At 42.5% G+C, this 57,671-nt stretch carries 41 protein-coding genes, 1 tRNA gene and 1 pseudogene (2 of these 43 cut by a window edge); 26 read left to right on the top strand and 17 right to left on the bottom strand.

Translation table 11 applies throughout. The features are described from left to right. A protein-coding gene (locus GZK95_RS20090; RefSeq protein ID WP_161987240.1) for a retention module-containing protein crosses the window boundary here: on the top strand, nucleotides 1–8,860 show its 3' portion. Its footprint begins 4,601 nt before the window's first position; only the last 8,860 of its 13,461 coding nucleotides appear in the window; its start codon lies beyond the left edge, outside the window; its stop codon occupies nucleotides 8,858–8,860. 141 nt (nucleotides 8,861–9,001) lie between these two features. After that, the gene (locus GZK95_RS20085) at nucleotides 9,002–9,643 is read left to right on the top strand and encodes a TetR/AcrR family transcriptional regulator (protein WP_075713039.1); all 642 of its coding nucleotides are present in this window, start codon (nucleotides 9,002–9,004) and stop codon (nucleotides 9,641–9,643) included. A gap of 7 nt (nucleotides 9,644–9,650) precedes the next feature. Here GZK95_RS20085 and GZK95_RS20080 read toward each other — a convergent pair whose 3' ends face one another. After that, on the bottom strand, nucleotides 9,651–10,004 hold the full coding sequence (locus GZK95_RS20080) for a DUF3024 domain-containing protein (protein ID WP_075708678.1): 354 nt from the start codon (nucleotides 10,002–10,004) through the stop codon (nucleotides 9,651–9,653). 190 nt (nucleotides 10,005–10,194) lie between these two features. On the opposite strand from GZK95_RS20080, the gene GZK95_RS20075 reads away from it, so the two are divergent. Further along, the gene (locus tag GZK95_RS20075) at nucleotides 10,195–11,010 is read left to right on the top strand and encodes a phosphate ABC transporter substrate-binding protein (RefSeq protein ID WP_075708680.1); all 816 of its coding nucleotides are present in this window, start codon (nucleotides 10,195–10,197) and stop codon (nucleotides 11,008–11,010) included. A gap of 63 nt (nucleotides 11,011–11,073) precedes the next feature. On the opposite strand, the gene GZK95_RS20070 is transcribed toward GZK95_RS20075, so the two are convergent. After that, entirely contained in the window at nucleotides 11,074–11,751 is a 678-nt protein-coding gene (locus GZK95_RS20070; protein WP_075708682.1) for a MaoC family dehydratase, read from the bottom strand. 317 nt (nucleotides 11,752–12,068) lie between these two features. Here GZK95_RS20070 and GZK95_RS20065 point away from each other — a divergent pair. The 3 genes from GZK95_RS20065 to GZK95_RS20055 all read left to right on the top strand — a co-directional run bounded on the left by GZK95_RS20065 (nucleotide 12,069) and on the right by GZK95_RS20055 (nucleotide 14,337). Then, nucleotides 12,069–12,159: transfer RNA gene (locus GZK95_RS20065), tRNA-Ser, on the top strand. 88 nt (nucleotides 12,160–12,247) lie between these two features. Then, complete coding sequence (locus GZK95_RS20060) at nucleotides 12,248–13,576, top strand: site-specific integrase (RefSeq protein WP_075713881.1); 1,329 nt, start codon at nucleotides 12,248–12,250, stop codon at nucleotides 13,574–13,576. Then, a complete protein-coding gene (locus tag GZK95_RS20055; protein WP_075713883.1) occupies nucleotides 13,573–14,337 on the top strand; it encodes a hypothetical protein in 765 nt (254 codons plus the stop codon). Before GZK95_RS20060 ends, GZK95_RS20055 begins: the two co-directional genes overlap by 4 nt. A gap of 470 nt (nucleotides 14,338–14,807) precedes the next feature. Here the strand turns inward: GZK95_RS20055 and GZK95_RS22530 are convergent, their stop codons facing one another. Together GZK95_RS22530 and GZK95_RS22330 are read right to left on the bottom strand one after the other, a co-directional pair. Then, nucleotides 14,808–15,329: an SH3 domain-containing protein gene (locus GZK95_RS22530; RefSeq protein WP_404817660.1), complete on the bottom strand. Its 522-nt coding sequence runs from the start codon at nucleotides 15,327–15,329 to the stop codon at nucleotides 14,808–14,810. Then, nucleotides 15,306–15,575 (bottom strand): annotated as a pseudogene (locus GZK95_RS22330) (DUF1289 domain-containing protein); the annotation flags it as partial. The pseudogene GZK95_RS22330 and the gene GZK95_RS22530, both read right to left, overlap by 24 nt. A 1,410-nt stretch (nucleotides 15,576–16,985) precedes the next feature. Between GZK95_RS22330 and GZK95_RS20045 the strand changes: the two are divergent. The 4 genes from GZK95_RS20045 (at nucleotide 16,986) to GZK95_RS20030 (ending at nucleotide 20,784) form a co-directional block, all read left to right on the top strand. Beyond that, nucleotides 16,986–18,080 (top strand): tyrosine-type recombinase/integrase, encoded by a 1,095-nt coding sequence (locus GZK95_RS20045; RefSeq protein WP_151148830.1) that lies wholly within the window; start codon nucleotides 16,986–16,988, stop codon nucleotides 18,078–18,080. Next, nucleotides 18,077–18,259, top strand: a complete 183-nt coding sequence (locus GZK95_RS20040; protein ID WP_075713395.1) for a hypothetical protein — start codon at nucleotides 18,077–18,079, stop codon at nucleotides 18,257–18,259. The genes GZK95_RS20045 and GZK95_RS20040 overlap by 4 nt, the downstream gene beginning before the upstream one ends. Next, nucleotides 18,249–19,745: a coiled-coil domain-containing protein gene (locus GZK95_RS20035; protein WP_075713397.1), complete on the top strand. Its 1,497-nt coding sequence runs from the start codon at nucleotides 18,249–18,251 to the stop codon at nucleotides 19,743–19,745. Before GZK95_RS20040 ends, GZK95_RS20035 begins: the two co-directional genes overlap by 11 nt. Before the next feature lie 307 nt (nucleotides 19,746–20,052). Next, nucleotides 20,053–20,784, top strand: a complete 732-nt coding sequence (locus GZK95_RS20030) for a hypothetical protein (RefSeq protein WP_083626101.1) — start codon at nucleotides 20,053–20,055, stop codon at nucleotides 20,782–20,784. A gap of 183 nt (nucleotides 20,785–20,967) precedes the next feature. On the opposite strand, the gene GZK95_RS20025 is transcribed toward GZK95_RS20030, so the two are convergent. Continuing rightward, nucleotides 20,968–22,956, bottom strand: coding sequence for an ATP-binding protein (locus tag GZK95_RS20025; protein ID WP_075713399.1), 1,989 nt, complete (start codon nucleotides 22,954–22,956; stop codon nucleotides 20,968–20,970). A gap of 1,514 nt (nucleotides 22,957–24,470) precedes the next feature. On the opposite strand from GZK95_RS20025, the gene GZK95_RS20020 reads away from it, so the two are divergent. The 12 genes from GZK95_RS20020 (at nucleotide 24,471) to GZK95_RS19985 (ending at nucleotide 34,789) form a co-directional block, all read left to right on the top strand. Next, a complete protein-coding gene (locus GZK95_RS20020; RefSeq protein WP_075713401.1) occupies nucleotides 24,471–25,589 on the top strand; it encodes a hypothetical protein in 1,119 nt (372 codons plus the stop codon). Further along, on the top strand, nucleotides 25,589–26,068 hold the full coding sequence (locus GZK95_RS20015) for a three component ABC system middle component (RefSeq protein ID WP_151148829.1): 480 nt from the start codon (nucleotides 25,589–25,591) through the stop codon (nucleotides 26,066–26,068). Before GZK95_RS20020 ends, GZK95_RS20015 begins: the two co-directional genes overlap by 1 nt. After that, entirely contained in the window at nucleotides 26,065–26,454 is a 390-nt protein-coding gene (locus GZK95_RS22525) for an AAA family ATPase (protein ID WP_197740183.1), read from the top strand. Before GZK95_RS20015 ends, GZK95_RS22525 begins: the two co-directional genes overlap by 4 nt. A gap of 364 nt (nucleotides 26,455–26,818) precedes the next feature. Continuing rightward, entirely contained in the window at nucleotides 26,819–27,541 is a 723-nt protein-coding gene (locus GZK95_RS22520) for a hypothetical protein (protein WP_197740182.1), read from the top strand. Nucleotides 27,542–27,570: 29 nt separating this feature from the next. Beyond that, nucleotides 27,571–27,822 (top strand): DUF3732 domain-containing protein, encoded by a 252-nt coding sequence (locus GZK95_RS22515; protein WP_197740181.1) that lies wholly within the window; start codon nucleotides 27,571–27,573, stop codon nucleotides 27,820–27,822. A 19-nt stretch (nucleotides 27,823–27,841) separates the two neighbouring features. Then, complete coding sequence (locus GZK95_RS22510) at nucleotides 27,842–28,015, top strand: DUF3732 domain-containing protein (RefSeq protein WP_197740195.1); 174 nt, start codon at nucleotides 27,842–27,844, stop codon at nucleotides 28,013–28,015. 297 nt (nucleotides 28,016–28,312) lie between these two features. Further along, nucleotides 28,313–31,006, top strand: a complete 2,694-nt coding sequence (locus GZK95_RS20005) for a CHAT domain-containing protein (protein ID WP_075715838.1) — start codon at nucleotides 28,313–28,315, stop codon at nucleotides 31,004–31,006. Then, nucleotides 30,999–31,928, top strand: coding sequence for a hypothetical protein (locus GZK95_RS20000; protein ID WP_075715837.1), 930 nt, complete (start codon nucleotides 30,999–31,001; stop codon nucleotides 31,926–31,928). The genes GZK95_RS20005 and GZK95_RS20000 overlap by 8 nt, the downstream gene beginning before the upstream one ends. Continuing rightward, a complete protein-coding gene (locus GZK95_RS19995) occupies nucleotides 31,915–32,499 on the top strand; it encodes a hypothetical protein (RefSeq protein WP_075715836.1) in 585 nt (194 codons plus the stop codon). Before GZK95_RS20000 ends, GZK95_RS19995 begins: the two co-directional genes overlap by 14 nt. A 62-nt stretch (nucleotides 32,500–32,561) precedes the next feature. After that, nucleotides 32,562–32,882 carry a ParE family toxin-like protein gene (locus GZK95_RS22565; protein WP_075715835.1) on the top strand — a complete coding sequence of 107 codons (321 nt, stop codon included), beginning with the start codon at nucleotides 32,562–32,564 and terminating at the stop codon, nucleotides 32,880–32,882. A 93-nt stretch (nucleotides 32,883–32,975) separates the two neighbouring features. Continuing rightward, nucleotides 32,976–34,232, top strand: coding sequence for a B12-binding domain-containing radical SAM protein (locus tag GZK95_RS19990; protein WP_075715834.1), 1,257 nt, complete (start codon nucleotides 32,976–32,978; stop codon nucleotides 34,230–34,232). Then, nucleotides 34,220–34,789 carry a dTMP kinase gene (locus GZK95_RS19985; protein WP_075715833.1) on the top strand — a complete coding sequence of 190 codons (570 nt, stop codon included), beginning with the start codon at nucleotides 34,220–34,222 and terminating at the stop codon, nucleotides 34,787–34,789. The genes GZK95_RS19990 and GZK95_RS19985 overlap by 13 nt, the downstream gene beginning before the upstream one ends. A 469-nt stretch (nucleotides 34,790–35,258) precedes the next feature. Here GZK95_RS19985 and GZK95_RS19980 read toward each other — a convergent pair whose 3' ends face one another. The 7 genes from GZK95_RS19980 to GZK95_RS19950 all read right to left on the bottom strand — a co-directional run bounded on the left by GZK95_RS19980 (nucleotide 35,259) and on the right by GZK95_RS19950 (nucleotide 45,566). Beyond that, nucleotides 35,259–36,782: a carboxylesterase/lipase family protein gene (locus GZK95_RS19980; protein ID WP_075715832.1), complete on the bottom strand. Its 1,524-nt coding sequence runs from the start codon at nucleotides 36,780–36,782 to the stop codon at nucleotides 35,259–35,261. Nucleotides 36,783–36,923: 141 nt separating this feature from the next. Continuing rightward, on the bottom strand, nucleotides 36,924–38,978 hold the full coding sequence (locus GZK95_RS19975) for a TonB-dependent receptor (RefSeq protein WP_075715831.1): 2,055 nt from the start codon (nucleotides 38,976–38,978) through the stop codon (nucleotides 36,924–36,926). Between the two features lie 396 nt (nucleotides 38,979–39,374). Beyond that, complete coding sequence (locus GZK95_RS19970; protein ID WP_075715830.1) at nucleotides 39,375–40,202, bottom strand: ABC transporter ATP-binding protein; 828 nt, start codon at nucleotides 40,200–40,202, stop codon at nucleotides 39,375–39,377. Between the two features lie 14 nt (nucleotides 40,203–40,216). Next, on the bottom strand, nucleotides 40,217–41,275 hold the full coding sequence (locus tag GZK95_RS19965; RefSeq protein ID WP_075715829.1) for a FecCD family ABC transporter permease: 1,059 nt from the start codon (nucleotides 41,273–41,275) through the stop codon (nucleotides 40,217–40,219). Nucleotide 41,276: 1 nt separating this feature from the next. Beyond that, nucleotides 41,277–42,200, bottom strand: a complete 924-nt coding sequence (locus GZK95_RS19960; protein WP_139315087.1) for a FecCD family ABC transporter permease — start codon at nucleotides 42,198–42,200, stop codon at nucleotides 41,277–41,279. Between the two features lie 127 nt (nucleotides 42,201–42,327). Beyond that, the gene (gene fepB / locus GZK95_RS19955) at nucleotides 42,328–43,248 is read right to left on the bottom strand and encodes a Fe2+-enterobactin ABC transporter substrate-binding protein (RefSeq protein ID WP_075715828.1); all 921 of its coding nucleotides are present in this window, start codon (nucleotides 43,246–43,248) and stop codon (nucleotides 42,328–42,330) included. After that, nucleotides 43,248–45,566: a penicillin acylase family protein gene (locus GZK95_RS19950; protein ID WP_075715827.1), complete on the bottom strand. Its 2,319-nt coding sequence runs from the start codon at nucleotides 45,564–45,566 to the stop codon at nucleotides 43,248–43,250. The genes fepB and GZK95_RS19950 overlap by 1 nt, the downstream gene beginning before the upstream one ends. A gap of 547 nt (nucleotides 45,567–46,113) precedes the next feature. Between GZK95_RS19950 and GZK95_RS19945 the strand changes: the two genes are divergently transcribed. Then, nucleotides 46,114–46,965: an AraC family transcriptional regulator gene (locus tag GZK95_RS19945; RefSeq protein WP_075715826.1), complete on the top strand. Its 852-nt coding sequence runs from the start codon at nucleotides 46,114–46,116 to the stop codon at nucleotides 46,963–46,965. Nucleotides 46,966–47,043: 78 nt separating this feature from the next. On the opposite strand, the gene GZK95_RS19940 is transcribed toward GZK95_RS19945, so the two are convergent. Together GZK95_RS19940 and GZK95_RS19935 are read right to left on the bottom strand one after the other, a co-directional pair. Continuing rightward, nucleotides 47,044–48,354 carry a C45 family autoproteolytic acyltransferase/hydolase gene (locus GZK95_RS19940; protein ID WP_075715825.1) on the bottom strand — a complete coding sequence of 437 codons (1,311 nt, stop codon included), beginning with the start codon at nucleotides 48,352–48,354 and terminating at the stop codon, nucleotides 47,044–47,046. A gap of 257 nt (nucleotides 48,355–48,611) precedes the next feature. Continuing rightward, nucleotides 48,612–49,502 (bottom strand): LysR family transcriptional regulator, encoded by an 891-nt coding sequence (locus GZK95_RS19935; protein ID WP_075708738.1) that lies wholly within the window; start codon nucleotides 49,500–49,502, stop codon nucleotides 48,612–48,614. 404 nt (nucleotides 49,503–49,906) lie between these two features. Between GZK95_RS19935 and modF the strand changes: the two genes are divergently transcribed. Together modF and GZK95_RS19925 are read left to right on the top strand one after the other, a co-directional pair. Beyond that, nucleotides 49,907–51,355, top strand: a complete 1,449-nt coding sequence (gene modF, locus GZK95_RS19930) for a molybdate ABC transporter ATP-binding protein ModF (RefSeq protein ID WP_075715824.1) — start codon at nucleotides 49,907–49,909, stop codon at nucleotides 51,353–51,355. Nucleotides 51,356–51,556: 201 nt separating this feature from the next. Further along, entirely contained in the window at nucleotides 51,557–52,315 is a 759-nt protein-coding gene (locus GZK95_RS19925) for a RecX family transcriptional regulator (protein WP_083626315.1), read from the top strand. 29 nt (nucleotides 52,316–52,344) lie between these two features. On the opposite strand, the gene GZK95_RS19920 is transcribed toward GZK95_RS19925, so the two are convergent. The 3 genes from GZK95_RS19920 to GZK95_RS19910 form a co-directional block, all read right to left on the bottom strand. Beyond that, a complete protein-coding gene (locus GZK95_RS19920; protein WP_075715822.1) occupies nucleotides 52,345–52,761 on the bottom strand; it encodes a MarR family winged helix-turn-helix transcriptional regulator in 417 nt (138 codons plus the stop codon). Next, entirely contained in the window at nucleotides 52,748–53,659 is a 912-nt protein-coding gene (gene dmeF / locus GZK95_RS19915; RefSeq protein ID WP_075715821.1) for a CDF family Co(II)/Ni(II) efflux transporter DmeF, read from the bottom strand. The genes GZK95_RS19920 and dmeF overlap by 14 nt, the downstream gene beginning before the upstream one ends. 296 nt (nucleotides 53,660–53,955) lie before the next feature. Further along, a complete protein-coding gene (locus GZK95_RS19910) occupies nucleotides 53,956–54,477 on the bottom strand; it encodes a peptidylprolyl isomerase (protein ID WP_075715820.1) in 522 nt (173 codons plus the stop codon). Between the two features lie 379 nt (nucleotides 54,478–54,856). Here GZK95_RS19910 and GZK95_RS19905 point away from each other — a divergent pair, with 379 nt between their 5' ends. Next, nucleotides 54,857–57,671: the 5' portion of an ATP-binding protein gene (locus GZK95_RS19905; RefSeq protein ID WP_075715819.1), read on the top strand. 749 nt of this gene lie beyond the right edge of the window; the window shows 2,815 of its 3,564 coding nt (coding positions 1–2,815); the start codon lies at nucleotides 54,857–54,859; its stop codon lies off the right edge, out of view.

Genomic DNA, 57,671 nt, shown 5'->3' with positions numbered 1-57,671 from the left:
GCCAGCCATTACCGATGCTGACCCACTATCGGTGGATGAAAACGACCTAACACCATTAGGAACCGATGGTTCGGACCCGCTCAGTGCCAGTGGTAATTTTGACACCACTGAAGGTGCCGATGGTGTGGTGCTATACCGTCTTGACCCAAGTAACAACCCAGTGGATGGACTTGAGTCGGGTGGGGTGCAGATAACGCTAGAAAATCCGGTTATCGACAGCAGCAACAACACTTACACCTATGTGGCGAAAGCCGGCAGTGTCGAGGTGTTTACTCTGACGTTAAGAGCGGACGGCAGTTACACCTTTGAGCTAAAACAGCCGATTGATCACCAAACCGGTTCAGACAGCGAACTGCTTAACTTTATCGTGCAAGCGCAAGACCAAGATGGCGATTTAAGTCCGTTTACCTTGCCTGTCACCATCAATGATGATGCGCCGAGTATTGATTCGATTTCAGCACCAACCGATGTTGATGAAGATGACATAGTTAATGTCGGTTCTGATCGCACAGAGTCCAGTTCAACCAATGGTACGTTTACTTACACCGAAGGTGCTGATGGTATTCAATCGGTCGTGGTGGCTAACCAAAATACGGTTCTCGATACACTGCGCTCTGGTGGAGAAACGCTAAAATGGAGTGATGATACGCCAGTTCAAAATGGTGACCAGTTTACCTACACTGCGCAAACCGCATCGGGCGAAGATGTGTTTACGCTGGTCTTTGATATTGACGCTAAAACTTACCAATTCACTCTGCTTAAAGCGCTCGATCACCCCGAGGATCTATCTCAAGCTGAAAATAGCTTGTCTATTGGGTTCGATATTAGCGTGGTCGATAATGATAATGACCAAAGCACGCCTTTGCCGCTCAATGTCAAGGTGATTGATGATATTCCTAATATCAACTCGGCTGATCGATTAAGTGTCAATGAAGATGATTTATCGACGGGCTCTAGCCCTGATGCCGCGGAGTTGACTGACACAGGTAGTTTCGACACCACTCAAGGCGCGGATTCCGTTATACAATACAGTCTGCAATCGACGTCTGATCCCGTTGCAGGGTTAAAATCTGGTGGCGTTGATGTGACTATTGGTGCACCTGTCATCGACTCCGTGACCAATCAGCATGTTTATACAGCCAAAGCGGGCGGTGTGGATGTATTTGAACTGACACTCAATGCTAATGGTGACTACAGTTTTAAACTACTCGCGCCGATTGATCACGCTCAAGGCTCAGATCTCACCACTTTAAGCTTTACCGTGGTTGCGAAAGACCAAGACGGGGATACTAGCAGTAAGACAGTTTTGGTTGATATCAATGATGACAAGCCATCTTTGACAGGAACTACTGGACAGACAAGCGTTGACGAGGACGATATCCCCAATATTGGCTCGGATAGAACCAAAGAAAGTACCACAATTGATGGCCAGTTTACCGTGGTTGAAGGGGCAGATACGATTGCCGAATACCAAATCACGAACTTAGATACGCTGCTTGATTCATTATCATCAGACAATCAAGGATTGGTTTGGGATACGGTCATTGAGTCGGGTGACACGGTTACTCATACTGCGGTTACCGAAACCGATGGCGATGCGGTCTTTACTCTGGTTTTTGACAACGCTAATAACACCTACTCCTTTACTCTATTGCAGCCATTCGACCATGCGCCCGTGCAAGGACAAAATGCGCAACCTATTGGTTTTGACATTAAAGCCGTTGACTATGATGGCGATGAAACGGGTGAAACAACCCTGACAATAAATGTGGTTGATGATGTCCCGCGTATTGCCAATCGCTCGATTGAGGTAACAGAAGGTGAAACACGCAGTACTAATGTCAACATGTTTGGTCGACCGGGTGCGGATGGTGCGGAAATCACGCTAGTTGAGGCAAACAGTACTGCTGACTCCCAAATTCGCTTTGAAGTTGCAGCGGATACTTATGTCGAAAGCCTTGACCCGAATGGCTCCATCACCACTGTTTATGTGGTCGAAATGCGACCAGATGGCAATGGTGGTTTCAATTATGAACGCTTAGGTGAGCTGGAAATTCGCCCAGATGATTCACAGCGTGGCCGATTCCTCTTTACGCCAGTAGACAGCCTTACTCATGATGGTGGTGAGTTAACATTCAGTTTGAATGTGACCGCGACGGATGGCGATCAGGATACCTCGGTTCGTACTTATTCAGTAACGATCTTTGACAAAGATGCAGAGATAAAAAGTGCTACTGTAACTTCATTCGAGGATTCAGGGCGCTCGGATACCTTAACTTTTGCTCCTGCTATTGACCAGAGCAACACGCAAGACAATCAAGGTGGACTGGCGGTTGAGCCGAGTAAAGTGACGCTCACGGTCGATCTGTTTGATATCGATAACGGTGAGGAAATTGGCGATGTGGTTATTGGTCCGGGTAACTACAACGGACAGTTCTACTTCTTTGATGCCGCCACTTCCACCTACAAAGCACTTAATGTAGAGAGTGATGGTAGCGTTCGCCTACTGAGTGGCGATGTCGTGCAAAGCATCGGTAGTGATAATGTGGCAACCCTTGAGAATCTCTATTTCGTTCCAGATAGAAACTATTCTTCTTCTGACGCGGGTTTTGATATTCCGATTGCTGTATCTATCTTGAACGATAACAGCACTGACCACACCGTGACTTCTCAACTGCATATTGAAGTAGAAGCCGTCGCCGATATCGCGACTTGGAATACCACCAATACTCAAGACCGCTACTCAATTGTTGAAGATGATGCTAACGCGGTACTTAAAATTGAAGCTCAAACTCAAGATACCAGTAATCCAGAGTCGATTACTTATCGTTTAGAAGTGACCGGTGGTGAAGGTAAGTTTGTATTAGAGAATGGTGCAGGACAACCGATTACTCCTGTTTCTTCAGGGGTGTACTTAATTGATGCTGCCGATATTAATGATGTGCAAGTTAACCCTATTGATCACTTTTCTGGTGCAATTACATTCGATGTATATGCGTTGACTGAAGAAGGAGACAATCCTTTAGCGGGTAAAAATACAGCAGAATCGGTGAAGCAAGAGCTGGTGATTAATGTTGCTCCGCAAGCTGACCAAGGCACATTTAGTGTTAACCGTATTACCATTTTTGAAGATAATGCTGCCACGCAAGACACCATCGACCCTGATACAGATCACTTAGATTTTACCTTAGATAAAGTGATTACCTTAGGTTCTACAGATGATATTGACACCGTAGACGACAATTCAGAAACGCAGTTTGTGCGATTAAGTAATTTCGTTGCAGAGAATGGCGATCCGTTAGTTGGCTTTGAGGTTCGTTGGATTGGTAGCGGCGATGACCCAATCGTTGAAGTTTCGCCAGGGGTATATCAAGTGCCTCAAGAGGCATTACCATTTGTTGAGGTGCAACCGCCTTTACACAGCAATGAGAACTTTAGATTTGATGTGCAGGGCTTTGTTAAAGACACCGCTACATTGATCGATGCTTCTGGCAATCCAGAGCAAGTCGATAACATCAAGCCGATGACAGACACTCCTAAAACGGTCAATGTGACTGTAAAAGGGGTGGCTGATTTGCCATTTCTTCCAAACGTGCCAGAAGAGCCAGATCCAGCTTCAGGGGGGCCAGAGCTCGGTAAGTGGTATCAGTATGACGATGGTTCCGGTATTTTTGGCGCGCAAGTTACCATAGATGAAAGTACAGAAGTCGGTATTAGCTTCGCCGTACTATCGGGCGAGGTTAAAGATGGTGTTACTGACAACTCTGAGTCTTTATCTGCCATTTTGAGCAACATTCCGGATGATGTTGAGCTACTTGATGCCAATGGCGGCACAATTGATTTAGTTTATGTTGGTGAAGGACCGAATGGCTCACTTTATCAAGCGAATATTACGCAAGATGAATACGATGCGGGCATTACGATTCGTCCGTCAAAATACTCTACCGACGACATTATTATCGACGCCAAAGTGATCGTTACCGAAAACGATGGTCATGTGCGAGAAGTCGAAGGTAAGTTGCGGGTTAACATTGAGCCTGTTATCGAAGCCGGTGGTGATACCAACACTTACACCAGTAGTGAAACTGGCCGTGAAGATACCTTCATTGAAATTCCGTGGAATGTGACCACGAATCCAAATGCGCCAAACAGAATTGACGCTCCGGACAGTCAGCCAACGGCAGATGGACGCGACTACGAGTATGTCTCTCAAATCGAAATTACTGGGTTCCCGCCGACAAATGACCCGGATAACCCTTGGGTAGACGTTGAGATTAATGGTAAACCTTGGGACGAGTACACGGGTGCGACATTTGATGGGTCGACATTAACGATTAGCGGCTTAGATCAGTCGAGCACTGCGCCAGTTATTACGGTTAAACCGCCGCAAGACTCGAGTAAGAACTTCCCGCTTACCAGTACGATTACCATTAAAGAAGTGGATGCAGATGATCCTACGCTGATCAAAGAGGCGCAGGTGACTGGCAACATCACCATGATCGTCAATCCGGTTGTTGAACCTGATGGCACATTGCGGATTGAAGACAAAGATGGTAACCCAGTGACTGAAATACGTGATGACCCTTATCCGACCAATCAAGGCTCAGATGATGGCAAGATCTCGTTCACCATCAATGATAAAAATGGCGACGCCAATATCGTCGTGTTTGAAGACCTCGACCCAAGCTCTGAGGAGCTAGTTGAACAAGTAGTGGTGCGCTTTAAAATCCCTGCGGGTGAAGATACCGATGCGGTATTGGACCAACTCTATGTCTTTGGCGGTATTAACAACGGTGACGGTTCATGGACGATTGTCAATGAGGAAGACTTCTCTATCGCTGCGCCTGACGGCTTGAAGTACAACACACCCACTGGAGAGAGTAAAATTACTGTTGAGTTCATCACTCAAGTGATTGACAAAGGTGACGAAGGTGAGCGCAGTGCCCCACGTGAAGTGAGTACAGAGGTTGATCTTATTTTCCCTTACTCGGTGGATACTCAAGATAGTGTTGCTGCGGAGATTGACCCAATCACGTTGACTGACGATGTGACAGCGATTGTGATTGGCACCGAAGACAATGCCTTTGATGTGAGCTCACAACTGTCTAGGGTATTCCAGTTGGAACCTAATACGGCAGACACGGTAGCAGACCAAGTGACGGTAGTCATTGCCGCTGCGGATATCCCTGCTGAAGTAGGAGGGCTAATCATATCGGGCGCTCAATACGACTTTGCTAATGAGATGTATATCTTCCAAGGTAGCGTGAGTGACACTGGTATTCTGACTTTCCCTGCGGGATTAACATTTACCACACCAAATGATTATGCAGGTGATTTCCTTATCCCTATGACGGTGGTGACCACAGACACGAAGTCAGGCGATGAAAACTCTGTGCGATTTGATGTGCCCGTTGCTGTGAGCCCTCTTGTGGATGTACCGGTTGCAGACGGCGGAACGCTTCAGCCAGGTGACAATGTGACGCCAACCATTGACGTGAATGCGTCATCGGTTGCTAAAGGGACAGGCGCAACAATTTCCGGTGATGCGTTGGAAGACAACCTGATCAAACTTGCTGTCGATATTAATCTTGCCGATGGGCGAAATGCAGATAATCAAGGCAAAGAGGTTCTTACTAAAGTAGAAATTGAGTTAGTGGATAGTGATCTCGGCTATTTTGCTGACATCAATGGTCAGCCGCTGTCGCCAACAGAGCCGGGTAAGTTGGTCATAGAGTCAACCAATCCTGATGATATCGAATCGGCTCTGCAATCGATCTACTTTGTGCCTAAGGAAAACTACCCGACAGGTAACAACCTCAACACCGTGGATATCAAGGTGACGGGGACTATTACCGATCAAACCGTCTTTGACCAAACGTCGACAACCCAGACTCCGGATACACAGTCAGGTTTGAGTTTTAGCTCAGATGCATCGTTTAAGATAACGCCAGTGATTGACCCTGTCACCATGCCAGACGATACCAGTATCGTGGTTGTTGGCGACGAAGATACTGACATTAAGTTGAATGCCGGTGGCTCAGGTCTAATGATTGCGCTTAATGATACCGATGGCTCGGAAGTTTTCTTGTCGGTTAAACTGACCGGACTGCCTGATGACTTTATCGTGAACAGTACATCGAACGACTTTGTTGTCAAAAACAACGGTGGTGGTGAATGGACGATTCAACTAAGTAGCCCAAATGTAACCAGCATTGACTTGTCGTCAATTACCATTACGCCTGCGGCGAACTTTAGTGGCAAGGCAGATATTGGCATTGTGGTTTATACCCAAGAGAAGTTGCTTGGTGTACCTGTTGAGCATCTTGGTAAATTTAGTATCGATGTTACTCCGGTTGGGGATGTTGTGGACACCGATGCAGTGGCAAGTGTGACTGGCAAAGAAGGGGAAAATATTGAAATTGCCATCAATGCCAGCGTGACTGACAAAGTGGACTTGCTGCCGGGCGATGCCACTCAAGACCAACCAGAAACGCTACTGGTGACGGTGGAAAATGTTCCTGATGGTGGTGAAATCTACTTTGCCGATGGCGTGACATTAGCGACCAACTTAGGCGGCGGAGTTTGGCAGTTAGAGGTCGATGCACAATCACTGGATAAAATTGTCTTTAACTCGGGTGAGCAAAACCAAGGTACATGGGATCCAGACAAGCTGACTATCAAAGTACAGTCGGTCGATACTAAGTACAACGGCGATAAGTTCTATGGCCCAGAAAGTGAGCTTGAAGTGAGTGTTACGGTAGAAGCAGTCAATGATCGTCCATACTTTGATGCCATCGCGGACTTACAAACCGAAGAAGACACCACAGTAGCTGTGAAAGGCTTCACTATTAACGATGTTGACGCCACACTCGATGACCCAAATGCTAACTACACGCTGACATTAACCGTGGACAGCGGAACGCTTGCTCAAGATGCGTCAGTGGCCGCTGCTAATGGCTTGATCGTGACGACCACGGGCGGCAATACCATAGAGATTCAAGGTACGGTTGAGTCAATCAACAAAGCGCTTGGGGAAGATTTAGTGCTGTTTACCCCTGCGTTAAACAGCAACAATATTCTCGATCCAGATGGTGTGAAAGTCACCGCAACGGTTAACGACAATGGCAATCTTGGTCTTGTTGATGGAACGGATGCAACATCAAACGAAAACCAAGCTGAGTTTGTGATTAACGTTTCTGAAGTGAACGATCAACCAACGGCTGCGGACGTTGATTTAGGCACGATTACTGAAGACAACGCTATTCAAATTAGTCCTTCGCAGTTAATAGGACCAGGGTTGAGTACTGACCCAGATCCTGAAGGACATACATTGACCATTACTTCAATGAGTGTGCTAGCGTCGCAAGGATCAATTGTTGAAAACTCTGATGGTACATGGACCTTTACCCCTGCCTTAAACTTCAATGGTGATGTTGAAATCACTTACGAGATTGAAGATAACGGTACGGATAATGGTGTAAATAACTTCCTGACTGATAGTGGCACCATCTCCCTTACCGTGGAAGGTGAAAATGATGCTCCGGAGATTGATGTTAACTCCGCTACCTCAAATATTAATGAAGCGGCGGCTCAGACAATTTCTGGTATCAGCGTAAGCGATGTGGACTATGTTGGCGCCAACGCGGGCGATTTGATTAGCGTAAAACTAGAGGTGAGTTACGGTGAGTTGAGTGCTGTGTTACCCGCATCAAGCAACATAAGCGTGACACCAGCGACAGGCAGTAGCATTACCTTGCTTGGACCACTAGCAGAAGTTAACGCCCTTTTGGAAGCGCCAAACAGTGGGGAAGGGGTAATGCTAGACGCCCGATTCGCAACGGCTGCCAATATTACGCTTTCAGTGACTGCAACAGACTCGGGCAATCCGTCAGGCATGCCTTTAACAACCACGAAAGATCATACGATTAGCGTTAATCCGGTGGCTGATGCGCCAACATTGTCGGTACAACCGGGCTTTGACTATGTGCGCAATATCTCTGCCAATTTGACTGCCAGTAACAACGGCATTGCCATTGTCGGTATCATTGCTGCGTTAACAGATATCAATGAGATCCTCACCTTAGAGATGTCACAAGTGCCTGCGGGGGCGATTGTGAATACGTCGTCAGGCGAGGTATCTCCGGTTGGTGGTGTGTATACGATCCCCGCAGATGAAATTGACAGTATTGAAATTGTTGGGGCAGGCATCGGTAATCACACCATCCAGCTTGAGGCGGTGTCTAACGATGACGGCCAAACCGCCACATCAACTCCGCTTGATATCGCGTTAAACGTAGTCGCAGATGGAACGGATATTGACCAATCTTCGGCGTTGGATCCGGTAGAGCTGATCGGTGATGACACGGGCGTTGAGCTTAAATCTGGTGCTGGTGATGACCGCATTGAGGGCGGCGATGGTAAAGATGTCTTGGTGGGTGGTGACGGCAACGATACCATCATCGGTGGAGCAGGTAATGACGTGATTGAAGGCGGGCTCGGGTCTGATATCTTAACGGGTGGTACTGGAGAAGATGTCTTTGTTTGGCATGAGATTTCAGACGGCGCGGTAGATACCATTACCGACTTTACTCGCCAAGAGGATAAGATCGACCTTCGTGATGTGCTTCCTGAGCTTAAGTCATCAAGTGTGGATATCAATGAGCTGCTTGACCATATACAAGTGGAAGTGCAAAACAACGATGTCACACTCAACATTCATCCGAATGGTGAAGGGATGGGTGGCGATGAGCAAAGCATCGTAGTGGAGAACTTAGCACAAGGCCTAACATTGGATGTGTCCGATCAGGCTCAGATGCTATCGACATTACTGAATGAAGATATCTTTGTGCACGACAACTAATGACGAATAACCTTTAAGATGTGGCGCACGTTTGTGCGCCACCCTTTATGGGGGTAGTTCTCGATCTCAGTGGTTCAATCCGCTAAGCTAACCAGCACCGTTAAGGTGCTTTTTTTATGATTAGAAGGTCGGCAGTGAGTAATGAAGCGAAAAGCAGGTAGACCCAGCAGTAACACGCAAGCGCGAGCGAAGTTGATTCAAGCATCACGTGAGTTATTTACCGTGATGGCCTACGACAAGGTATCGATTCGTTTACTTGCCAGCAAAGCGGGTGTTGATAGTGCATTAATTCGCTACTACTTTGGCAACAAGGAAGGCTTGTTTGAGACCATGCTCAGGGAAACTTTAGAGCCGATTAATCAGCGCATGGGGCAACTACAAAGGGAAACAAGCCAAGGTAATTTGGTGGGGATCATGCGCACTTACTACCAAGAAATGAGTAAAACGCCTGAGTTTCCACGCTTAATTCTGCAAGTGATGAACATGCCTGAATCGGTGCCACAGCGACAACTGTTGGAGAAGGTGATCGCGGATATCGCAAAACCAATTCAAACAGTGATGTTTGATAAGTTGCTTGAAAACAAGGTAATAAGAACCGATCTTGACCCGAATTTATGCCGAGTTTCGTTTATCTCGCTGATGGTGTTTCCGTTTATTGCGCCCGCTTCGATGTTAGCGATTCATGGCGTGCAGCTTAATGATGAGTTTTTGGCGCAACTGTTTGAACACAATATGATGCTATTAAGCCAAGGTATGTTTACTAGCCCACAAGCGGAGCCATAACGAGACGCTAGTCATCCCAAAACAGCGATTTAGGATCTTTATCAAGCTCGCGCATGATCGCGGTTAAGTCAGTGCTTTGTGCTAAGTAAGGGTAGGGAAGCCACTGGTCATCCTCACTCGTGTCAGCGATAAACAAACACCATTGGCTATTTGTCTCATCCCAATGCACTTTGGCAACTTGAGAAGTGTAATCACAGTGAGCAGAATCCAGAAGATAGTGTTGTTTAAAGAACACCACACCATTTTCAATTGGTTCGAAAATCGCTTTACCCAGCTCTGCGGGTAAGTTTTGATTGCGGCCACGACAGATAGTTTCAGCGCGGCTTTCAACCTGACGCTGTAGCAAACTTACTAACCCCATATCAACTCCAGAAACGCGAACACTTCTCCCATAGTATGGCTTACATTTGATGGCGTCTGCACCTCCTTTCACAAAATTGTAATCAAACCGCCATATGCTAATACGGTTTTATGAGTCACTGAGCATTCTATTCGTTGAAACTCGTGTATTTATAAACTCAAGTGAATCGCTTTAGTCAATGGAGAACCCTATGTTTCGAGTCGCGTTAGCTGCGCTAATCTCTCTACCTTTTTTATCTCTTTCTGCCACCGCCAGCGAAATCAATATTTCAGGCTCTACGTCAGTCGCACGTGTTATGGATGTGCTGGCTGAGCAATATAATCAAGTCCACCCCAAAACCTATATTGCGGTGCAGGGGATCGGTTCAACAGCAGGCGTCACCTTAGTTAAAAAAGGTGTTGCCGAGTTAGGCATGAGCTCACGTTATCTGACGGAAAGCGAACAAGACGAGACACTTTCTGTTCATACCATTGCGATGGATGGACTGGCCGTTATCGTCAACCAAGCGAACCCAGTAAAGAATATTACTCGTGAGCAGTTATACGATGTTTATAAAGGGAACATTACCAACTGGAAGCAACTTGGCGGTGACGATCAAAAGATCGCCGTGGTAACGCGAGAGGCTTCTTCTGGCTCACAATACAGCTTTGAGAGCTTACTTGGCCTGACCAAGACCGTAAATGGTCGTATGGTGTCTGACGTTAACCCAGATAACTTAGTGGTAAACAGCAACAGTATGGTCAAAACCCTAGTCAATCATAACTCGCAAGCGATTGGGTTTGTGTCATTGGGCTCTGTTGACCGCTCGGTAAAAGCGATTAACTTTGAAGGGGTAGAAGCGACCAACAAAAATGTTATCGACAACCGTTACGAATTGGCGCGTCCTTTCTTGATTTTCTATCAAACGAATAAACTTGACCAAGAGTCACAATCATTTGTGGACTATTTGCAGAGCAAAGAGGCTAAGCAATTGATTAATGAGTATGGCTACACCGCCAGCAAGTAGTGAGAGCCAGACACAAAAAAGGAGAGCATTTTGCTCTCCTTTCTTTATGATTTTGAATGACAATCAGAAATGCAGTTGAATCACTGAAACCACGACAGCGGCAGGGCGACGCACACCTTCGATTTCCACTTTGATTTCACGTTCAATTTCCAGCCCTTTACGGATTGGTGTCACTTTAGAAAGTGTACTCACTGCACGGATATTGTTGCCAGCTTTTACCGGATAAGGGAAACGCACTTGGTTAAGACCAAGGTTAACAACCATCTTCGCCGTTGGGAAAAGAGTGTTATCTGGGTCAACACTGTCGGTCATTTTTGGCAACAATGCCAAAGTCAAAAAGCCGTGTGCAATCGTCGTCTTAAATGGTGACTCGTTTTCAGCGCGCTCTGGGTTGGTATGAATCCACTGCATATCTTCAGTGACTTGACCAAACTGATTGATACGCTCTTGAGACACATTAATCCAATCACCAGTGTGGATGACTGTATCGATCTTTTCAACCAACTCGCTATAAAGCACGGCAGCTTCCGGCTTCATTTCGATAGGTTTAGGCTGAGGTGGTTCATCGTTAACCGCTGGCTGCTGAAGGTCACGCAAACGTGTGAATAGTTGGCGATTGTTCGCTTTGTTTAGGAACTCCCCCCAGTACTCACGAACAGTAGGAGACATCCATTGCATAAACTCTGACTGATGCTTAGAGTCATGGGTACTACGATGTTTAAATAAGTCAGCGACTTTCATAAAAACCTCAGAAAAAGACTATAGACTGCGCTAATTGCCCTAATTTTGAAGCAGTTCACAAATGTGTGCAATTACTTTCGGGCGTACACGCGTAACCCTAAATGCCATAATTTATTATAATTCAATAAATTAACAATAAAACACTATTTTATTAGTTTGTGAGCTATTAGAGTTTTTACTTAAAGCATGAACGATTTTATCAAGGGCTTAGCTAAAGCGTAGTACATTGCTCTGGTTGCTTTGTGAGCGATTGGACAAGTCGCGGTAAATAATTGCTTTACAAGCGGATCGGCTGTCACTAATATACATCCCGCAACGGAGAGATGGCTGAGTGGTTGAAAGCACCGGTCTTGAAAACCGGCATACGTTAATAGCGTATCTAGGGTTCAAATCCCTATCTCTCCGCCACTTATTTATACGTCCAAGCCCTTGATTTTCAAGGGCTTTTTCGTATCTGTAGTACTGCAAATCACTTTCATGACAATGAGGTGAGACAATGTACTTACAAAAAGCGCCCAACGGCGTCTATCAAACCCGCATTTGCATCCCTAAGCCACTACAGCGTTTTGGCTATCCATTCGACATAAAAGTAAGCCTTCGTACCAAAGAACGCTCAGAAGCGATTGCTCGTAACTTCATAGTAGCTAACTACCTTCGATCCGCCATTACTAGGCTAGATACCTCGTGTCCCCCTAAATTTGATCTCTTCAAATCAGCTCTCGATCAAAATATCAATTGTATCCGCCTTTCATTTATTAGTGGTTCAGCGTCATATGAACATCCGCAATATAACGCGGTAGAGCTTGTTGACGAGCATTCTGTAGCTGAATCATTAATAAACGATGCTTTTGAACATCGAAATACCGCAAATCGTTGTAAGCCCACTTCTTTTGATGATTCTCTTGCGTTGTTTGTGGAAAGTAAGCATAAGCAAGGAATTACCAAATTGTCAGTTCACCAGTTGGAGCAACGAATTAGTTACAGTATCAAGTTTCTCGTTCACAAAGGGTTGGAACAAGACAAAGTAACCAGCGCTGACTTACTCGATTATGTAGATCATTTAAAAAGTGGAAAACGCTCAGCAAAATCAAACCAAGATTATTTTGCGTCGGTTAAACAGTATTTTGCTTGGCTTAAAGCGAAAGGTTTCAACTCAGATAATCCAGCTCAGGGGATAAATCCAAAGTTTAAAAGTAAGCTGCATGCTTCAGAGCAACGAGAACGCTGGACTGAGTCTGAGTTGATTAGGCTGTTTCGAAGTGCCGAATATTTGCGACAAACAGAAGATTTCCAGTGGGTAACTAAGTTACAACTGTTTCATGGTTTTCGAACTGGAGAGGTATGTCAGATATACGTCAAAGACATTGTATGGCAGATGCGTATTCCGTGTATTAAAGTAACCGATCTATCTAAAGATCAACATTTAAAGAACCAACATGCGGTTCGCACAATCCCCTTACACCCACAGTTACGTGAGAGCTTTTTGCAATTCTATGAGTCACGCAAAACCCGCAAACGTTCACCGTTATTCCACTACAAGCCGCTGGGAAAAGACAAAGACTGGACTAAAACGTATCGGCAACAGTTCGGCAAGCTGCAAACTAAGTTAGGAATGCGTGCGGGAGCACGCCCTACAGCTTATAGCTTGCGCCATACCTTTATCGATGAGCTGAAAGAAAAAGACATTCCCGAGCACAGCGTCGCCGAGGTTGTTGGTCACACCAACCCAAACATGACTTATGGACGTTACGGGAAAAAACATCGAATAGACAAATTGCTTGAGATTGTTGCTGCATTTGAAATTAACTTGGAGGGAACCTTATGATGCGCTTATCTAATAGTATTCGCCAAGACTTAATAACGACCCTCATGGAGGGTGCTGCTTATATTGATAGCTTAGACTTATCACGATTTTTTGAGCTCGGTGTTAGAGAAAAACAAATCGGGCTAATCGACTACGCTATTCATACTCTCTATTCGCACCCTTATTTGGCAATTGATGCATTTATTGAAGAAGGCTATTCCCCACAACTCTTAGCTAAAACACTTGGTGATTTTGAACAGTTTAAAAGTGAAATTGGTATTGATAGTTACACATTAGACCGCTGGCTTGAGCAGAATGATGATGCCTCTGGAGACGTGTGTATGCCATACGAAGTTTATCAATATTTTGCCCCAGAAGTTCGCGCCAAGTATTTGAGCGGTCTGATACTTAAAGGCGTTCGCGTCCAGTTAGGCAGCGAGAGCTTAGCATGTATTCGCTTAAAATGTGGCACTCCCTTTGCTATCCCTAAAAATACAGCTGAGATAGCGTTTTACCTACAAATTTCGAGGTTCGGGCACTACAGCCAGATGCATTTTTCTCGATCGGAATCGGTTTTGATGCTAGGAGATAATCGAATCGAAATATGCATCTATGCAAGCCAAGCAAAGCGAACCGAAGATTACACAGTGTGTTTAATCGATGATCGCGAATTGCATGACGTTCAGATAGCTAAGTCTTCAATATTTACACTGAAAGAGTTCGCAATCAAGCACTGCTCAGGAGTCAACGATGAGTGCCTTAAGGTCTTAGGACTAATTTAACCTATCAGTTATAGATGCCTGTTCAAGGGTTACAAGATGGCTTGTAGCCCTATTTTGGACAATAACATTCAGTGGCTTCTATAAATAAGTAAATGGTGAGTTATCTTAGGTATAACGAAGTGACCTAGCAAGGGAGGCTGAAGTCTCTATGTACATAATCAAATTTCCCATACCATTTCAATTAGAGCCACAATTATTTCCCGATCCCCTGACCAATATCCGCAAGTCGTTCGACTGAATGCATACCAAACCAAACGATACAAACGATTATAGTGATCAGAATTATCGCTCTAGTGTATTTATTCATCGGTTCTTTCCTATTTTAATAGCCGTTACAACACAAGCTAGAAAGTGCCAACTACAACTGTTTTAGACAAAAATCGTTTAGTTCAATTACTCTAAATAACTTGCGGAAGATTATAGAAAGTATCCTGAAGCCTTGAGTTCTTGTTATGAGTCACCTAGGGAAATTAGATGGTTCTGATATTAAGCCTTTGACTTACACCTTTAACTATCCAGCCAGTCTCAATGTCATCACCGACTTCAACCCTTATATAAACCCAGTTATTGTAGATATCTAGAACTTCAACAACATCACCTACATCAAGGAAAGCAACAACTTCACCTTTAGGAGAAGGGTCTCTTCTCATAATGTCATTTCGAATTATGACGCTGAAGTTCTTGTACTTCTCGGTGAACTCTTGATTCTTGATTTCTTGTTTCAGTTGCTCTCTAGGGACATCTCTAAAGATGTCTCTGACAAAGTCAGACTGTTCCATGAAGACGGCAGCTAAACAAGAGACAACGAACGGTAGGAAGATTTCCTTGATGATAATGAATAAAGCTTTGATGGCTGGATGAGATAAGCTATCTATATCCCTCGTATCATCGAGAACTTCCTTTATCTCTTTCTCAATATTCTTACTGAGCTTTAGATCTTGCTTATCGACATATTGCTTGATGGTAGCAAAGAGGTCATCTTGTAATTCAATGCTGTTTTCTTCATCAATTTTGAGCTCGTCTCTAGGAAATCGACCTTGAAGAATCTTACGCCTATATCGCTGACGACACTGTTTAATGACATGAAGTTGCTGCGCTGGGGTGTAATTGAGCCAATTAAATCTTTCTTCTCGCTTTCGCATACACCCTTGACAATAACCTTTATCATCAATGGTACAGATACCAACGCAAGGGCTAGGTACTGCGAAAAATTCAAGTTGCTCAGCTCTTTGAGACATAACACTCCATTATTAATGGTCATAACAGGTACAGTGACTCCATCCTTGTAGTCACCTTTCCCGTCAACCATCCTACCTAATCGACTTACTAACCCAGAGGGATTTGGGACGAAATAGCGGCTATTACACCAGCTATCGTAGTTCCTCGAATAACCAGCACCTTGACTAAGTCAAGAACTGAATTGATTACACTTTGGTCTATTTGTAGATTTACTTGAAAACGCATACAGGTTTTACCTCTCTTTTTGGATTGAAAATAAATAATTAAAATGATGTTCCTTTCCTGCTTTCGCGGACATGGATGATCAAATTACAAATAACGTTAAGACATCTCGAAGAGAGCTCTTTAGAATCATTACTTGTGGCTTGTATTGGAATCGGATTACCCGACAAGGAATTTCGCTACCTTTACAAACCTAATTTTCATTTTCTCCAGCAATCAAAGCTATATCCTTCCATTGCTATCAAGTCGAAGTATTCTACCACATGCATTGCTGTAATCAATGTAATCAGTAGCTTAGTTGTTCATAAAAGCACCTCTAGAGTGCTTTTGATTGTCCATTGGCTAGTTGCCTAGATCACGTCTTCGCTGAGTAGATCAATAAGCTCTTCTTTCTGTTCAGTGATAATCTTCGGGATTGTATTAGCTATTTGTCGTCAATTTCAATATCTTCAGGAATACAGGTTTTGATGAACAATATGCAACTAGTCATCAATCCGTTCGCACTGCATCTTTAAACTTATCATCAAAGTGAACTCGCCCTACATAGCTCGCAACTTACTTTCCACTACACCCCAAATACATCTTCAAAATCATTCCTAACCATACTAAAAAATCCGCTGTGCTAAAAAAGAGCCTTTTAATTAGACCCATTCCATACAAGACAAACTACATATTTAGATACTAGAAAAACAGGTCAAATCATGACTAAAGAAATGTATCCTAAATTTCAGGTCGACATAGTTTGGGGGATAAACATGCTAGAGCTTATTGCGCAACATGTGTGTTGAATTAGATACTGTTACGAATCTGGTAGGATGTACCCCTTGAATTTCGTTCAACTCAGCATTCATACCACTGCACATTGAGTGAGTTTGATTATTCGGTTGATCGGCGAATGGAGAAGTGAAGAACGATATCATACTGTTCCAAATTCTCTACCTCATAAACGATATTCTGTATACCAGTACTACCCACATCTATATTAAAAGACTCCTGTTAGTTAAAAATACTCAAAAATAAAAAGCCTAGAATACAGAGACTTGTAGAAAAGTTATACATAACCCAAACAAAAAGTCAACCCAACCCATTGTTTTAAAAGGAATAAATATATAGTTTATATTGAAATTGATTATTTTTTGTTCTAACCTATTAGAAAATGAGAAGCGGAAAACCGCCAAGTAATCAATATGAAAAATATAAGAAACGTCCGAATGTACGCTGATCTGTACATGAGTGAGCGCGTGTATGAAGTAGCGCCTGCAACATTTAGATCAGAAAGATCAAAAGTCAGAAAAATAAATAAACTGATAGGTAAAAAGAATATTGCTGAGATTAAACACAGCGATATAAAACAATTAATAGTTAAGCTACATAAGCGTTATTCAAATAAATCGATAAACGGTTTTCTAACAATATTGCGAGCATTGTTTGTCCGTGCTGTTCGAGACGGTTTATTGGCTCGCGATCCCATGGATGGTATAGATAACCTAGCGGTAAATCGCCCTGAACCTAACCCTTTCACCAAAGATGAGTTGATACGGCTAAGGGAGACTGATCCACCGTGTATCAGCGGCAAAAATCTCGCACTATTAGCAGTGTTAACAGGCTTACGCATTAGCGAAATCATTGCCCTGGCATGGGAAGATATCAACTGGCATAAAAAAGAACTATATGTAAAAAGAGCCAAAGTTCTCAATGATTATAAAGTGCCCAAAACGGCTGGTTCGGTGCGCATCGTTGAACTGAACGCTCTCGCACTTGATGTTTTAAAAGCGCAATTTGAATTAACAGCGAAAAGCAAACCACGTTGCGTATGGGTGTTGCAACAAGACTATAAGCGCAAAGTAAAGAAACACTTATCGTTTGTCTTTATTAGCACAAAATCCAACCATCCTTTCTTAAATGCAAAACAATATGGCAAAACATTTTTTACCCCGTACCTTAAGGCAGCCAAGGTTAAGCACCGAGGATCTAGTCAACTTAGACATACTTTTGCTAGCCAAGCCTTAACCGCAGGAATTAGCAAAGAATGGATTGCGAGGCAAATGGGGCATACTTCAACGAAAATGATTGATGATCACTATGGTCGATGGATCAAGGCTGATGCGCCTAATTGTGCAAAAATGATGTCAGTGCACCTCGGAGAAGCATTTGGTCAAAAACAGATTGCACCCAAGCCAATGCCAGATGGTGGGCGGGACATAGCTAAACTCGTTGCTGTATTTGAAAAAGCACCTCACTTTCTTGCCCTACTTGAAGCTGTCGCTGGAGGTGAGGTATGAGCACCATGGTTGCGACACCCACCCAAAGAACAGTCAAAACGAATAGTGTGACTGCTCTGCAACCCGCTGCGCTTGCGTCACACTTTTTCTTCGAAAAAGATGAACGCAAGCTGCGGGCAAGAGACGTCTCTCTTGACTCTCAAGCATACTCACCGAAAGGAGGTGAGTATGAACACTAGGAACATTCGCCTTTTCCATCGCCGCATAAACTTCAATTCACAATCCGTGAGTCGAAAAAAGTGTGAGCATTCACTAGCTCATTCATTGAGAATTTCGCCATCAACCCCAAGTGCTGCAACCAAAAAAATTGAATGGGATACATCGCTTAGCGCCAATAACTTAATCTGGATGTGTGGAAAAACCTTTCGACTTAATCAGTTTACCGAAAAAGCACGGAAGCAACTACTTGAGAGAGTTGTGCCACAACCTAAAGTCGCTAGCCAGAGCAAAATGCAAACAAGGTTAAGGCAATATCGACTTAAAGTTAAAAAAGCCATCGAAAGCGAAACGATCAAAGGTAATCTAGCAGTAACACAACTGCTCCAGCAAGCGCTCAATGCTGAAGCTGAAATATTGCCCGAGCTACTTGAGAGATTTGAAGCACTAGATATACAACGCAAGAAGCAGCGTATCAAGATGCTGGATAAGTTTATCCAAGCCCATAATTTACTCCACGACAAAGCGCCTGCAAATAACGTCTACGTTCAGGAAGGGATAATAAAAATCCCCCATCAATGGAATGTTGGTACTGATGTTGTCACCTTACGGGAATACATCGACTTTACGCAGCATTTTCTATCTGAACACTTCCCACAGCATGAAATAAAGTTGATCGTGGGTCATGACGATGAGCGCAGTGCTAATCAAAATACTGGTGCACATATCCACTATATTCTTTCTGGTAAAAATCGTTATACAGGCGAATATGACCTAAGAAAGAAGCAAATTGCGGTAGTGAATCAATACATCAAAAATCAACGAATACCCAACGTGACGTTATTTCCTGAAGATGGAAAACTGACACAAAAACAGTCTCGAGATTTTGGACGATACTTCCAGCGTATGCTGTATGACTTCGCGAATCGGCATTGGTTAAACCCGAAAGGATTAGTAGCCGTGTTTTCCCCAGAGTCAGAAAAACGTTCAAAACGACGTCAAAAGATGAATGAAGAAGCCAATTTGCCAAAAAGTGAGCGCAGCCATAATTACTACACTCATCAACTATCACTGATAAAGCAAGAGTTGAAGCAAAAGCAAATGCAGTATGAGAAATTGAGCGAAGAAAGTGAGTGCTGTTCTATAGAAATCGACCGACTTCTAAATAAGCAATCGGAAATTTCAAAGACAAATGAAGAGCTTGAGCAAAAGACAACAGCTCTCAAAAATCAGAACGCCGAGCTTGAAGCCAAACATGCGACTCTATCGAGTGTGGTAATGGAGTTGACTCAACAGGTCAGTAAGATGATTCAAGGTATATTGAAGCAACTGTTGCTATCTCTTCATGCTAGAGATAGCGGGATGCGAAGAAAGTCACTGGAGTACTTAAATATGGCGTTCAAAAAGAGCGAGGGGCTGCCAAGTATGTTTAGGCATGTAATCGATGATTTGGCAGAAGAGCTTGAATCAAAGCAAATAGACCAAAGAACTAACGATAAAGACTATTAGCTAAGTGATCTAGCTAGTACCGAAATGTCTAGTTATCGTGGCTAGCTTAGATTTGCCCCAAAATCACTTAGATTAAATACTCTACACAATTCAGAGGGAGTGCTTTTACCCTACCAAAACTTATTCGATTGATTTGATAACTGTACACTCCGTCATTAGGCGACATCTTGCAGTCTAATTTCCCTTCATGTGTCATAAATTATTGATTATCAGTTGAGTTAATATAAAAATGATTGCATTTCCGAAGGATGAAAAACGATAATTTTTCGTCTAATAAATGTTAGCTTTAATGAAGAAATAATTAACAATGATGAAAATAAAACAAATTGCAGTAGATAAGCTATCTAACACCATGAGAATGTATGTTGAAGCTAGGTTTAACTTTGAACGGCTAAAGTTAGTAGATAAAGAAGAAGCAATTAACAACCTAGACCGCGCTTTTGAAGCAAAGCTAGGGGCATTTCATAGCTTATACGATGTCACTAAATTAGACTTTAATTACTTTGAGCACGCCGATACGGCACTGTTAATACTTATTCGTAACGCAATCCATCATAGAGATCATGATCTATTTATTAGTTGGAATAAGGAAATGCTACTTAATGGTGGTCTAGAGAGAAACAATGGCGCGGAATTTCTACTTGCCAGCAATAGGGTCTGTGATAGACCTCCAGTTATGCAGTATTACTACAAGTTAGAGGATGTTTTGTTTCGTCTTGATAAAAGCTTAGGCTCTCCTTTCCTAGATAACAGAATGAAACCTGCCCAAAAAGATGAATTACTCAGGAAACTGGATGAGCAGCTCAAATTTAACGATATCGTAGATTATGCGAAGTCTGAGCGATACCCAATTAAGCAGATCTACCTAAATTTGATTCCTATTTTTACCTCTGCAGTCGTTAAAATTTTCACTGAACTGAAGTCTAAAGGTTTTCAGTTTGAGGGCTATGATGCAAAGGTATATGAAGAACCCTTTACAAATGAGCTCAGCGTTGATTATGCAGTGATTGATTATAAGCCAGTCAGAATTTGGGTTTAAAGCTAACAATAAGTTTAAGCAGATTCGTAACGCTCGGCATTTTTGCTTTGAATCAGCTTCAGTATCTACGGCACAATGGTTTAGGTGCGTGGTAGCGTTGTTTACCCCTTAATTGGGCGTTAGTATTCAATAACAAACTATGCGAATTAAATGAAAAGCCCCCGAACTTTGGGGGCGAATGTATTAGTCGGTCAGTAGTTCTTTATCTAAAATGATACTCTCGGTGTATTCAGAGTAATTTTCTTGCAAGTACTGTAAGCCATCAGTTGTTTTCACATCTAAGTCCAGATGAGAGCGTACAAACTCTAATCTATGTTTACATTCCTTTATTAATTGCCCCCAAGTTTTGATTTGGATCGTTACATTATCGGTTTGATAAATGATGCCTTGCCCAGTTTTGTCTTGCTTAGCTCTATTATCTGCAAAGGCGTCGGTATCGTTTGATACAATCCAAAAATTCCATCTGACATCTAGTTTGTTAAAGCGTTCGTCAGCAGCAACGGCAAATGCGTAAGACTCAATTTGTTGTATCTCTTTTGCGCCTATAGGAACTTTAGGTGCTTTGAGTTCAATTACCAAATGCTCTAATTTTTCAGCATGATTTTGTGGCACTGATTGCGTGAGCATCAGATCTACGATTCCTCGGGAAGAATCAATTCGAGTCACTGGTTTGTTTGGTATGAGGTCAACATTTTGCGCTTTAAGGTGTTTTTTTAGTACTTCAGTCAATGATTGGTCATTTACTGATAAAGCAAAAGCATCACCGAATATCCATGTGTTTTCAGCTAAAATCTTATGTAATTGACTACGCTCTTTCAGTACTTTTTTCTTTTCTGGGTCAAAGACAATATGCTCTAAACCAGCAATGAACTTTAGTCGGTCAGATATAATCTTAGAAGCATTAATTATTGAAGTTAAGCTAACATCTTGTAAGAGTTCAGCTAGTTCCTTCTGTTTTTTAACTGTCAAGTTTAGTACTTCTTCAAAAATCAGCTGTAGATCATTTGGATTAGAAGTCACGATTTGTTTTAACAGCCTAAATTGGAGCTTTTTAACTTTTACTGGTGCTTTTTCGAAATCTGGCAGTTCTTGACTAATATTAATAGCCAATACATCAAATATTTGTCTTTCCGCTTCATCTATCGTATTGAGAGTGTTTCCGCTGTATGGGTAAATATCTTCATCTTTCCACTTTTGTATAATGTTCGCGGACTTGGCAATACGTCTTAAATAAAGGTGGTTTTTCAATGATGCAAGAGCATCATCAATTGGTTTCGACAACGTTGGCTCAAGTGAGCCTAGTTCTAGAACACCCTTACTTGATAATTTGCTAATATGGTTGGAAATTAAGTAAGCGGTGTAATTGAAGTCACTTGTTCCCCGAATCGTTTTATCGTAGGAGTGTAACGGAAAACCGTTACTGTCACAGAAATGAAGTTCATTCTTGGTATCACATTTCCACTCGATTACTTTTAGCGAGTATGCGTAAGACTCTTCTTCAAAAATGACAGATGGTAAATCGATAGTATCTTCGTGTTCTACGTATTCTGCGGGGTCAATTTTTTTATCATTGACATATAGGCTTATCGTTGGGTACTTAGCTAAGTAAATAGCAAATGCGCAAGAGATATAATTGATCAAGCCATTTTCAGAAACTTTTAGTCCTTTAGGGGTTAACTCCGAAATTGTTACTGTGGTTCCTGTGTGGCGTAGTTCATCTTTTGGCGAACCATCGTTTAGGGTAAAGTTACCTATCTCTTCCGATTTTCCAGTTATGACAAGCGATTGTAGTTGTTGTTGACTTTCTTCAAGGTAAACGGTGTTCCAGTCAATGATACGACCAAGTGAAAACGGCTTAAATCTTCCTTGTCCTTCTTGCCCGTGTAAGAATCTTCCTTTCTTTGTTTTTTGAGCAAATTTTTTCCACGAACCACCAAGTTTACTAAAGTGTTTATCAGCAACTTTGTTTGAAATTCCTATACCATCATCAATGACTTGCAGTTTATCCCACCCGCCCATGATAGCGTCTTCACAAAGCTTAACTTTAACAGTACTAGCATCTGCATCGAGAGAGTTCCAAACGAGTTCAGAAATTGCTGTGTAAGCCCCACTATTTGAGACTTTGTTGAGGAAATCGTTTTCTACCTCAACTTTAAGTATCCGAGTTGCCATGACGTTCAAAGCCTATTTATTATTTTTAAGGTATCATTCTACCACTAAGTGCATATAAAAATAGTTACTTAGAGCAGTTTTGTGCTTGTGTACAAGAATACTAACAAAGCATCGTAAACCGTTATTCGATGCAATAGAGCAAGCTATTTCATTAAAAGTGCATAGCACGATTCTTACATGCTCTGAGGAGCGAGAATCTGAGTTTGTTGAACGGTCAAAGCACTTCCTCTGGAAAGGTTCTAACTCTCTAAAATCTGAATAGCCCCCGACTTGATAGACTTGCTTCAGTTAGACTCGTTTACTTGGTTTTTACCCAATTCAACTTATCTGAAGTGCACGGTTTTGACCACCAACTCTAACTCGTTTATGTCCAAAAATGAGCTGGCTGAGACGGTAACTACACAGCTTAAAATCATTAGCCAACGGAGTGCAATTATTCAGGAGATATAAATTGGACAATTTTGGTGGCATCATTTGACTTTTCGACGAGCCCGTGTAATATTTTTGACAAGTCAATTGACTTAAACGTTTGTAACTAGATTTGCAGTTTTTATTGAATTAATCTTTTTTAAATCAAGAGTTTACGTTAAATAATTTTTTAGCGGTGGGGTTCAAATCCCTATCTCTCCGCCACATTCAAAACCCCAGTCGAAAGACTGGGGTTTTCTCGTTTTAGCACCTTGGAAATTTTGCAAGGGCAATAAAACCCTCAGTAGTTACAAAATACGTGATATTGCATTCCCCCTATTTGGGTAGAAGCCTAGTACCAAAACTAGTCGCAGTATATAGCCCTCTCCTATCATTGCTCTTAATGGTGTTCGTTTTTATTGTTTGAATAATATGGAGTAACGGCTCTTTCAGTCGTCTTATCTAGCTAGCAAAGAAGAGCTGGATAATTTGACAGTACAGCTCTTCATTCAATAAATCTCGCCCTAATGTCTTCGCGAGAACTTTAGATGTACTCGTGAATTTTGGTCATCCTCGCGCATGCGGGGATCTCGCTTTTAATGTAGAATTTTCGAACTCGGATATTGCTGTATATCCCGTGTAGAGATCCAAAACTCATCCTGAATTGTTACTGACTATCTTTAGTTGATTGGAATGTTGCTTTGAAACGAGTTCGCTCTAACTTGGTTTTGCCCCAAAGTGAGTTACGCCTTCAAATCATACAATGATGCTCAGTCAACTTTGATATACCAAAAAGTAACAAGAGATAAAAGGCAAAACCTGAGCCCGTGAGTTTTAATCGCTCGCCCTTCAGTTGTGTAAAAATCGTACAGGTGTAACCCTTTTTACAAAATCTCATAACTACACAGTTCAATATTCAACAGGTTTTACTTGCATTAACGGTGTATTTGTACACAATTAATCCTTTCTAACCGTATGGTAATTATCGTGATTTTATTTGCTGCGACTTGGTATGGTGATGAAGTCGGTTTCGAGACTATAACGAGATTGGAGCTTTCCCCAGTCCGCGAAGTTAATGAAGAGTAAATCTAGGAGTAATCGACAGGATGACAGAAGGTTTTGCCAACAACGCTACACCAAAGTATTTAGGCTATGTTTACCAAGTCTTAATCGCCATTGAGAAGTGCTTTGATGCAAAACCCAATGAGACTATCTGGATAGAGTGCTTTGGGGATGTCTATGATGGTAAGACATTCACAGAGGTAAAACACCACCTAGAAGAGCATAACTTAGCTAGTAACTCAAAAGATTTCTGGAACACTTTGAAGAACTTGGTGGTTGAAGACTCATCTATGTTTGAGCAAATTGTATTACACACGACATCTTTCGTTTCCGAGATCTCAATATTTCATGGTTGGAACACAAGAAGTGCTCATGAAAAACTCGACATCATAAAGTCTCACATACCATCATCTTCGATTAAGCCGCTCTATGACAAAATTTTTGAAGATGCATCGGATGCTGAGCTATTGAGCATATTGTCTAGATTTACAATTGACCAATCTCAAGAGCATGTAGAAGAGAAATGGAAGAGCTTATTGGAAGCTCGTAAATTGAAGTGCGTGTTAGAGCCATACAGAGAAAGCATTTTCCATTGGGTTTATTCATACGTTAATAAAATTGCAATCGTAGAACACCGACATTGGAAGGTTAATATCAATGATTTTGATGATGCTTTTCAGTTTCAAGTTAATAGATGGAGTGGAGATAGCATTCCTTTTCCTGTAGACCGCACGGAGTATGACACGGAGCAGCAGCATGCTGACGGTTACTTGTTTTTATTAGAATATAGAGATATAGGTTTGAAAGGCAGGGATAGAGGTGTTGCCCTCAATGATTACTTCAAAGCCAAAAACAGTGAAGAGAGCCTTGTAGATCTTAAACCAGACATTATGCCCGAAATTATTGATAACTATTTAGTAGATGCAGTAGAGAAAGCTACAGGCTATAAAAGACAATATGCTTATGAGATAGATTATGAAGATTTAGGCACGTCTAAATCTAACAAGGCAGCTCGTGAAGCATATTTTGAATTTCATAATAGTTCGGTGTTAGAAGTACCTGAGGTAAGTGGTACGAAACCTTACTTCATGAGAGGTAAAGTACATGAGGCTATTAATAACACCTCTTATACTTGGAAATATAGTGAAGAGGATGTTGACTGATGAATCCTCAGGTTATTAGAGATTTGAAGTATTCTCCCTCTTTTATTGCTGAAATACTATACTCATTTGTTGAAGGATCTAAGAGAGTTGATGAGCGAGGTGCAAAGTTTGAGTTGATTTATCTTGTTGTTCCTTTTGTTATGGATGATGTTTTAAGGGGGAAGTTGAGTAGGTCTAATGCTAGTAGTACATTTCAAACTGCATTTCTAAAAGATGATGAGATTAAAGAAAGATTGTTTTTCATAAATGATAAAGTTCAATACTCAAAGTCTGTGACAAATTATGGGCTAATCTATCTGAGTTCAATTTGTGAAACTATAATTGATTCTTTTATTTTGAATGGAAGTACTTTAGAAAAATCATCAATAACAAATGACTATAAAAAAGAGTTTCTAAAGGCATCTTATAACTTAGGTATCATTTTTGCGAAAGAAGGATATGTTAATGTTCTTCTTAAATCCAGGGTCACAAATTTATGAAAGCTTTTTTAAAAAATATAATTCTCATTGGTCATAATGGTGATTTGAAACGTCTTGGCTTTGATCGAGGGTTAAATATAATAACAGGTGACTCTAAAACAGGTAAAAGTGCTTTAATAGAGATTGTAGATTTTTGTTTGTTTTCAAAGCGCTCTACAATCCCTGTGGGAAAAGTTACTGATTTCACAGATATATTCTGTTGTATATTTGAACACAACAGCAAAAAGATAATCATTGGACGCTCAAATAATCAACCAACAAAGTGTTATTTTTCTGTTGAATATTCGGCTGGTTTCAATATTGAGGATGAAATTAACTCTAATTATTTTAAGTCCAAAAAACTAGAACCAGACAAGAGGTTCAAAAGGACTTCGAAGAGCACTTAGGATTATCGGTTGAAGACACATCATTGCCTGATGATGACGATCATAAACTTAAGAAAGGGAAAGTTTCAATTCGGAATGCTACTTCACTATTCTTTCAGCATCAAAATTTAATAGCTAATAAACATAGCTTGTTTTATAGGTTTGATAACTTCATTAAAAGCAGAACGGTAATTGATCAGTTTCCTATATTTATGGGTTGGGTTGATAGCAGATACTACAGATTGAAGAAAAGATCTGAAGATTTAGAAAAGCAAATAAAAAGATAGAAGCAGAAGAAAAGAAATCTCTGCTAGATATTCAAGAAAAAAGAGAAAAATTACTTTTACCAATTAGGCAGTATTATAGGATTTTAAATCTTAAATTTTTGGATGAAAATGCATCACTGGAAAAGCTGAAATATTTAGCGAGAAATCTGCCTTCTGTACCGTTGAATGCAGAACAAAATGTTGATTTCAATAAGCAGCTAAATGCCTTAGAGAAAGCAAAAGATAAAGAGCTAACGTATTTATATGAATGTAATCAATTAATAAGCCTCATTAAGGAAAACGAGGAGGAGTCAATAGGTTACTCCAACTCGATGGTACGCCTTGCAGAAGTATCGCAAGATGAGTCTACATCTAAAAACAGTGTTAATTGTCCGTTATGCAGCACAGCACTAACCAGTGTTGCTTCTAAAGTGGAAGAGGTTAAGCGATCTAGAACGTTACTTCTTGATGAACTCTCCCGAATTGGTAGTTACAAACAGGACAGCTCTAAGTCTCTTAACTCATTACTTTTAAAGCGAGACAAGCAAAAACAGGTCGTAGCTAATATAGAGAATGAAATTAGGCAATTAAGAAAATTATTTAGAGTTAAAAATAATCTAGATATAAGGGACTCACTAAATAATATCCGTGGAAGAATAGAGAACACCTTAGAGTTCTTTATTGAAGGGCAAAAGTTAGAAAAAACTAACCACGATCTTTCAGCTATGAAAGAGGAGTTAAAAACCTGTATCGGACTGATTCGAGGTTATGGTCTTGAACATAAATTTTCTGAGGCTAATGCGCTTATCAATGAGACAATGAATGAGCTTAAAAAGACTTAGATTTTGAAGATGATTTACGAAATGGTGAAATGAAATTCAAAACAGAAGATTTTACATTCGCTTATTACTTTAAAAGACAAGAAATACTACTATCAGAAATGGGTAGTGGTGCAAACTGGCTAGCTTGTCATCTAGCGGTTTTCTTGTCAATATTAAAACTAACGTCAAGCTCAAACTCTGTAATACCAGCAATGTTATTTCTAGACCAACCTAGTCAGGTATATTTTCCAAAAGTAACAAGAAAGATTTTTTTAATAATAAAAAAAAGAGTTATGGGGTGAGGAAGAAGTTGATGAGAATATTAAACAAGTAATAAATATATTCAAGGTTTTTGAGCGGTTTTTAAATGAACTTGAAAGAGACCCAAAAATTGGATTTAAACCACAGATTATAGTTTTAGAACATGCAGATGAACCTGAGTTTGAACAATATGTTAGATACAGATGGTCTTCAAATGGTCAAAAGTTGATATGATTTTGCCAAGGTCAAACAGCAATGTTTGACCTTAATATTAACTGCTAATGATACCTATGAAATAAATAAATGCTAACAATGCTCGGGGTCAGACCTTTCTTTTTTGCCCTAGCAAAATTTATCTGAGAGTCCGACATTCACCAGAAATCGTAACACTGAATTGTCCAGAACCGTTACAGTCGACACTTTAAAGCACTATAGTTAATTCGGAATTACTCAAGTTGAGCTTCCAATACTGATAAACATTTAGATGAAGAGAGTAACTGAAAGCTAAAAGAATATTAATAAGGATATTAAATGACTTCTTTTTCAACGCACGCTATGCATGCAATGGAATACAGCGCCACGCAAGACTTATTGCTTCGTACTCGTGTCACGAAAAAATGGTTCGACTTGACTGAAACGGCTAAGCAATTTTTAAAGACAAAAGATGCAAAATCGATCGCGAAAGCTGAAAAATTATTGTCCAAAGCATTGAGGCTTGCTCATAAGGAGCCATTAGCGAGAGCTTCAACCTGCCACGATTTAGGCGTTTTGCACTTTTCATATCACACTGAATTACCTGGTGGAACTTACCATAACTTAAACAAGGCTATTCAGTATTTTAACCGTGCGTTAGATACGCCTGAAAGGAAACGTATCCCAGAGAAGTACGCTTCTAGTCTCTCGCAATTAGCAGTAACTTATCGTAGGGCTGCAAATGAATATCTTTGGCCTGAACAAGATGTTCACTGCTTAGAAAAAGCCAAATCACTGCATGTTCAAGCAATTGATTTATTGAAGAGTAGTGAGGTTCCTCAGGCAATTAAGGATGGTCAACTATCAATTATATACTTCAATCTTGCGAGTGTGCTTTTTGATCAAGGACTTAATCAGAAGGCATGTGAATCGCAAGCGCTTTCTGTGAAATTGTACTTAGCCTATCGGAACTACGATTTACCATCGTTTATGAATGTCATGGCTCCAGAGCAAGCTCTAGGACTGAGTTACGCAAGATTGATGCATTTCTCCGATTCTCAACAACACAAAGATTTATGCAAAACCATTTTAGATATTGCACCGCACTTTGGAATCGATCCTCTAAAGATTATGTCAATTAGTCCAACAGGTGATCTTTCCGATCCCGAATTACAAGTTACATATCTTGTTGAGAAGGCAAGCGATAATCCAAGTGAAGAAAATGTATTGGCATTAAAGAGAAAGCAAGCTGAACTAATGAACAATCGTCGCTCCTGTCAAAGCGATCCCGAAGCTGACTACTTGGCATCTTTGGTACAAAGGATTTGCTCAGGCCTAGCGCGTATTCAAGTTTTACAGAACGATACTAAAGATGCATTAACATTTCTTGAGAATTGTAGTGCATTACGCTTCTGTGAAAGTGCCAATAAGCATTGGCAACTACCATCAACAGAACTTGCTGGTACTTTATGGAATGATTTTCTTCAGTTAGGTGCTTCTTATTACAATTTAAACGAACTAGCACTTATGCTAGAACATATAAAAGAAGAAGAACTACGTCCCATAATTCAAGAGTGTTATGAAAGCTCGAAGCGACCGTCAGTGTTAGAAGAACTCAATCAAAATACAGTCTTTTATAATGCGAGTAAGTTTGCTGAAGTTGTTTCTGGTGCTTTAGATGATATAGAACCAATCGAGTATATACGAAAGCAAGCGAGATATTGTTTCGAGGACTTCCAGAAAATAGAAAACCTTATTTATCGATTAGAGCCTAGCTTCTTAGAGTATCGAGGTAGTGATTTTGTCATAGATTTATCTCATTTTGAGAAGGCGTTGCGAGCGATTGATGACCTGACTATTGTGCGGATAGATATAGAGTCAGGGTTTAGTGATGCGCTTATTTTAGTTGTAGAGTCGATTAACGGTGAACTTATCGTTAAGGGACATACAGTTGAAATGCCTGATGGGTTAGTCAATCATCTCGCTGAGTTCATACGAGGGGAGTCAGGCATAGATGAACATTGGCCTCTAGATTTCGTTGATTGGAGCCAGATCTTACCTGAAGGATGTAAACGTATTGGTTTGCTGTCGTCGTTTTTTGCCTCTCAGATACCGTGGGCGGCTACTGGAATTGAGGGTGAAGAACTTTATACATTGGTTGATGAGATCAATTGGCTTCCAACAGTTCTATATCTTTGTAACCATGTGACGCACTTTAATAAGCGTAATGGTTCTAAATGTATCAATGGCGGTGAAACACGTTTTCACAATGTAGCGAACAAACACGCTTCAGGTCTCATGACTGATGTTCAAAAAGATGACTTTGTTGAAGTGGTTCGTACCAGTGAAGTCATATCCTATTATGGCCATTGTGCACATGAACTTCCTAATAGGCCTTATCTGAAAACGAAACACTTCGACATGAATGACTTAGAACTGGTTAACCAAGTCGCTGGAATGGAGCGCGTTGAGTTTTGGGCTTGTCAAAGCGGTAGTAATATTCCTTTGAGTGTCTTCTCTATCCCTGTTAATGAAGCATTTGGTTTCGATATGCGGATGATAGAGTGGGGTGCTGTTAGCTCAATCGGTTCATTGTGGGCTTTACCTGATATTGTTACAGCACATATCAAATCTCACTATGACCAACTTCTAAATAGTGGTTATTCACCTTCAAAAGCTCTACTCGCAGCTCAACGCTGGTGGGTTTCACACGGAGCTGAGGTTGAACTAAACAAAATGCGAGAGCTTGGACTATCGCCATATCTAAATACCCTAGGTTGTAATGAAAATTTGGCTGGGCTGTTGGGGCCAATGAAGACAAAAGAATCGCGGAATGAGGATGAGTTAAAACGAGCCGAGAGGTTATTCCTTCACCCTTCTTCTTGGGCTGGTTTAAGGTTTTGTGGCATTGCAGAACAGATAAATCAAGCTGTTTATTTAGATAAAGTAGATCTCACGGTTGATGAAGTAAATCAGCTAAAGAGCAGTTTAGCCAAACAAAAATTAAAATCTGGATTTATAAATTATGTTTGACGTGTTTGATGATTTATTCCCAATAACTGACTGGAGCGTTGAAGGTCGCAAGCAGTATCTTGAACAGCATAGACCATGTATTGAGTTGGTCTTGTATGAGGCATTGGAGGTATTTGATGAGCGAAAGGTATCCTTGACATTTGGTAGTCAGGCTAATGCAGTAGTTCGGATAATTGATATGTTTTTATCTGATGGTTTTGAAAACGAAAAGCTACCTAACGGTATACCGCGTGATATCAAGTTGTTCAGTCAAATAGATTACTGGTGCAAACTTAAGTCAGGGGTAGTTTTCGCTAGACTACAGCAACTTGGACATGATGAGGTTGATATAGTTGATAATCAAACAGACCGTGGGACTTTTGTTACAGATTTAGATCAGCTCTCGAAATGCCTTGGCATTTATAGCCAGTTAGTAGCAGCAAATATGGTCTATTTTTGGTTTCAGGCCAATAAGAAGTTGTTGGATGAACTAGGCCAAGTAGAGCCTCCCATTGAATCCAAATTTGAGGGATGTATTGACAAAAGTACTACCAGATACAAAGTGGATTCCTCATTTAGGTATCTATGTGTGTACCTTGATATCGAGTCGAAAATCCCAGGTTTTCGTTTGTACAAGAGTAAATACTTAACAAAAGGGGAAAACAAGCCGCAGTACACTGCGAAGAAAAACGAGAGGGAGTCTCATAATACAACTAGTGAAGTTAGATCGGTTGTTACAAAAATCATTGACTACTTTTGTAGGGTACACAGTGATGAACCAAGCTCTTTATGCCTAGCACTGTTTAAATCTGTAGGAAATACGACTCTATTGGATCAATATAAAATTAAGAGCAAAGATTATCCAAATATTGATGAGCTAAAAGATAAGCTCATCGCGCTCAAATCTCAAACGAAGAAGGAGGCAGAAAGTGCCGTTAGATAAACTTTCATTGGATGAGATGGTTCAAGGTCGAAACAGCAATACTGATGACTGGAAGGAACTGATTAAAGATCCAGAGCGTGAACGAGTCTGGAGTGAAGCTGTTAGGCGTAGAGAGCATCTTGATCAGTTTTGCTATTTTGCTGCCAAATGGCCACATTTTGTGCGCTATTATCAGCAAGCAAAGTGCTTTGTTAAACAGTCTATAAATTCTCCAATAGTATCCCTGATGCGTGATGGTGATCTATTAGGTGATTTAGTTTTATCGTTAAATGAGAAGGACGAGGTAAAGGAACCACTTTTGATCACCGTCGAGTGGGGAAATCAGCAGTTAATTGATATTCAAGGTGAGCAAACGGTATCGTTCAACGCCGAATCACAGATTCAAATACACTATAGGTACGAGGACTTAGAAGGTTGGATAACTTCTGATGATAAGTGGGAGTTTTCACCTGATGAAGGAGCTGTAATACTCACATTTATAGATGGTGATGTGATAAATGATGATCTAACTGCAAGTTTAAATCATTCAAAATCAGTGGGTTATGTGATCTTGTTGCCTTTGTTGAAATAAAAAGCGAAAAAAATCATTTTTCTATGCGTATAGACGTACCAACACAAAAAAGGTACGTCTAAATGCGAAATATTGTATTCAAATACCAACAAAGCAGTCCTGATCTGACCAGATCAAACTATGACTGTATCTGTCTTGTAGATAAAAAAATCTGGCGCGATCTGCCAAACTCGACTCGTCAAAAAACATTGAGTGTAGTGAACTCAATTGCTCTCGGTACGCCATTTACTGTGCTAGGCGGTAAAAACATTAGATCTAATCCATCCCTGATTCGATTCAGAATTGGGCGTAGCTTTCGCTTAATCCTATCTAAAGGGAACAAACGACTTACTTTCAAGCTTTGTCGACGACAAGGATATGAGCAACATTTTAAGCATTTTTAATATTGTTATTAGTTGGTTATGAGAGTGCGAAGCTTAAAAAAGTGAGTTGTATAGCTTTGTGGTTGTTGCATAGATAGGACTATGGATTTAGTTATGAGTAAGAATAAAAAATGCCTGCTAGTAACGTTTGATTACACTCAAAAAGGTAAAAGTGCGACTAGTTTTGCAGCAGGGGTGCTTCTATCCGAGTGCAGGCAGCACAAGGACTACGGTAAGAAGTTTACGGCTGAACACCTGTCAATTGATATGAATAAAAATAAGGCACTTAACCTGTCAGCAGGGGAGATAGTAAACATAATCAATGGGCAACATAAGCTGGAAGAGATTGATGGGTTAGCTCTGGGTTGTTACGTATGGAACACCGAGCTAATTGAGCCCTTGATAACGCAACTTAAGGATAAAGGTTTTGAGGGAAACATTATTCTTGGGGGATACCAGGTTCATGAGTCGAGCTGTGAAGCACTTTATCCTAGTGGTGATATCTACTTGCCCAGCTATGCAGAAGCCTCATTGCCAGAAGCGTTTATGCAGGATAAATTGATCTGCAAACTTATTTTAGACAACAAGTTTGAGTTTGCTTCACGTCATTCACCATATTTAAATGGTTCGATTGAGCTTGATGAATACCAGCCAATGGTGCATTGGGAAACGCAACGTGGTTGTTATTATGCGTGTTCATTTTGTGCTCACCGTGATGTGGCAGGCAATAAAGTACATGATTTCTCGATGGAAACAATTAAGAAGGAGCTGGACTTATTCAAAGAGAAAAACGTTCAGCGAATTAATGTTTTAGACCCAATCTTTCGAAAAGGACGCAGATCATACGAGATATTGGAGTACGCAATTGGGATTGGATTGGAAGCAGAACTCGTCTTTCAAGTGCGTTTTGAGGACATTAATGAGCGTTTGTTAGCGTTGTTTTCAAAGCTAAATACTCATCTCGAGTTTGGTTTACAGACTGCAATCAAGTCTGAATCTATCGTAATCAATCGACGCAACAATATTGAGAAAATATCTTCGGCTATCTCCATGCTTCAGGACAAGAGGGTGTCTTTTGAGGTCAGTCTCATTTATGGGTTACCGACGCAAACGCTAGAAAGTTTTTTCGAGAGCGTTGATTTTCTTAAACGTAGGGGAGTCTCAGAGGTTAAGGCATTTCCGTTGATGTTGTTAGAAGGCACGAAATTAGCAGCTGATAAAGAGTTATTCGGTATTAAGGAAGGTCATATCGACGGCTCGGGGATTCCACATGTTATCGAAAGCGATAGTTTTACAAAAGATGAATGGAAGGCTATGAGAGCGTTAGCCATGAAACTAACAAACCTAGAGGACTCAGCATGTTTATCGTAATCGAAGGTCTCGATGGTAGTGGTAAATCGACAGTGTCAAAACACTTAGCAGAAAAGTTAAATGCGAAATTATTAACGACGCCAGGAGCGGTTTTTAAAGATATACGTAAACAACTTGATATGGTGTTCGAACATAGCCCCAAAGCGAGACAATTGTTTTACATGGCTACCGTGCTCAACGTGGCAGATGAAGCTCAACGTTTGATAGATTCTGGTCAGCACGTAGTGGTTGACCGTTACTGGTTGTCAACTCAAGTGTATCACCACTGGATGAGCAATAGAAAATGCTACAAACTTGATGAGGTTGAAAGTGAACTCCTCCCACCAGATCTTACTGTCTATCTTGATTTGTCTGTTTATGAACGCATTGCAAGAATTAACAATAGAAACCACTGTACGCTTGAAGACAAACAGACATTAACTGAGCACGCAAATGATGAACTGCGTAGTTTTTATATAGGTATGCGTTATAGGAAGCCTGTAGGTGAGTGGCTCATGGTAGATGCTTCGCAAAGCGTGGAAGTGATCGTCGATAATATATTGAATAGTCTAGCATAACTGCCTAGATAGGGAGTAATAAGTATATTTATTCTGATTGAGTGCGTGAATTTTCATGCTTGTATTTATTCATGAACTGCTTATTTGGGAGTGTGTAACTCAGATTTGCCCAAAGGTAAGCTGACGGGGTATGTAACACGAAATTACCCCTTTCCGTGTCATCAGCAATATAGACGGGTATGATTTTTACTCATGCAATAAACGGTCATTTCCCATACCTGTAGTTATTCGTTTATTTCTAATTTAGCAAAAGCACTGACACAGAAATGTCCAAAGACATGTTACGAAGCCTTGTTTTGGGGTACGTTGTTTAAGGACAGACCACCAAGTGATGTCTTCAGCCATTTTGCGTTTACTTTTTCGGTACTAACCCCTGCAAAGGTTCATCAGATTGAGGTGAAACAACGTTGTCAGCCATTCCTGATATCATTGGTTTAACCAGCCAAATGTAATGCCAAGCGGATGGCAATTAAAGCCTCAAATAACCGTGATTGATTGCAAACTCTTTGTCGAACAGTTGGTGTAACGCCTTATTCAGTTTATCTACCTTTGCTTCGGTTTTACGGTCAAACACCATGATGACACCGTCTTTACTTTGGTACGCAGGCCAAAAGGGTAAATTCCCCCCGTTTGGGTTGCCTGTTTTGGCAAAATTTACCCAAGCAGTCGACATCAACTCAGCTAATTCTCTATCCTCTTTAGCCCAAGGTCTATCGACGGTATCTAGGTTGTTAAAGGCATAAACTAAATCTCCCATATGATAGGCGCCATGTTGGGCACTAAGTTCACCGGGCGGTGTTTTGTTAAATGAATACAGATAGATAGGCTTAGAGCCTGACATGATTTGTTGATATGCCCACTTTCGCATCGCCCAGTGGATTGACTCGGTTTTGGTTGAAACGAAGTGCTCCCATGCTTGACGGTCTGTTTTGGCTGGATGGAGTTTGAGATATTCTTGCGCGTATCCACCAAATGAGTGTTCCGCCCATAACTCAAAGGTACTTAAGTTCATCACATCAAGTGGCAAGGTCGCCGCTTCTTCTGATGTACCACCAATAAGCATAGGTACATCCATTTGCAGCCCTTTTTCATATACCTTAGATACGCTCTCAGGTAGCAGCCAACCATCGACAACAGGCCAAGCTTTATAAGGTTTTGCCATCAACGCTTGAGGTGATAGCTTTCTAAGTTGATGGATTGAACTTGCGCCTAAACGGTTAGCGTATTCAATACCTGCAGCCTCGTTATTTTCAAGCGTTGCGTGTCCTTTCATCGCAAAGACAGAGCCACTTTGGGCAATAATTTTGTGGAATAATCCTTTTGCCCTCGGCGAGGCAGACAAAATATGCGTGCTGATTGCACCGGCTGACAGACCAGAAATCGTCACGTTATTTTTATCGCCACCAAACTGGCCTATATTACGCTGCACCCATTCTAAGGCTGCGATTTGATCAAGTAAGCCATAATTGCCTGATGTGCGATTCGGTGATTCTTGGGTTAATTCCGGATGCGTCATAAATCCTAGAACACCAACTCGGTAGTTTATGGTAACCACTACCACGCCTTTTGCTGCAAGTGCCGTCCCATCAATGGAATCATCGCTACCCGAGCCCCAAACAAAACCTCCCGGGTAAAACCACACCAATACGGGGAGTTCTTCGTTAACTTTTGCCTCTGGCGCCCATACATTGAGATACAAGCAATCTTCACTATAAACATGAGGTGTGGGCAAAAATTCTTTTTGATAGAAAGATCCTTTTTCAGGCGGAGTTTGGATGCATGATGCGCCATATTCTTTGGCTCTGCGTATCCCTTGCCACTTGGCAATCGGTGCAGGAGGAGCCCAACGCAGATTACCTACAGGCGGCGCCGCAAAAGGGATGCCCTTAAAAATAGAGAGTCTGCTATCTCGGTTAACACTTCCCAAAAGCAGACCGCTATCTAGTTCAAGAAGTTTGTCGTCTAAATCAGAAAAAGGGGGAGTTTGAAACATAAAAACACTCTAAAACAGCGTAAGAAATGATTTGCTTATTAAGGCTGGGGGAGGGAACGCCGCTTGAGCAATATTGCTTGCCTTGCGTGGTGGTGATTGTCCAAAAAAGGCCAACATCAATGATGCTGGCCAAGTCTAGATTTAGAAGTCAATCTGCGCCAATAACCCTACAGTGCGAGCTTTTTGCAGGAGAGGAGAGTCGGTATAAACCTGTCCTCGAGCTTCATAAAGGATAACGTCATCAGAGTCGAATAGATTGTTCGCAAATAGCTTGATATGACCGTAGTCGAACACATAGGCAATCGAAGCGTTTACAGTGGTGTATCCAGAGATCTTACCTTCTTCGATATTGTCTGTGGTTGAGTAGTGATCACCCACGTACTGAACATTACCATTGAGCTCGAAATTACCTAGCCAGTAGTTTAGTCCAGCGGCACCAGTAAACCCTGGTGCACGAGCAAACTCTTTGCCGTCATAGATGCTCTGGGTAGTGTCACTAATTTTGGTTTTTAATAAGCCCACATTCGCAAATAGACTGAGATCGTCAGTTGCGTACCAGTCCATCGTGGCCTCTGCGCCATATGACTTGGCACCATCTAAATTGGAAATGGTTGAGCCAGTAAGTTGCTGTAGGTCTTCATAGTCGTTAAAGAAGATGTTGGTTGTAAGCTGCAGGCTTTGATCCATCAAACGGTGGCGTGTAAAGAGCTCATAGTTCCAAACCGACTCTTCATCAAATGTGTAAATTTCTGGTGGCATAGTGGTAAAGCTTACCCCGGCACCACCTGAACTAGAGCCTTTCGCTACACTCACGCCAAAGGTGTTGTTTTTGTCTGAGTGCCACGCCAACGCTAACTTAGGTAAAAAGTTGTTGTAGGTTTCATCAAGCTCCAGCGCAAACAGCCCTTCGCCACCTTGTCTAAAGCGTTTCTCACTTTCGTAACGGCCGACTGCTGTTAGCACTAGGCTATGGGTTAGGTTATAGATGGCTTGTAAGTAAACAGATTGTGTTTTGGTTTCATCCTCATAGTTTCCCATGCCATTAATCGCATCATCTTGGCTATTGCTGAAATATCTTGCACCCACCAGAAGATCGAGCTGTTCTGAATCGGAGCGATATCGAAGCGATGGCTCAATATGGTATTCCGTGCCTTGAATCTCTGCCGCAAACCGGTCGCCCGTTGGAACAATACGCTCTATTTCAAAGTCGGTGTAGTTGGTATTAAATGCCAACTCAATATTGGATGTGGCACCGTAGGTGAGATCCCATACATAGCTATTCGACTTGCCTTCAAACACCGGACGTTTGGAAGGAAACGGGGCAAATGGTGAGTCATCTGGCTCATACTCGCCTTGTGGTGCACGCGTATCATTGTGTGAAATGGTGATGGTAGAAGAAAGTTCTGGGATCTTGCTTGGCTCTACAAGTAATTTAGCTCGAATGACATTGGACTCAATTTCACTGGAATCCCCTGCTGGGTCATAGCTCACCAGCGCTACAGCACTCTCTTGATATTGCCTATCAGCACTGATACGAAATGCGACCTGATCATCAACAAGCACATCGTTATATACGATGGCGGTTTGTTGGAAACTATTGTTGCCCAACCCGCCTTTGGCTGAAAATTGTCGTTCAAAAATAGGGTCATTAGATTTTAATACGACTGTACCGGCAATCGAGTTTCGACCTTGGATATAGCTTTGTGGGCCAAGATACACTTCGGCTTGCTGTATATCCCACATTGAGCTCTGCCCATAGGCGAGTTCATTATAGGTGAGTGCTCGTCCATCCAAGGAAACATTTAGTCTCGGCTTAGCGCCAGAGATAAACGCGGCGGCGCCAACTCCTGGGCCAGAACCATCTAATCCTCGTACGGTCGCAATTTGGTTACCGTAACCAGTATCAACGATGTTCGGGCTCATCCTTAGTAGGTCTTGAGTCGTGTTAATGCCTTTCTCTTCCATCGAATCTTGGTCAAAAACAACAACACTAGCACTGGTTTCTTGAAGTGAACGCTCGGTTTTATCACCGTAAACCACTAGGGTTGGCACTATGCCATCTTTCGTCTCTTCAGCGGCGATAGCCAAACTTGAATGGATGCCAAAACAAGCAAAGGCAACTGCTGCGGCAAGGGTACTGAGCTGGTATCGGTTTGGCTGGCTTTTCGCTGAGCGCTCCGTGCGCAATAATTCCATTTGGTCATTCTCCTGATTTTTCAGTCGCCGTATTACAAGCGCTTGTGGCTTACATTACCTCGATTTTAAGTTCGTTGTGGATACGGCTTAGCACTGCTTTGTTAATTTTCCGACACGTAAATAACGTGACAATTGTCGTTAGGTCATGCTCTATAAATGGGAACTCAAATGAGGCCCCACTAACTGCATACCATTATTTTTAGCCAATTTATCGTGCTATACACATCGTGACTTTGATAATCATTCTCATTGGTTGGGCGTATGTTACTAAGGGTTGTTGGCACATACTTCTGAATTTGTGCTTTTCGATCAGGGAAGATAAATGGGTGGTGCGAAGCGGCAACGATAGGCTAGGTAACTATGGTTCAAAGTACATCGGTTCAAAGTACATCTGGTTCACAGTACATCTGGTATCCATGGCGCTTTAGGCACTATCATTGGCGAGCCTGTCACCGGGTCAGGAACAATTAGGCTGTCTAGGCCAAATACTTGCTTAACTAGCGACTCAGTCATCAGTTCTTCTGGGGAGCCTTGAGCAACAATTTTACCGCCGCTCAATACAATTAAATTATCAGCGTACCGACAGGCTTGGTTTAAGTCATGCAATACAGCAACGACCGTGTTTCCCCGTTGTTGGTTGAGCTTTTTAAACAGCTCAAGCAATTCAAGCTGATGGGATATATCTAAATAGGTCGTTGGTTCATCAAGCATAAGGATGGGCGTTTTCTGCGCCAGCAGCATCGCAATCCAGACTCTCTGTCTTTGCCCACCTGAAAGTGCATCCACGGATAACTCTGCAAACTCTTCGACGCGGGTAATACGCATCGCTTGTTTAACTGCTTGCTCATCTTCCGGGCTCCACTGGCTAAACAGCCCTTGGTGAGCATACCGACCGCGGGCAACTAACTCAGCAACGCTCACCCGTTCAGGTGTGGAAGAACTTTGCGGCAAAAAACCGAGTAATTTAGCGATCTCTTTGCTTGGCATCCGCTGTATCTGCTCACCATTTAACATGACGTGCCCCTGTTTCGGTTTCAGTAGGCGGCAGAGGCTTTTTAACAAGGTCGATTTCCCGCAGCCATTGGGGCCAACAATCACGGTTAATTTTCCACTTGGGATGTTGACGTCTAAGGCTTCACATATGATCTTTGAGCCATAGCCTAGTGTGAGGTTTTGCGCTCCGAGCGATGGGTTTTTAGCGGTTACAGAGTCAGAAATATGCATAATAGATTACTTAGTTAACGGGTTCTGGTCAGGAGCCACAGCAGATAGAATCCACCAATAATTCCGCACACTCTTCCAATCGGTAGATTGATATCAAGTGGAACCAATTGAGTGATGAGATCAGCGATAAGCAGTATCAGTGCTCCCATCAAAGCGGATGAGATAATCGGCAAATTAGCGGTGTTTCTTAATCGGACGGCGAGTTGCGGGGCAGCCAAGGCGATAAAAGCGATCGGTCCAGTTGATGCGGTTGCTAATGCGGCCAGTGATACACCTATTATCGTCATGATCAGGCGCAGTTTCAGCACTCGTATACCTAACGACTGGGCACGCAGTTCCCCTAACTCTAAGCCAGCAATAGCGGCGGAAAATAGTTTTGCGAGCGGCAGCAATAGTACAACGCCTGCGAACACGGGGAGGGCATGTTCCCAAGTTCTGGCGTGGAGTGACCCCGCTAGCCAGAGGTTGGCGGTGATGGCACTATCTATCTCCCCTTTGACGAGTAGCAGGCCGTTAAATGCACTCAATATAGCGCCAACACCAATTCCGGTTAACACGATATTTTGACGCTTGATGGTACCGCCTTGATAAGAGAGCGCCAGTACGACCGCAGCGGTTGCGAGCCCGCCGATAATCGCGCCAACTGCGACTTGAATAGAGCCAGCAGAAAAATAGATGATCTGAATCAGGGCGCCCGCTGCCGCCCCAGAGGTAAAACCAATAATATCGGGTGAGCCCAAGGGATTACGTGAAATGGACTGAAAGATAGAACCCGCTATCCCCAGTGCAGCACCGGCAAATACTGCGGTAATCACTCTAGGTAAACGGATATCCCATAAAATTTTGGCTTGAAAGCCAGATTCAGCACGTTGCGGGTCAAGCAGCAACTCAATAACTTGAGTCATAGTAAAAGGCAATTTGCCAACGCTTAGCGCAAACAGAGTCAAAGCGCATACGGTAAGCAACATTAAGGCTGCAATCGATACATTCTTAATATTCACCCTAATTGAAGCTGACTTAAAACGCAGCGCGTAGATATGTCGAGAGAAAAGTACTTTTGTAACGGTAACCACACTAACGCCTAATTAAAAATAGGAAAAAAGGCCCGCCAATCAATGCCACCATTATTCCGGCACTTATTTCATCGGGATGACCAACAATGCGGCCTAATATATCGGCGCAAAGCAACAGTAGCGCTGAAATCAGCATAGATGCTGGCAGAAGTTTTTTATGATCGGTTCCGACAATGAGCTTAGTAATATGTGGGGCGGTCAAACCAAGAAAGCTAATCGGGCCTGCAGCAGCAGTGGCGCTACCCGCCAATATCGTTACGACTAAGCAAGAGCCAGCCCAAACGAATTTAGGGTTAACGCCTAGTGTCATGCCTTTTTCAAAGCCTAAAACTATCGAATCTAATGGCTTAGCTAAGGCTAACGACATCAGCAGTCCAACAGCGATAAAAATAGTGACGGTATATAGAACGTCATAGCCACGCCCCTGCAATGAACCGACTGACCAGTGACGATACTGATGAAAGACTTCTTGGTGGCTATTAATGGTGATCAAACTGGTGACCGCCAGCAGCATAATGGTTAATGCGGTGCCCGATAACACCACTCGAACGGTATCAACCTTCCTTCCCCTGCCCGCAAAAAGGTAAACCATAAAACCAGACAATGCAGCGCCTAACAGCCCAAGCCAAACATAGCTTGTGAGGCTCGTTAGGCCGAACAGTGCAATACCTATCACTACCATGGTCATTGCGCCAGCATTGACCCCAAGGATCCCCGGATCAGATAAAGGGTTGCGAGTCAGGGCTTGCATGATGATGCCAGAGACTCCAAGCGCCGCGCCAACCACGACAGCAAGTAGAGTTCGTGGAATTCGCAAGTGGTGCACAACTAGGTGTTGAGAGTTATCTGCATCAAAGTGAAATAGCGCCTCTAGAGTGGTGGCTGCGGCAATGTCTCTTGAGCCAACAAAAATGCTGAGCAGCATCAAAACTGGTAAACATATAACGGCTAGCACTAAAGGGATGTTTATTCGATCTGTTTTTCGCTGCTCAATGTGAGCCGCGAGATCGGTCACTGAGTTCAATTTTTCTGGCACAATCACTCACTAGACCCTAACTTCCAAATCGCTTAAGCATATTGTTGATAATCTCTTTCGAACTATATAGATCAACACGGAACGTATTCTCACCAAGCCCATACACTTGCTGGTTTTTTACCGATGGTAGGTTCTGTAAAACTTCATCTGACATTAAGCGCTGGGCACGTTGATCAGTCGCCTCAAGTAAGAAACTGGTCTCAGCGGTAAGCTGAGTTAGCTTTTCATAGTTGACGCGCAAAAAGTCACTATGAAAAGCAGGGCCGGTATGCCAGTTAGGGTCTGGCGATTCAAGCTGAAAGCCTAAAGCCGACAGTAGTAGGGCATGTGCCCCTTCTGGTTTTGCTACGGCATTGGTCACTCCGGGGCCATGGTAGCTAATAATATTGGCTTTTCCTTCTGGAAGATTTAGTTGGGTCTTGGCTTTCGCAACCAGTAAGTCAAACTCAGCAACTGTTTTTTCAACTTGTTTTTCACTGCCTAATGCCTCACCCAACTGCTTAGCTAACTCCTGCCATGATTGGGTGCTGTAATCGACAATAATTGTTGGCGCAATTGATTGAAGCTCTTTAATTTGATTGAGTGCTGAGTCAGCGCCAGATTTGGAAACCACAATCAGATCAGGCTGTTCAAGGTAAGCCGATTCAAGGTCCACACTGCCAGCAGGCCAAAGTTTCTTTATTGAGCGTTCAGTTGCCACTTCCTGCCATTGACCAAAAAAGCCACCGGCAGCGTCGGTGGCACTTGCAATTAACGGCGCATCAATGGCGAGCAAAGTACCCGTTACGGTTACTGAGGTAGAAAGTACTCTAGTTGGCTGAGCCATTATGGTTGTGCTGCTTCCATCGGCATTAACAAAACTTCTCGGCCAAGCCAGAGCACTGGTTGAGGCGGCTGCGGTTAATACAGCCACCAGAGCTAAAATAATCTTTTTCATCAATGATTAAGACTCTTGTCAAATGTAGAGATAGTCACTTTGTTGGTGAGCTTGGTTTTCTCCCACTGGGATGTTGAATAAGGCATCGGGTAGAGCGCTTTATCCAAAAACATCCTTAATTGTTGGGTGCGAGCCAAAGAGTCGCGCCCATCACGCTGACCATGTGCCAATAATACCTGCGGGCAAATAGAACCGTCCCGCCACTGAGTTAGCTGCAAATATGCGGTTCCAAATAAAATGTACGCAAAGCCATCGCGAGTCAGTTCCGCGGGCATTTCTCCATTAAGAACGCCTTGCTCATAAGAGCCTCCATGCATGGAAATGGGACGTTGTTCTGCTGTTTGATAGAGAACGCTTCCCCAGGCGGTATCCAAGGCAAAACCAAGTTGTTCAAGCTCTGTAACTGATTGTTTTAATGCCTCTAATATCGCAGTTTGGCTTTGTGGCGTATGAAGGAGTTCTGATTCAACCTCAGGGTTACCAAAACCGACCACTCTAACTAGCTTAGCCTTGACTACCTTCCCCCAGAGCTGATGAAACAGTAGCGCCCCGCGACTGTCTGGGTTGTTCTTGCGATCCCAGTTTGCCAATACTTGAAATGCCTGCTTGATTGGCGCTGTGCAATCGCTTGGCTCTAGAGTTAAAATCCAATCAAGAAAGGTTTCTGCGGCGTAGTTGCGGTTATCAAATACCACCTCTAGCGCCTGTTGAGCGCTAATCTTGCCGTTGGCGCTTAACTCCTGCATTCGCTTATATGACATGATCAGGCGAGGATCATAGTCAAGCCGAGCTGCTGCGAGTGTATGCAGTTGTTTGTGTTGACCAAATACAGATGGGTAGTCAGGCTGCTGTTGACCAAACTCGCTGTATTTATAGCTGTTGTTAGTATTGTGGATAATGCCACGTGAGATAATGCTGGGATAAAATGACTTGGCCGCAAGCAGTGGTCTCTGGTTATTGTCACGGAACGAGTTTTTGGTCTGGCTGCCATCTAAGATGTTAAACGCGACACCTTCAATACCAATATGCGCACTTGCCATTGTTTCGTCTGTGATTGGCGGAACATTACCGGCGACCACGTAACCTACATCGCCATGCTTGTCCGCCACAACAAGCTGGCAAAGCACACCGCGATGCTGTTCAATCTGCTCGATAAACTCTCTGGTTGAGCGAGCCTTAGCGGCAGACAAAAACTGATCTAAGCCTTTAGCGTTCCTCTCACCTGGGTTAGTGATTGCATACCAGCCTGCTGGCTTATTTGGCGATTGAGGAAGCTGGAAAAGTGTCCCTAAATGTGACTGTGCAAACGGGTAGGTTTGAATGGTGACTTCACCGGACTCTTGCAGTGTCTCAATATCAATGTGGCGAATAGTTGCGCATTTATAGTCGCCATCCAGCAAGTACTTAATCGAGCCTTGTTCGATCTTCACATCCATAAATTGCATAACGTAAGAAGTGACAGTCGCGGCATCCAAAATGCTCCAAGAAACATCGGCATTGTAGCCGGTCAACGGCAATGGAAAGCCTAAGAAAGTGGTGCCTGCCACATCAAGCTCACCCGGAATCGTTAGGTGACACTGATGCATGTAAATACGTATTTGATGTGGGTTTCTTTGCCAAGCAGAATGGGGATTCCCAACCAAGATAGCACTATCACCTTCAACGACATCTCCACCGTACGCCCATGCATTACTGCCAAAGCCGCCTTCGACTTCAACTGGCTTGCTATGTGGCGATTCCTGATCGCTTGGTGTGTTAGCGTTAATGCAATTAGCTGTTGCAACCAAATGGGGGCCGATTTCAATCAGCTCTTTCATCACCCCAAAACGCATGGTAAAGCGTACAACGTCTTCAACTTCGAATCGAATCATCGGTTCTTGACCAATGATCTGCTGGTATTGAGTCTCAGATAGGTTATCAACGAAGTAGTTAAGGCCATTCACATAGCCAACGATATAGTCTTGGGTCTCTGAATTTAGTCGTTCAAATTCTTCCTTTACCCACTCATCTGGCACTCTAAGTTTGAACATTAAGTCAGAGTTGAGGTTAGTGGTTTTGAGAAAACCTAATGTCGAGAAGGCTTCAGCCCCATAATACTTTGAGCGCTGGCCACGCATTGCTATTGCCTGCCCAACCAGTTCAATTAACCTATCTCGGGCATGAGCATAGCCATAACCAAACCCTAAGCTTTCATAGTTTTCTGCTTGGATACGAGGGACATCCATCTCGGTCCATGAAATCTCTACTTGGCTAAATTTTCCTTGGTTTTTATAGGTTAACGTTTCGCTCTCTGGAACAGATTGAGAAAACTGAGTCATGCTGTTTATTCATCCTAGTTTTTATACCCAAGTGGCTTCAAGATGCAGTATTCAGAGCTTTGTCACTGGTTTCGATTCAAGGCAGAGGTGAAGGAAATAGCAGCTCTATTTTCAATACCTCTAACGCGGAAGTGAAGCGAGTGAAAGGCTCCCGAAGGACGAGTCTGCTTAGCTCGCTAGCCGCGTTATCGCTTTTTGATTTAGAACCACTAGATCGGCAAAGCAATGCCTTACTATCAAACCAAGTAGTTCTCGCTGAACCTAGCATCTCAAGGTTACTTGGGAATACAATTACCCGACACTTGATCAACAACCGGTTCAGACAATCAATGAATCCATTTGATCATCTCAAAGCTGCTGCCTCAATGTCCTTTCTTTTTGATATGATAATCATTATCATTAACAAACCAGTGATGATACGAAGTTTTATCTCTCTATACTTCTGAATTTGTGCTATTCCTGCCAAATTTTAAGGGGTAGTGGGAATACTAGGCGGAAGTATTTAGTTTGTGCAGAATCAAGCTATTGATATAAAAACGATTTTTATATGGAAATAACCAATAAGACCATTAACAATGCCATCGAGTACATTTTCGACAACCTAACCAATGAGCTAGGTGTGGAAGAGGTGGCAAGTCATTGTAACTTATCAAAATTTCACTTTAGTCGATTGTTTAAAAAATCTACCGGCGAAAGTATTTATTCGTTAATTAAACGCCTGAAAATGGAAGACAGTGCCATCGTACTAGGGGCTAATACCAACAATAGTATTACCAATATTGGTTTAGGTTACGGATACAGCTCATCCAACTACAGCTCAGCATTTACTAAGCACCATGGGATCTCTCCTGCGAAATTTAGAAAACTCAAGAAAGACAAGAAATTTGACTTAGTAAGCCATGTCGATGGGAAAGAGTTTATATATCAAGACTTTGAATACTATAATAAAAATGTAGTGATTCAAGAATTAGAAGATATACGAGTAATCTATCGACGCTATATTGGTGACTATGGCGATCTTGTCCATCATTGGCCGAAGTTTATCGATGAGCATAGTTGCCTAGTCCAAGATGCTTCCCAGTTAATAGACGTATGTTATAGCGACCCAAACATCACAGATAAGAGCCGTTGTATCTATGATATTTGTATAAAAATAGATCCTGATACTCGTTTACCGCTACACAGTACCGCGGACACTCGCATTATCAAAGGCGGGAGGTTTGCATCTTACTCAGCGAAAGGAAACCCAAGCGTCATTGCCCACGACTATAAAGGCATTTTTAATGTCTGGCTGCCTAACAGTGGTTACAGTTTGGATAATCGAATTAGGTTTGACTCATATAGAGTGGTTAACCCAGACGAGCAATATTTCGAAGTTGACATTAATCTCCCCATATAGGAGAGATTAATGTCGAACTTATTGTTATAGACTTTAGAGCTAGCAGCGCAAGAACAACGCTATTTAGCTTGACTGCACTTAGTTGTACTTGATGCGGTAGCTTTCAAGTTTGATGTTCCCTGGATTGCTCGGCGCAACGTGGTAGTTAATGTACTCTTGGTCGATCTCAACCACATGCCAGAAGTTGGATGTCTCTAGTTTTTCATCAACTGGCTTGTTAACAGGCTTTTGACTGAAGATCTCTGTCCATTTCTCTGGGTTCATATCAGCAGGTGTTTTGCCTTTGATGCTGCTACTTAGTAGTTTAAAGCGATTAACACTATCTTTGTTGTATTCCCAATACGTTGTTGGCAAGTTGGTCATATCGATTTTTGTGTCTGTCAGATGTAAGTCTGCTTTGTAGCTGACGCTAAGATCGTTGTTTACGCGAGCAACGTTTGCAGAAACCATCTGATTTCCATCCATCTTAAACTCAACAACTTTGTTTGCCGAAACCTCAAATGCGCGAGTGCCAGTATAGTCAGTAAGTGTGTAAGTCAGACCTTCTGCAGGCTTGATGTTGTTCAAGAACTCAATGCCGTTGTCTACTGATCCTGCTTCAAGCAACTTACGGTAAACAAATATTTGAGCCAGTCCATTCATGTTGTGCTCAAGCTGGAATTTAGAGTGTGGGCTGAAAGTATGAGCTGCCCCTTCTTTGGCATAGATACCGTGACCACCGACCATGCCAGCAAATGCTGTCATTAGAATGACAGAGCCATCGTCGTTAACGTGCTTGATAAGACTTTGAGAGCCTTCCATTGCGCGAATCCAATCTAACGTGTAACCAACGGATGCCTTGTTGTCTCCCCATACGGAAGCATGTGAACAGTGACCTGGGATAGCACTGCCGTGTTGAGCTTTTTCCATGGCAAGCATTGGGTCAATGCCTGTCATATCTTCAATCACCCAAAACATGGCATCATATGAGGTCGCATTCCATGCAAAGATCTCTTCAAACGAAAGACCCGAACCATCGGCAATACCTTGCATCTCTTCTACTAAATCTGGAACTTCCTTTTTGGCTGTGGCTAACAAGCCTGTGTTGTTAAAGATGTGATTGTGGAAGTCTGCATATTTCAGGTCTGTACCTAATGAACTCAGTAGGTTGCTAACCATGTCATATTTAAAGCGGTTTACCGCATGGCGAATAACTTTGCGCAGCTCTCTACCATGTTTGTAGCCGCGTTCGTAGCTGGTGCCTGATACCTCAACGGTGAAGAACTCAGATGCATCGTTTGAAATACTTACTTGGTGCTCTACTGGTGGAACACCAGCAATAGCCCTGTTGGATACAAAAGCACCAGAAGCGCTTAGCGCGATAAGTGAAGCCAAGATAGTTTTCTTCATACAATTCATCTCTATTCTGTTGTTTAGATGGCTCTATACTAGGGCTAAATCTCGAATAGTATAAATTGGTTATTATTCGATATTCGAATAGAAAGGCGTGTGGGAATTGGCGGAGGTATCTGGTTTGCATCGCCATTCTGGATGGCGACTGCTTTAAAATAAGCCCTTCGCATAAGCGGTAGGGAGAGCGTCTTAATATAGTGAGCTGATATAAAAACTCTTTCGCAACTGGTGGTTTAGGATTGATTGCTTACAAGTTAAATGTGACTCGATTTTTGCACGGTAAAGTGTTCAATGATGGTTCTACAAACTTTTCCTATATTACGATTTGATGCCCAGACAAAATCTAAGGCTGAGTGCATTTGGGTTTGATTAAACTCAGGTTCTATCGTTATCAAAGAGCCTAGTTCAAATCGTTCAGCACACCAATCAGAAGGTAAAATGCCCCACCCAAGTCCCAGCTCAATTAGGTGGCTGCATTGGGTGAGGTTGTCTGCTTGCCATGTATCTTGAGAGAAAATGGAAGTTTTGCTCAATACAGGATGATGCAGCATAGACTCACAGATAATTTGCCGAGCAGCCAATAGCTCTTCATTCGAGATAATATCAAGTGAAGCAAGTGAGTAATCTGGGCTACATACACATAGCCACTTATATTGATGGATTGATGCAAAGTTGAGGTATTGAGGGTAAGCGTCTGCCCCAAAATGTATACCTAGATCAACGGTATGATCTAGCAAAGCTTGTTGCAGTGATAAGTGGTTAAGCAGCCGAATTTCTACCTCGGTATTGGGAAACTCTCGATCTATTTTAAGCAAGATAGAGTCTAAACAGGAGAGTGGCGCAGCAGGATCAGTTCCGATGACAACTTTACTCTCAACTTCGTTGTTGATTGCCAACGCGTAGCTGTTCATCTTATCCGCTTGGCGCAGTAAAAGTTTTGCCTGATGATAAAGTCTATTGCCTGCTTCGGTGAGCGTTGGCTTACGAGTATTGCGATCAAACAACTCTATATCTAACTCATCTTCAAGGTTGCTCACCCCGATGCTGACGGAGCTTTGGCTTTTCTGCAGCTTTCTTGCCGCGGCAGAAAATGAACCTTCTTCAACGGTTGTAACAAATGCTAAAGTCTGTTCGAGGTTGAACAAAAGAGCGACTCCTAAAGAGATGTTTTATTACGCATCAAGTTAACGTTTTATTGGTCATATAGCAAACTTATGCTCTTGCAATTCCTAATCTAAAATTGGCGATTTTTGAACCATGCCAATGCCTTAGCAGTAATGCTCAAATGAGGGATACAGGGTGTACGAAAGTGAATAGTCGTTTTCTGTGGCCTCGCAGTTTAAGAGAGTTCGGGTAGTGTTAAGCCCATCGCCCACGAATATACGAAAAGTGGCGTGGGACAGCTCAGAGTAGGAGGCTGCACATGCAGCGACTTTCCAGTTCACATTTTGTTCAATAAGCGGGGTTTTCTCGTGCCAAACATTGGCATTCAAAACAGCAAGCTTGGTATAACAAATAAAACGACAATAAATCATGGAAGATAAAAGCAATGCCGATTCATTTTCATCAGCTTACTGCAAAGGAAAACACCTCAATACTTACCATCGACGATTGGTACATTGAAGCGGGCCAACCGTGGGGCATTTTTAGCTCACTGGGGGATATTGGCTCAATACTTGGTGACTTGCTATGCGGTGAGATTAAACCTGAATCTGGTGAGCTAAACATCGAAAATCACCATATTGCGCAAGTCTCCCTATCTGAACAGCAGCGATTGCTAGAGCAAGAGATTGAAAAAGACGATACCGATTTTCTTGATCGGATTGATCAAGGCAGTTCGGTATACGAGTTGATTTTTGAAGTGAGTCAAGATGAAGCTTTGGCACAAAAGCTGTTAAAAGAGCTCGACCTTTCCCATTTGGCTGAAACGGGTTTTCGAGTGCTTTCTACCGGAGAGACAAGACGAGTGATGCTGGCACGCGCGCTGGCTACCAAGCCCGATTTAGTACTGCTCGACAACCCATTTACAGGGTTAGATGTAGAGCATCGAGCATCATTAGCTCGCTACCTTCAAGCACTTTCTCAATCGGTACAGATGTTGATTACCTTTTCGCGTGAATCTGATATGCCGGATTGGATAGAGCGGATTGCTCTGTTCAATGGCGGGAAATTGGATAGTGTTATGGACAAGCAAAGCTGGGATCAACACCCAATTATCGCGCAGATCAAATCTCAATCAGAGAAGCAAAGCGAAGCAATGATGGCTCTGATTCGTCAGCACCAACATTCAACCCATTTTGACAACCCGATCTTTGAACTGAAAAACGGTAAGGTGGAATATATCGAAAAAACCATTTTTACTGATTTGAATTGGCGTATTGATAAAGGTCAGCACTGGCAAGTCAAAGGGCCGAATGGCTGCGGCAAGAGCACCTTGTTGGGGTTGATATTTGGTGATCACCCGCAGTGCTATAGTAACGATATACATATCTTTGGTAAGAAGCGTGGTAGTGGTGAGACGATATGGGAAATTAAGCAACATATCGGGATGGTATCGTCGGCTCTGCATCTTCAATACCGTGTTAATTGCAGCGCATTGGATGTGATTCTATCGGGCTTTTATGACTCCATTGGTCTTTATTCCCAACCGAGCAAAAAAGAAATCACGATTGCCAAGGAGTGGTTAACGATTCTTCATATGGAGCAATATGAGAAAACCTCTTTTAAACAACTGGAGTATGGTCAGCAGCGCTTGCTATTGATTGCCCGAGCGATCGTGAAGCAGCCGACGCTGTTGATTTTGGACGAACCTTATCAAGGCTTAGATTACTTAGGTCGAGTATTGGTGAAAAACACCCTAGAGCTCATTGCCAAAGAAAATTTAAGCCAGCTTCTCTATGTTTCTCACTATCAAGAAGATGGTTTAAGCAGTATTCAAAACTATCTTGAGTTCCAGTTTGATCAACAAGCCCAGTGCTACAAAGGTTATATTGAGTAGGTCCTTTATTTCGATTGCCAACCACTTCAGGGGACTGAAGTGGTCAGATACGCAACGAGATTATATTTGGGTGTAAAGCTCAAGGTAGATAAAATTCTTTTCTATTGATGTACACTCTCTTCAATATTCTCCATCAAAGAGCCCTCTAGTTTGTATCCAGAAGAAAACCGAGTAAGAAAAGCCAGACGCGTCGAAAGCGTGATGAACTCAGCGTTGTGGCATTTAGGTCAGAAAGATTTAACTGAAGCAGAGCTTGTCGCTAAGCTGAGGTTAAAGACAGATAACCAAGAGTGGATTGACGATACTTTAGAAAAACTGCGTGGCTTTGGTTACCTCAAATCAGACAAACAGTTTGCTGAGCAATTTGTTGAGCGCTCGTATGCGAATGAATATGGTAGTGAATATATTCGTGACAAACTAAACAAGAAAGGGCTTGATGAATCACTGGTTAATGAAGCGATCGCGAAAGTGAAAGAATCACTGAATATCGATGAGCAAACGATGCTCAATGAGCGAGTCAATAACTACTATCAAACCTTTACGATGAGTAAAGAAAAACTCACTGCAACGCTGCAAAAACGTGGCTTTAGTTATGCCCAAGTCAATCAAGCAATCAAACAGCATGCTTGCTACCATCAACTGAAAACCAACCTAGAGATTAAAGCTGAGAAAGCGGACCTTGAAAAAGAGGTATTGAAATATGCCCGCAAAGGTAAGGGGCTTACGGTTATTCGCCAAGAGCTTCGTCAGCGTAAAATCGATATTAGCGAACTTGACGTTTTAGTTGAGAAGTTAATTAACGCAGAACAACTCGACTTTTACACTGCGTGTTTAGAACAACTAAGTAAAAAGTCTTATGACCTGACTGTTCACAGCGAGCGCAGTAAAGCGTATGCGATGCTAAGCCGCAAAGGGTTCAGTTCTGACGAAATTCAGTTTGCGATGACTGAATTGGATTAGCTGGGAGAAGCTCGTTTTCGAATCCCAGCTTAGAACTCTGTGTTGACTTTCGACAAAATAGAAACGAACTGTTTTACGTGGCTATCATCAAGGTTTCTAGTGAGATCTTTTACCAGGTCAAGGTGGAGTTGATTGTGGTGCTGGTGGATCGTCAGCCCTTGGCTTGTCAGTCCAACCACAATAGAACGTCTATCTTCAGGGTGAGGGAGACGCTCAATCAAACCCGCTGTAACCAACTTGTCGACCTGCACAGTCAGCGTGCCCGTTGTAATACTCAGTTTGTCAGCAAGTTCTTTCATTCTCATTTGACCGTGATTGCCGAGAACCTCAATTGTATGAACTTGTGCGAGTGAGTATCCGGTTTCTTTAACGACAGACAGTTCCCAAGAAGACATTTTGTCATAGAACTCTGTTAGCAATTGATTTAGGTTTTCAAGATCTTGCATGGTTTGAATGAACTTCCAAAGTGAGATGGCTAATTCTATCAAACTGGGCAAGCTTTTGCTTGTAGTCTGTTAGCGACAGGTCACTGGACGAGTCTATAGTGATGGCTGCGCTGTAATGGTCGCTACTAATCTTCCAAATATGGAGATCGGTCACTTCGCCGTAGGGGGCGAGTTGTGCCTTGACCGCTTCACGATAATCATCTTCTATACTTTCATCGAGCAAGATCGGGCTAGTTTGACTCAGTAGATTTAGTGTCCATTTAGTGATGACAAGCGCGCCGACCATTCCCATTACGGCATCCAACCAGTTCCAACCATAAAACTTGCCAATGACGAGGGCGATAATGGCGAGCAGTGAGGTTAGTGTATCTGCAAGTACATGCATGTATGCGGCCCGAAGATTGTGATCGTGCTGGTGGTGATGTGAATTAGCGTGTTCGTGAGTATGTTCATGACCATGGTGATCGCCTAGTAAGAACATGCTGACTAGGTTTACCACTAAGCCGATGATCGCCACGATAATCGCTTCATTAAACTGGATGGTATGAGGGTTGAACAAGCGATTGACGGATTCGGTAAACATCAATATTGCGACAATCCCCAGCGCAATTGCACTGGTGTATCCTCCCAACACACTCACTTTACCAGTGCCGAAAGAAAAACGTTGATTATGGGCATTTTTCTTGGCGTATCGATAGGCAAACAAAGTGATGCAAAAAGCTGCGGCGTGTGTCCCCATATGCCAACCATCAGCAAGTAAAGCCATTGAACCGAACATGGTTCCGGCAACAATTTCAATGATCATTGTTGTGAGAGTAAGCAACAGCACCCAAGCTGTACGCTTCTCTCCTTGGTGATTGTGTTTGACGAAATTGTGTTCGTGCTTAATCGAGTGCATGGTTGTGCCTTTAGTTTGATAATCAAAGTATTTAAATTTAATTATATTTGATAGTCAAACTAAATCAACATTGAGGAAGCTAAACAATCAGCACCGATGAGTTAGCTACTATGGTGCCTGTCCTTGTAAGGGGATGTACTAAAGGGCGTTATGGTGTGTGTCCCTGTAAGGGGATGTGCTAAAGGGTTATATGGTGTCTGTCCCTGTAAGAGGGAGTATTCCAGTTGGGGCAAGGTGGCGCTATGGCGGATTAGTGTTTTAGCATAGTGCCACCTTGTTAAGTGGTATCTGCGTGATCAGTTTTGAGGCTGAATGATCACTTTCTCGATGATGACATCACAAGCTGGCATGTCTTCGTGTCCAAATCGAGTGCAGGTGTCTAACTGAGCGATTTTTTCCACGATCTCAATACCTGCGGTCACGGTTGCGAAAACGGCATAGCCCCAACCGTAATTGGTTTTGCCCGTGTGATCCAAGAAATCATTGTCGGCTACATTAATGAAGAACTGCGCTGTGGCGGAGTGAGGGGCATCAGTTCTTGCCATAGCGACAGAACCTTTGACGTTTTTTAGTCCGTTATAGGCTTCATTGCCAATTGGTGCATGCGTTTTTTTTTCTAGCATATTAAGCGCAAAACCATCATCGCGAAGCTCGTAGCCCCCACCTTGGATCATAAATCCATCGATAACGCGGTGAAATAGCGTGTTGCTATAGAAGCCTTCTTGGCAGTAACGCAGGAAGTTTTTGCATGTCTCTGGTGCTTGAGAATGGTTGAGGGTGATTTCAATATCACCGTAGTTGGTCACTAATGTAATCATATTGGCTTTAGGTTAATAAATTTGCTGGGCAGTATAAGGAAAAGTGTCTGATAACAAAATATTCAATCATAAGGAGAGGCAGAGGAGTTGGATAAAGTTCCTGTGGCGCTGATACTTCGTTTATGATTTTTGGTTTAGAACCACTCGACCTTTAACTCATTGCCTTGTCTGCAGACCAAGTGATTCTCGCTGAAACAGCCCCCTTGAGGAGAGAGAGGTCTTCACTAAATCATACTGGACGGTGGTGGTAATCCTTGAGCTGCTAAGCGGTGAATTAAGAGGATTTATCGTCGCTATAAAAAATTTATTAACGATATTACTAGAGAAGAGGTCGGATGTGGTGATAATAGCTGCTTTCGCCGTCAGATGGATTGTTTTTATGAAGTCTATGCTTCTCTTTTTATTGTCTTTTTTCTTAATATCGCCGCAGTCACTCGCTAGCGATATGCCTTTAGATGAACAGCAGAACAGTGCTAACTCGAGCGTAAAAGAGCTTGTTGTCGGAAGACAGTACGGTGTACACAACTGCTTGTGGCGTCCTGCCACTGTTGGTGAAAACAATACCACTTATCAAGATATTGCCTTTCAATTTGCGCAATCAATTGGAGCGAAGGTGACGTATCACTACTTTAGTGATCGCGATGAACTGCTTTTTGCTTTGTACAAAGGCAAAATCGATATGGCAATGGGTTACGCTAAGACGCAAGAAGGCGAACCTTACTTTGCCTACACGCCGCCGATTTACAATATTCGCTCGGTAACTTGGTATCATGACTCAAGCATGAAAAACATACCTGCTCAAGCATTGAATTGGGGGTGTGCGCGTGGCTCAGTTTATTGTGAGGTCCTACGATCTAAAGAGTTAGGCAATACAGCGACCTATCATTCAACACGCTTGTTGATGCGTGCATTAATGTCCGGTGAGATTGATGCGATCTACACAGATGTTGTATCTGCTGAGCAATATTTATCTGAGCGCACTTTCGGCGAGTGGGCGGGGTATATTGATTACTATACTCCGCTGCCAAATTACCCTGCATCTATCCTGACATCGAAGAATAACCTCGATTTATATCAGCAACTTAATAACTACCTCAACGATTCTCGAGAGTCACTAGAGCGTAATCAACGTACGTTGATTGACTCAATTGGTGGTGAGATGATGCTCAGTGCACTTAGCTTGGAATATGGGCATAGCGAAATTCGCTACAGTTTTGAAGAAAACATGCGTCCGTTCTCTTATCGTGATGAGAATACTGGTCAACAGGTTGGTTATATTCATGATTTGATGTCCATGATGTCGCGTAAGAGTGGGATTCGTTTTGAATATGTTGCCCCTAACGGCAAAGACCCAGTGGATATGCTGAGAAGTGGTGAGATTGATCTTTTGCCAGGGCATGTGACGAGTGACAAGGACGAGTTTATCTACTCGACTTCTTTTGGCAAAGTTAACTGGACTTTGGTTGAAGCCACCTCGAAGTCTGGCCAAGGGAAAACCGCGGTACTTGACCGCTCTGGGCGCTTGGTGTTGCCCAAAACAGAACAACTATTTGATAAAAAGCCGATTTTGTTTACAGACCTTGATCAGTTATTGAAAGAAATGACGCAAGGCGAAGTTGATTACGCGTATATTCCATCATATGTAGTCGATTACTACGCGTACGGCAATAACAGTGATATTTACAGAATTGTGCTTGCTCCTAATGTTAAGGATCTCAGTATCGAACTGGGCTTTACGTTAGCGGCCAAGAGTTCGTTATTGCAATCAATGGTTAATGATGTGCTGCAATTGATCAGCGCCAATGAGATTGAGATGCTGCATCTTAAACACCATAAGGTGATAGCTCAATATGGCTATGATAAAGCGAATATTGCGGTTATCGCGCTATCGATTTTTTCCTTGTTCCTTTTGATCGTGCTTGCTTTTCAGCTTAAAGCGAATCGCTTGGCGAAGTCGTTACATAAGGCTGACGAAGTCGCCCAGCAAAATGCAAGACGGCTCACTTGGCTGAGTGATCTGCTCGATCGGCTTCCAAGTATGATCGCCATTTATGACCAACAAGGTGAGATAGTCCTATCCAACAAAGCGTTCAAAAAACATGGTATGGAATGTGTCAATTTCAGCAAAAATCATTGTCTCATCAAGAATCAAGCGCAGCGCTCAGAGGGGATTGGACATTTAGTCTGTCAGTGTCATTACTCTCATCGCTATTTACGCGTGCTTGAAAATGAAATTGGCGGGATGAACGACGATGGTCGTTATAAGATGATGGTTTACGATGACTATACAACATTAGAAAAGCAAAAAAACGAGCTCAAACAGTCGAACGAAAAAGCGCTCAAGGCAATCAAATCTCGCGATTTGTTCCTTGCGACGATCAGCCATGAGCTTAGAACCCCGATTGCTGCGTTGATTGGCTTAATGGAGTTGATGAGCACCAAAGTGGAAAGTGAAGAGAACATCGAGTTACTGTCTAACGCTCAATTATCCGCAACGCGTTTAAGGCTGCTGGTTAACGATATTCTGGATATTTCAAAAATTAAGGCAAACCAGTTCCATTTGGATGTGCGAAATGGCAACGTCTACACTGAGCTGTCGTCATTACTGAGAACTTACGAGTCGAATGCTGAGATGAAAAACCTTGGCTTCTTCTTAGACTGGAAACCAACGCCTTATGTGGAAGCAGCACTGGATTGGTTGCGAGTCGCGCAAGTGCTCAATAATCTGCTCAGCAATGCTGTGAAGTTCACGCAAACTGGGGAAATCAAAGTTGCCGTGGAGCTACAACAACACCAACTCGTTGTCGAAGTGAGTGACTCGGGCTGTGGTATGACAGATGAACAGTTATCGCACATCTTTACGCCTTTCGCGCAAGCTGATGTCTCAATCACAAGGAAATATGGTGGGACAGGGCTAGGCATGACGATAGTAAAAAGCATTGTTGAAATGATGTCGGGTGACCTCGATATCACCAGTGACTACGGTGTTGGAACTCGCATTCGGGTAAGTTTGCCAGCAGGGGCAACATCGCAGTTTTCAACTCAAGATGTAAAAGCGTTTTCGCTGGATGAAGATGTCACACAATGGCTAACAACTTGGCAAGTTAATGACACCAGTGCGAAGGAAATTAGTGTTCCACGTGGTAGTTGGAACAACCTTTACCCAGATTGGATTTTTAATGCGTTATATCGTC

The sequence above is a fragment of the Vibrio panuliri genome (assembly GCF_009938205.1).
GTDB classification, from domain to species: Bacteria; Pseudomonadota; Gammaproteobacteria; order Enterobacterales; family Vibrionaceae; genus Vibrio; species Vibrio panuliri.
Note: the sequence above shows the minus strand (reverse complement) of the source record. Positions and strands in the feature narration are given on the sequence as shown.

Coding starts and splice junctions, on each gene's coding strand:
- GZK95_RS19985 (WP_075715833.1), top strand. CDS start 34,220: ATGTTTATCGTAATCGAAGGTCTCGATGGTAGTGGTAAATCGACAGTG.
- GZK95_RS19920 (WP_075715822.1), bottom strand. CDS start 52,761: ATGCAAGATCTTGAAAACCTAAATCAATTGCTAACAGAGTTCTATGAC.
- GZK95_RS20055 (WP_075713883.1), top strand. CDS start 13,573: ATGATGCGCTTATCTAATAGTATTCGCCAAGACTTAATAACGACCCTC.
- GZK95_RS20015 (WP_151148829.1), top strand. CDS start 25,589: ATGAATCCTCAGGTTATTAGAGATTTGAAGTATTCTCCCTCTTTTATT.
- GZK95_RS20080 (WP_075708678.1), bottom strand. CDS start 10,004: ATGGGGTTAGTAAGTTTGCTACAGCGTCAGGTTGAAAGCCGCGCTGAA.
- GZK95_RS20005 (WP_075715838.1), top strand. CDS start 28,313: ATGACTTCTTTTTCAACGCACGCTATGCATGCAATGGAATACAGCGCC.
- GZK95_RS20000 (WP_075715837.1), top strand. CDS start 30,999: ATGTTTGACGTGTTTGATGATTTATTCCCAATAACTGACTGGAGCGTT.
- GZK95_RS20045 (WP_151148830.1), top strand. CDS start 16,986: ATGAAAAATATAAGAAACGTCCGAATGTACGCTGATCTGTACATGAGT.
- GZK95_RS19975 (WP_075715831.1), bottom strand. CDS start 38,978: ATGGAATTATTGCGCACGGAGCGCTCAGCGAAAAGCCAGCCAAACCGA.
- GZK95_RS20075 (WP_075708680.1), top strand. CDS start 10,195: ATGTTTCGAGTCGCGTTAGCTGCGCTAATCTCTCTACCTTTTTTATCT.
- GZK95_RS20060 (WP_075713881.1), top strand. CDS start 12,248: ATGTACTTACAAAAAGCGCCCAACGGCGTCTATCAAACCCGCATTTGC.
- GZK95_RS20035 (WP_075713397.1), top strand. CDS start 18,249: ATGAACACTAGGAACATTCGCCTTTTCCATCGCCGCATAAACTTCAAT.
- GZK95_RS20040 (WP_075713395.1), top strand. CDS start 18,077: ATGAGCACCATGGTTGCGACACCCACCCAAAGAACAGTCAAAACGAAT.
- GZK95_RS20020 (WP_075713401.1), top strand. CDS start 24,471: ATGACAGAAGGTTTTGCCAACAACGCTACACCAAAGTATTTAGGCTAT.
- GZK95_RS20025 (WP_075713399.1), bottom strand. CDS start 22,956: ATGGCAACTCGGATACTTAAAGTTGAGGTAGAAAACGATTTCCTCAAC.
- GZK95_RS19980 (WP_075715832.1), bottom strand. CDS start 36,782: ATGTTTCAAACTCCCCCTTTTTCTGATTTAGACGACAAACTTCTTGAA.
- GZK95_RS19910 (WP_075715820.1), bottom strand. CDS start 54,477: ATGATTACATTAGTGACCAACTACGGTGATATTGAAATCACCCTCAAC.
- GZK95_RS19970 (WP_075715830.1), bottom strand. CDS start 40,202: ATGCATATTTCTGACTCTGTAACCGCTAAAAACCCATCGCTCGGAGCG.
- GZK95_RS20030 (WP_083626101.1), top strand. CDS start 20,053: ATGATGAAAATAAAACAAATTGCAGTAGATAAGCTATCTAACACCATG.
- GZK95_RS19940 (WP_075715825.1), bottom strand. CDS start 48,354: ATGAAGAAAACTATCTTGGCTTCACTTATCGCGCTAAGCGCTTCTGGT.
- GZK95_RS19950 (WP_075715827.1), bottom strand. CDS start 45,566: ATGACTCAGTTTTCTCAATCTGTTCCAGAGAGCGAAACGTTAACCTAT.
- GZK95_RS22565 (WP_075715835.1), top strand. CDS start 32,562: ATGCGAAATATTGTATTCAAATACCAACAAAGCAGTCCTGATCTGACC.
- fepB (WP_075715828.1), bottom strand. CDS start 43,248: ATGAAAAAGATTATTTTAGCTCTGGTGGCTGTATTAACCGCAGCCGCC.
- GZK95_RS19925 (WP_083626315.1), top strand. CDS start 51,557: ATGAACTCAGCGTTGTGGCATTTAGGTCAGAAAGATTTAACTGAAGCA.
- GZK95_RS19945 (WP_075715826.1), top strand. CDS start 46,114: ATGGAAATAACCAATAAGACCATTAACAATGCCATCGAGTACATTTTC.
- dmeF (WP_075715821.1), bottom strand. CDS start 53,659: ATGCACTCGATTAAGCACGAACACAATTTCGTCAAACACAATCACCAA.
- modF (WP_075715824.1), top strand. CDS start 49,907: ATGCCGATTCATTTTCATCAGCTTACTGCAAAGGAAAACACCTCAATA.
- GZK95_RS19990 (WP_075715834.1), top strand. CDS start 32,976: ATGAGTAAGAATAAAAAATGCCTGCTAGTAACGTTTGATTACACTCAA.
- GZK95_RS19960 (WP_139315087.1), bottom strand. CDS start 42,200: ATGCTGCTCAGCATTTTTGTTGGCTCAAGAGACATTGCCGCAGCCACC.
- GZK95_RS22525 (WP_197740183.1), top strand. CDS start 26,065: ATGAAAGCTTTTTTAAAAAATATAATTCTCATTGGTCATAATGGTGAT.
- GZK95_RS20070 (WP_075708682.1), bottom strand. CDS start 11,751: ATGAAAGTCGCTGACTTATTTAAACATCGTAGTACCCATGACTCTAAG.
- GZK95_RS22515 (WP_197740181.1), top strand. CDS start 27,571: ATGAAATTCAAAACAGAAGATTTTACATTCGCTTATTACTTTAAAAGA.
- GZK95_RS20085 (WP_075713039.1), top strand. CDS start 9,002: ATGAAGCGAAAAGCAGGTAGACCCAGCAGTAACACGCAAGCGCGAGCG.